General features: G+C 68.8%; 50 protein-coding genes (1 of these 50 cut by a window edge). 17 read left to right on the top strand and 33 right to left on the bottom strand.

Annotation, left to right across the window (positions count from 1 at the left end):
- Nucleotides 1-601, bottom strand: the 5' portion of a protein-coding gene (locus QHF85_RS06455; protein WP_281326181.1) for a DNA-directed RNA polymerase. It extends 116 nt beyond the left edge of the window; only the first 601 of its 717 coding nucleotides appear in the window; it begins with the start codon at nucleotides 599-601; its stop codon lies beyond the left edge, outside the window.
- 94 nt (nucleotides 602-695) lie between these two features.
- On the opposite strand from QHF85_RS06455, the gene QHF85_RS06450 reads away from it, so the two are divergent.
- Nucleotides 696-1,247, top strand: coding sequence for a hypothetical protein (locus tag QHF85_RS06450; RefSeq protein WP_281326180.1), 552 nt, complete (start codon nucleotides 696-698; stop codon nucleotides 1,245-1,247).
- Here QHF85_RS06450 and QHF85_RS06445 read toward each other — a convergent pair.
- The 3 genes from QHF85_RS06445 to nadB are packed head-to-tail and all read right to left on the bottom strand — an operon-like array spanning nucleotide 1,244 to nucleotide 4,868.
- Nucleotides 1,244-2,356 (bottom strand): patatin-like phospholipase family protein, encoded by a 1,113-nt coding sequence (locus QHF85_RS06445; protein ID WP_281326179.1) that lies wholly within the window; start codon nucleotides 2,354-2,356, stop codon nucleotides 1,244-1,246. The two genes, QHF85_RS06450 and QHF85_RS06445, sit on opposite strands and share 4 nt — an antisense overlap.
- Nucleotides 2,353-3,231: a CPBP family intramembrane glutamic endopeptidase gene (locus QHF85_RS06440; RefSeq protein ID WP_281326178.1), complete on the bottom strand. Its 879-nt coding sequence runs from the start codon at nucleotides 3,229-3,231 to the stop codon at nucleotides 2,353-2,355. Before QHF85_RS06440 ends, QHF85_RS06445 begins: the two co-directional genes overlap by 4 nt.
- Nucleotides 3,231-4,868, bottom strand: a complete 1,638-nt coding sequence (nadB, locus tag QHF85_RS06435; protein WP_281326177.1) for an L-aspartate oxidase — start codon at nucleotides 4,866-4,868, stop codon at nucleotides 3,231-3,233. Before nadB ends, QHF85_RS06440 begins: the two co-directional genes overlap by 1 nt.
- 121 nt (nucleotides 4,869-4,989) lie before the next feature.
- Between nadB and QHF85_RS06430 the strand changes: the two genes are divergently transcribed.
- The 7 genes from QHF85_RS06430 (at nucleotide 4,990) to QHF85_RS06400 (ending at nucleotide 14,819) form a co-directional block, all read left to right on the top strand.
- On the top strand, nucleotides 4,990-5,817 hold the full coding sequence (locus QHF85_RS06430; RefSeq protein WP_281326176.1) for an electron transfer flavoprotein subunit beta/FixA family protein: 828 nt from the start codon (nucleotides 4,990-4,992) through the stop codon (nucleotides 5,815-5,817).
- 48 nt (nucleotides 5,818-5,865) lie between these two features.
- Nucleotides 5,866-6,837 (top strand): electron transfer flavoprotein subunit alpha/FixB family protein, encoded by a 972-nt coding sequence (locus QHF85_RS06425; RefSeq protein ID WP_281326175.1) that lies wholly within the window; start codon nucleotides 5,866-5,868, stop codon nucleotides 6,835-6,837.
- A gap of 179 nt (nucleotides 6,838-7,016) precedes the next feature.
- On the top strand, nucleotides 7,017-7,553 hold the full coding sequence (locus tag QHF85_RS06420; protein ID WP_281326174.1) for a nuclear transport factor 2 family protein: 537 nt from the start codon (nucleotides 7,017-7,019) through the stop codon (nucleotides 7,551-7,553).
- Between the two features lie 393 nt (nucleotides 7,554-7,946).
- Nucleotides 7,947-10,127, top strand: a complete 2,181-nt coding sequence (locus tag QHF85_RS06415) for an AAA family ATPase (protein ID WP_281326173.1) — start codon at nucleotides 7,947-7,949, stop codon at nucleotides 10,125-10,127.
- 154 nt (nucleotides 10,128-10,281) lie between these two features.
- Nucleotides 10,282-11,343 (top strand): hypothetical protein, encoded by a 1,062-nt coding sequence (locus tag QHF85_RS06410; protein ID WP_281326172.1) that lies wholly within the window; start codon nucleotides 10,282-10,284, stop codon nucleotides 11,341-11,343.
- A gap of 36 nt (nucleotides 11,344-11,379) precedes the next feature.
- Nucleotides 11,380-13,830, top strand: a complete 2,451-nt coding sequence (locus QHF85_RS06405; protein ID WP_281326171.1) for a hypothetical protein — start codon at nucleotides 11,380-11,382, stop codon at nucleotides 13,828-13,830.
- A 101-nt stretch (nucleotides 13,831-13,931) separates the two neighbouring features.
- Nucleotides 13,932-14,819, top strand: a complete 888-nt coding sequence (locus QHF85_RS06400; RefSeq protein ID WP_281326170.1) for a DUF4351 domain-containing protein — start codon at nucleotides 13,932-13,934, stop codon at nucleotides 14,817-14,819.
- 15 nt (nucleotides 14,820-14,834) lie between these two features.
- Here the strand turns inward: QHF85_RS06400 and QHF85_RS06395 are convergent, their stop codons facing one another.
- On the bottom strand, nucleotides 14,835-15,860 hold the full coding sequence (locus QHF85_RS06395; protein ID WP_281326169.1) for a ferredoxin--NADP reductase: 1,026 nt from the start codon (nucleotides 15,858-15,860) through the stop codon (nucleotides 14,835-14,837).
- A gap of 5 nt (nucleotides 15,861-15,865) precedes the next feature.
- On the bottom strand, nucleotides 15,866-17,017 hold the full coding sequence (locus tag QHF85_RS06390; RefSeq protein ID WP_281326168.1) for a cytochrome P450: 1,152 nt from the start codon (nucleotides 17,015-17,017) through the stop codon (nucleotides 15,866-15,868).
- 106 nt (nucleotides 17,018-17,123) lie between these two features.
- Between QHF85_RS06390 and QHF85_RS06385 the strand changes: the two genes are divergently transcribed.
- Nucleotides 17,124-18,017 (top strand): LysR family transcriptional regulator, encoded by an 894-nt coding sequence (locus QHF85_RS06385; RefSeq protein ID WP_281326167.1) that lies wholly within the window; start codon nucleotides 17,124-17,126, stop codon nucleotides 18,015-18,017.
- 12 nt (nucleotides 18,018-18,029) lie between these two features.
- Here the strand turns inward: QHF85_RS06385 and QHF85_RS06380 are convergent, their stop codons facing one another.
- The 5 genes from QHF85_RS06380 to QHF85_RS06360 are packed head-to-tail and all read right to left on the bottom strand — an operon-like array spanning nucleotide 18,030 to nucleotide 22,065.
- Nucleotides 18,030-19,298 carry a hypothetical protein gene (locus QHF85_RS06380; protein WP_281326166.1) on the bottom strand — a complete coding sequence of 423 codons (1,269 nt, stop codon included), beginning with the start codon at nucleotides 19,296-19,298 and terminating at the stop codon, nucleotides 18,030-18,032.
- The gene (locus QHF85_RS06375; RefSeq protein ID WP_281326165.1) at nucleotides 19,295-20,125 is read right to left on the bottom strand and encodes a hypothetical protein; all 831 of its coding nucleotides are present in this window, start codon (nucleotides 20,123-20,125) and stop codon (nucleotides 19,295-19,297) included. The genes QHF85_RS06380 and QHF85_RS06375 overlap by 4 nt, the downstream gene beginning before the upstream one ends.
- Nucleotides 20,122-20,787: a hypothetical protein gene (locus tag QHF85_RS06370; RefSeq protein WP_281326164.1), complete on the bottom strand. Its 666-nt coding sequence runs from the start codon at nucleotides 20,785-20,787 to the stop codon at nucleotides 20,122-20,124. The genes QHF85_RS06375 and QHF85_RS06370 overlap by 4 nt, the downstream gene beginning before the upstream one ends.
- Entirely contained in the window at nucleotides 20,762-21,607 is an 846-nt protein-coding gene (locus QHF85_RS06365; protein ID WP_281326163.1) for a ParA family protein, read from the bottom strand. Before QHF85_RS06365 ends, QHF85_RS06370 begins: the two co-directional genes overlap by 26 nt.
- Nucleotides 21,608-21,639: 32 nt before the next feature.
- A complete protein-coding gene (locus tag QHF85_RS06360) occupies nucleotides 21,640-22,065 on the bottom strand; it encodes a hypothetical protein (protein ID WP_281326162.1) in 426 nt (141 codons plus the stop codon).
- 116 nt (nucleotides 22,066-22,181) lie between these two features.
- On the opposite strand from QHF85_RS06360, the gene QHF85_RS06355 reads away from it, so the two are divergent.
- Nucleotides 22,182-23,360, top strand: coding sequence for a VWA domain-containing protein (locus tag QHF85_RS06355; protein ID WP_281326161.1), 1,179 nt, complete (start codon nucleotides 22,182-22,184; stop codon nucleotides 23,358-23,360).
- Here QHF85_RS06355 and QHF85_RS06350 read toward each other — a convergent pair.
- The 3 genes from QHF85_RS06350 to QHF85_RS06340 all read right to left on the bottom strand — a co-directional run bounded on the left by QHF85_RS06350 (nucleotide 23,357) and on the right by QHF85_RS06340 (nucleotide 28,106).
- Nucleotides 23,357-24,061: a HAMP domain-containing sensor histidine kinase gene (locus tag QHF85_RS06350; protein ID WP_281326160.1), complete on the bottom strand. Its 705-nt coding sequence runs from the start codon at nucleotides 24,059-24,061 to the stop codon at nucleotides 23,357-23,359. The genes QHF85_RS06355 and QHF85_RS06350 overlap by 4 nt on opposite strands.
- Nucleotides 24,062-24,359: 298 nt before the next feature.
- Entirely contained in the window at nucleotides 24,360-25,154 is a 795-nt protein-coding gene (locus QHF85_RS06345) for a TSUP family transporter (RefSeq protein ID WP_281326159.1), read from the bottom strand.
- Between the two features lie 39 nt (nucleotides 25,155-25,193).
- Complete coding sequence (locus QHF85_RS06340) at nucleotides 25,194-28,106, bottom strand: TIGR03960 family B12-binding radical SAM protein (protein ID WP_281326158.1); 2,913 nt, start codon at nucleotides 28,104-28,106, stop codon at nucleotides 25,194-25,196.
- Nucleotides 28,107-28,238: 132 nt separating this feature from the next.
- Between QHF85_RS06340 and uvrB the strand changes: the two genes are divergently transcribed.
- Nucleotides 28,239-30,395: an excinuclease ABC subunit UvrB gene (uvrB, locus tag QHF85_RS06335; protein ID WP_281326157.1), complete on the top strand. Its 2,157-nt coding sequence runs from the start codon at nucleotides 28,239-28,241 to the stop codon at nucleotides 30,393-30,395.
- Nucleotides 30,396-30,425: 30 nt separating this feature from the next.
- Here uvrB and QHF85_RS06330 read toward each other — a convergent pair whose 3' ends face one another.
- Nucleotides 30,426-31,235 (bottom strand): DUF309 domain-containing protein, encoded by an 810-nt coding sequence (locus tag QHF85_RS06330; RefSeq protein WP_281326156.1) that lies wholly within the window; start codon nucleotides 31,233-31,235, stop codon nucleotides 30,426-30,428.
- 331 nt (nucleotides 31,236-31,566) lie between these two features.
- On the opposite strand from QHF85_RS06330, the gene QHF85_RS06325 reads away from it, so the two are divergent.
- Complete coding sequence (locus QHF85_RS06325) at nucleotides 31,567-33,792, top strand: DUF4215 domain-containing protein (protein ID WP_281326155.1); 2,226 nt, start codon at nucleotides 31,567-31,569, stop codon at nucleotides 33,790-33,792.
- Nucleotides 33,793-33,871: 79 nt separating this feature from the next.
- Complete coding sequence (locus QHF85_RS06320; RefSeq protein WP_281326154.1) at nucleotides 33,872-34,576, top strand: thioredoxin family protein; 705 nt, start codon at nucleotides 33,872-33,874, stop codon at nucleotides 34,574-34,576.
- Between the two features lie 7 nt (nucleotides 34,577-34,583).
- On the opposite strand, the gene QHF85_RS06315 is transcribed toward QHF85_RS06320, so the two are convergent.
- From QHF85_RS06315 to QHF85_RS06285, 7 genes are read right to left on the bottom strand one after another with little or no spacing between them, the layout of a single operon-like run.
- Nucleotides 34,584-35,480, bottom strand: coding sequence for a hypothetical protein (locus QHF85_RS06315; RefSeq protein ID WP_281326153.1), 897 nt, complete (start codon nucleotides 35,478-35,480; stop codon nucleotides 34,584-34,586).
- Nucleotides 35,453-36,268: a DUF455 family protein gene (locus QHF85_RS06310; RefSeq protein WP_281326152.1), complete on the bottom strand. Its 816-nt coding sequence runs from the start codon at nucleotides 36,266-36,268 to the stop codon at nucleotides 35,453-35,455. Before QHF85_RS06310 ends, QHF85_RS06315 begins: the two co-directional genes overlap by 28 nt.
- A gap of 11 nt (nucleotides 36,269-36,279) precedes the next feature.
- On the bottom strand, nucleotides 36,280-37,617 hold the full coding sequence (locus tag QHF85_RS06305; RefSeq protein ID WP_281326151.1) for a tolB protein: 1,338 nt from the start codon (nucleotides 37,615-37,617) through the stop codon (nucleotides 36,280-36,282).
- Nucleotides 37,608-38,441 (bottom strand): TonB C-terminal domain-containing protein, encoded by an 834-nt coding sequence (locus QHF85_RS06300; protein ID WP_281326150.1) that lies wholly within the window; start codon nucleotides 38,439-38,441, stop codon nucleotides 37,608-37,610. Before QHF85_RS06300 ends, QHF85_RS06305 begins: the two co-directional genes overlap by 10 nt.
- The gene (locus tag QHF85_RS06295; protein ID WP_271928148.1) at nucleotides 38,438-38,878 is read right to left on the bottom strand and encodes a biopolymer transporter ExbD; all 441 of its coding nucleotides are present in this window, start codon (nucleotides 38,876-38,878) and stop codon (nucleotides 38,438-38,440) included. Before QHF85_RS06295 ends, QHF85_RS06300 begins: the two co-directional genes overlap by 4 nt.
- Nucleotide 38,879: 1 nt before the next feature.
- Nucleotides 38,880-39,560 carry a MotA/TolQ/ExbB proton channel family protein gene (locus QHF85_RS06290; RefSeq protein ID WP_281326149.1) on the bottom strand — a complete coding sequence of 227 codons (681 nt, stop codon included), beginning with the start codon at nucleotides 39,558-39,560 and terminating at the stop codon, nucleotides 38,880-38,882.
- A 9-nt stretch (nucleotides 39,561-39,569) separates the two neighbouring features.
- Nucleotides 39,570-40,136: an OmpA family protein gene (locus QHF85_RS06285; protein ID WP_281326148.1), complete on the bottom strand. Its 567-nt coding sequence runs from the start codon at nucleotides 40,134-40,136 to the stop codon at nucleotides 39,570-39,572.
- Nucleotides 40,137-40,313: 177 nt separating this feature from the next.
- Here QHF85_RS06285 and QHF85_RS06280 point away from each other — a divergent pair, with 177 nt between their 5' ends.
- On the top strand, nucleotides 40,314-41,297 hold the full coding sequence (locus tag QHF85_RS06280) for a nitronate monooxygenase family protein (RefSeq protein ID WP_281326147.1): 984 nt from the start codon (nucleotides 40,314-40,316) through the stop codon (nucleotides 41,295-41,297).
- Nucleotides 41,298-41,315: 18 nt separating this feature from the next.
- On the opposite strand, the gene QHF85_RS06275 is transcribed toward QHF85_RS06280, so the two are convergent.
- Entirely contained in the window at nucleotides 41,316-41,876 is a 561-nt protein-coding gene (locus QHF85_RS06275) for a hypothetical protein (RefSeq protein ID WP_281326146.1), read from the bottom strand.
- A 72-nt stretch (nucleotides 41,877-41,948) separates the two neighbouring features.
- Complete coding sequence (locus QHF85_RS06270; protein WP_281326145.1) at nucleotides 41,949-42,791, bottom strand: nuclear transport factor 2 family protein; 843 nt, start codon at nucleotides 42,789-42,791, stop codon at nucleotides 41,949-41,951.
- Nucleotides 42,792-42,933: 142 nt separating this feature from the next.
- Here QHF85_RS06270 and QHF85_RS06265 point away from each other — a divergent pair, with 142 nt between their 5' ends.
- The gene (locus QHF85_RS06265; protein ID WP_281326144.1) at nucleotides 42,934-43,470 is read left to right on the top strand and encodes a pyridoxamine 5'-phosphate oxidase family protein; all 537 of its coding nucleotides are present in this window, start codon (nucleotides 42,934-42,936) and stop codon (nucleotides 43,468-43,470) included.
- Between the two features lie 22 nt (nucleotides 43,471-43,492).
- Here QHF85_RS06265 and QHF85_RS06260 read toward each other — a convergent pair whose 3' ends face one another.
- Nucleotides 43,493-45,487, bottom strand: a complete 1,995-nt coding sequence (locus QHF85_RS06260; protein WP_281326143.1) for a hypothetical protein — start codon at nucleotides 45,485-45,487, stop codon at nucleotides 43,493-43,495.
- A 189-nt stretch (nucleotides 45,488-45,676) separates the two neighbouring features.
- Between QHF85_RS06260 and QHF85_RS06255 the strand changes: the two genes are divergently transcribed.
- Entirely contained in the window at nucleotides 45,677-46,675 is a 999-nt protein-coding gene (locus QHF85_RS06255) for an RNA ligase (ATP) (RefSeq protein ID WP_281326142.1), read from the top strand.
- Between the two features lie 3 nt (nucleotides 46,676-46,678).
- Here the strand turns inward: QHF85_RS06255 and QHF85_RS06250 are convergent, their stop codons facing one another.
- The 8 genes from QHF85_RS06250 to QHF85_RS06215 form a co-directional block, all read right to left on the bottom strand.
- Nucleotides 46,679-49,438 (bottom strand): hsp70 family protein, encoded by a 2,760-nt coding sequence (locus QHF85_RS06250; protein WP_281326141.1) that lies wholly within the window; start codon nucleotides 49,436-49,438, stop codon nucleotides 46,679-46,681.
- Nucleotides 49,439-49,448: 10 nt separating this feature from the next.
- Nucleotides 49,449-51,296 carry an Hsp70 family protein gene (locus QHF85_RS06245; protein WP_281326140.1) on the bottom strand — a complete coding sequence of 616 codons (1,848 nt, stop codon included), beginning with the start codon at nucleotides 51,294-51,296 and terminating at the stop codon, nucleotides 49,449-49,451.
- Nucleotides 51,293-51,868, bottom strand: coding sequence for a DUF2760 domain-containing protein (locus tag QHF85_RS06240; RefSeq protein WP_281326139.1), 576 nt, complete (start codon nucleotides 51,866-51,868; stop codon nucleotides 51,293-51,295). Before QHF85_RS06240 ends, QHF85_RS06245 begins: the two co-directional genes overlap by 4 nt.
- A 241-nt stretch (nucleotides 51,869-52,109) precedes the next feature.
- Entirely contained in the window at nucleotides 52,110-52,610 is a 501-nt protein-coding gene (locus tag QHF85_RS06235; protein ID WP_281326138.1) for a hypothetical protein, read from the bottom strand.
- Entirely contained in the window at nucleotides 52,607-53,770 is a 1,164-nt protein-coding gene (locus QHF85_RS06230; protein WP_281326137.1) for an AAA family ATPase, read from the bottom strand. The genes QHF85_RS06235 and QHF85_RS06230 overlap by 4 nt, the downstream gene beginning before the upstream one ends.
- Before the next feature lie 105 nt (nucleotides 53,771-53,875).
- Nucleotides 53,876-54,511: a hypothetical protein gene (locus tag QHF85_RS06225; protein ID WP_281326136.1), complete on the bottom strand. Its 636-nt coding sequence runs from the start codon at nucleotides 54,509-54,511 to the stop codon at nucleotides 53,876-53,878.
- Nucleotides 54,512-54,972: 461 nt separating this feature from the next.
- Nucleotides 54,973-55,278 (bottom strand): hypothetical protein, encoded by a 306-nt coding sequence (locus tag QHF85_RS06220; RefSeq protein ID WP_281326135.1) that lies wholly within the window; start codon nucleotides 55,276-55,278, stop codon nucleotides 54,973-54,975.
- A gap of 158 nt (nucleotides 55,279-55,436) precedes the next feature.
- Nucleotides 55,437-55,883 (bottom strand): Fur family transcriptional regulator, encoded by a 447-nt coding sequence (locus tag QHF85_RS06215; protein WP_281326134.1) that lies wholly within the window; start codon nucleotides 55,881-55,883, stop codon nucleotides 55,437-55,439.
- A gap of 233 nt (nucleotides 55,884-56,116) precedes the next feature.
- Between QHF85_RS06215 and QHF85_RS06210 the strand changes: the two genes are divergently transcribed.
- Nucleotides 56,117-57,001 (top strand): DUF4139 domain-containing protein (locus QHF85_RS06210; protein WP_281326133.1); only part of this gene is annotated, 885 nt, incomplete at its 3' end.

The raw sequence follows: 57,001 nt of genomic DNA, 5'->3' as shown, positions 1-57,001 counted from the left end.
GCTTGCCCGCGAAGGAGATGCGGCCCGCGCTGTCCGTGTCGAGCCAGTAATTGCCGCTCGCGTCGTCGCCGGCCACGGTGGAGGAGCCCGCGAGCGGCTCGCTCCCGTCGTTGCCCGGGAACGGGTTCGGCGGCTGCGCGAACTCCTGGCCGAGCAGGTTCGTCACGCGCCGTTCGAGCGGCGACGCGGGGGAAGGATCGAGCGCGAGGGGACGCAAGAAGCCGCGATCGTCCATGGCGAGGCGCGAGCCCTTCACCGTGAACACGAGCGACGTGCCCGGCTCGAAGCTCACGGCGAGCGCGCGCGGGCCGACCTTCACGGCGACGCCCGGGGTCTTCGCCGGGATCACGACCTCCTCGATCTGCTTGCCCGAGATGAGGAGCAACTTGTGGCCCGGGGTGATCTTGCGGCCGCCCGACTCGATCTCGCGGCGGAGCGTGATGCCGTGCGAGGAGTAGAACTGGAGGTTCTTGACCTCGTCGTCGGTGAGCCCGTGCTCGGTGCGGATCTCGTGGGTGAAAGGCACGAGGCTCGTGCAGCCCGTGAGGCCCGAGAGGGCGACGGCAGCGAGGGAGGCGAGGAGGAGAGGACGGGCGAGCATCGGGATCCCCCGAGGAGAGCGCAGCGAGGGGCGGCTTTCAAGGGCCGGCGTGGAGGCGTGGGCCGAGGCAGGGCTGGATCGAGGCGCGGGCGACATGTCCCAAGAACGTCCCGAGGTCGGCAGGTCTTACAGGCGCGCCCCGGTGGTGTGCGTTGACGGGGTCGTGACCCGGGGATATCCGTGGGCGCTCTCGCTCACGAAATCCGGGGTGGACGGCAGAGGAGCCTTGCAACACGACGCGCCCCGCATCTTCCGCATCGGCTCGGCCCATCGCCTGACCTTCGAGCCGCCCGACCTCGTGATGCTGTCGCTGAACGGTCCGCTCGAGGCGGACGACGTGATGGCCTGCTTCGATGCGTTCGAAGAGGTCTCGGGGGGACGGCAAGTCCTGCTCTTGAGCGACGTGTCGCGCACGTCCGGCCCGACCATGCGGGCGCGGAAGGTCGCGACGAAAGACCCGCGCATCAAGCTGATGGGGCCGCAGGCGATGATCGGCGCGAGCTACCACGTCCGCATCGTCATGACGATGCTGGAGACGGCCGCGCGGCTCGTCCAGGGCAAGAGCTCGCCGACGGCGTTCTTCGACGACGAGGCGAGCGCCCGCGCCTGGCTCCTCACGCAGCGCGCGCTCCTGCGCTCGGTCTAGGCAGCTTCCCAGCCGAGGCGCGCGACGACGCCGCGGCGCTTCTCCATCCACTCGGCGATGCGCTCGCGCGTCGTGCGGTAGGCGTATTCGAGGATGGCGCGGCGCGCGGCGAGGTTCGAGGGGTTGTGCAGGAAGAGCAGGACGTCGGTCGGCTCGGGTTCGAGCACGAGGACGTGCATGCCGGTCTTCTGCTGGATCTGCTCGACGTTCTGTGCGAGCCGCGCGTGCGTGCCGATGCGCATCGCCTGGTTCATCACCCAGAACAGGCCCTTGTCGCGCACGCTCTGCCGCACGCCATGCCCCGTGGGGACGGCGCGGTGCGCGACGGAGACGGGGACCATGGGGTTCACGACGACCGCGAACTCGACGCCCGCCTCGGCCGCGACGTCGAGGTGCGCGACGTCGCCGAGGCCGCCGTCGATGTAGTGCCGATCCCCGATGCGGATCGGCGAAAAGAAGGGCGGGAGCGCGAGCGTCGCGGCGCACGCGAGCGAGACCGGGATGTCCTCGTGCCCCTCGGCGCCGAAGAGGATGCGGTCACCGCAGTCGACGTCGTACGTGGGGATGCGCAAGGGGCGCGGCATCGCGCGGAAGGCGTTGGGGACGCCGCGGCGGAGGAAAAACTCGGCGAGGAAACGCTCGTACCGATCGAGCGTGAAGAAGCCCGCGGGCAGGGAGTCGGCGAGGCGATCGATCTGCTCCCACAGGTAGAGGTGGCCCGGCGTGTTCGGCGAGACGGCGTCGCGGTTCGACGAGAGGCGCGCGATGGCGTGGCGGATCGCGACCCACGAGGTCGAGAGCGCGTGGCGCCACTCGTCGATGTCCATGCGGAAGACGTGGCCGCGTTCGAGCGGGAAGAAGTTGTCGACCGGATCGAGCAACGCGCGGTAGAGGCGATCGACGGGGATGCCGCCGGCGAGCGCGGCAGCGACGCTCGCGCCGCTCGATTGTCCGAGGTACAGGGAAAAACTCTGTCCGTCGACGCCTCGCACGCCGTCGGCGAGCGCGGCGAGCGCGCCGATCTGGTAGAGCGCGCCGGTCAGGCCTCCGCCGGGCAAGCAGAGGGCGGTCTTCGGAGGATCGTGGGAAGAACTCGACGCGTCGCTCACGCTTCGTCCTTTTCTCGGGCTTCGCGCGCCTCCTCGGACTTCTTCCCGAGGAGGTAGACGAGGCCCAGCAAGACGATGGTGACGGCGGATCCGCCGATCGTCACGGGGAGCGGGATCGGCGCGGAGTCCGCGATTTCCGTGGGGGATCGAGAGTAGACGGACCCGAGCGTGATGCCGTTGAAGAGCCCGTGCATGATGCAACTCGGCAGGAGCGAGCCGCTCGCGCTGCGGAGCAAACCGAGCGAGAAGCCGACGATGAAGATGGGCAGGACGAGCTGCCACTCGAGGTGCGCGAACGCGAAGAAGGTGCTCGTCGCGAGGATCGTGCCGAGGGCGTCGTAGCGTCGGCGGAGCGGCCGGAAGAGCGCGCCGCGGAAGAAGATCTCTTCGATCAGCGGGCCGGCGACCACGAGGATCGCGAAGAAAAGGATGCGCTTCGGCACGCCGCCCGCGAGCTCTTCCTGGAGCATCTCCTCGCGCGGCTGCCCCGTGGGCCAGCGCTTCACGATGAGGTCGTAGAGCGCGTTCGCCGGGATCTGCACGGCCATGCCGAGCATCGCCGCGAGCGGGTAGAAGCCGCGATGCGTCGTGCGCACGCCGAGGAAGTCGCGGATCGACTTGGACGGCGCGTGGAGCTGCAAGATCAAGAAGAGCGCAATCAGCGTGGAGACGAGCTGGCAGCCGAAGCTCGTGACGAGGTCGACGCGATGGTCCTCGCCGCCGCGGATCGAGCCGATGAACGAGAGAAAGAAGATGTAAACGAACGTCGTGCCGACCGCGAATCCCGCGGCCGCGAGGTAGCTCATCGGGCGCTCGCCGCCCTCGGGGGGCGGGACGAGCGGGCTGCTCGGGCGTTCGTCGTCGTCCGGATCCATCAGCGACCTCGGAGATGGGGCACGACGCCCCGCTTGACCACGGTGTCCGCGGCGAAACGATCGTTCGTCTGCGGATAATCGATCGTCGCGTGCAGGCCGCGGCTCTCGTGGCGCGCCGCCGCGCAGCCCACGATGAGCTCGGCGACGGTAGCGATGTTGCGAAGCTCGAGGAGGTCGCGCGTCACGAGGTGGCGCCAGTAATACTCCCGGATCTCGTCCTGCAAGAGGGCGATGCGGCGGGCGGCGCGGCGCAGGCGCGCGTTCGAGCGGACGATGCCGACGTAGTTCCACATCGTGCGGCGCAGCTCGTCCCAGTTGTGCGTGACCACGACCTCTTCGTCGCTCGGGACCGCGTCGCCGATCTGCCACTCGGGGACCTCGGGGAACGGGCTCTTGCCGTCCTCGCCGATCGTGCTCGCGAGGCGCACGGCGGCGCGGTGGCCGAAGACGAGGCCTTCGAGCAGCGAGTTCGAGGCGAGTCGGTTGGCGCCGTGCAGGCCCGTGCACGCGCACTCGCCGACGGCCCAGAGGCCGGGGATCGTGGTGCGGCCGTGCAGGTCCGTCGTGATGCCGCCGCAGAGGTAGTGCGCCGCGGGGACGACGGGGATCGGCTGCGAGGTGATGTCGATCCCGAAGCGCAGGCACTCGGCGTAGATCGTGGGGAAGTGATCGCAGACGAAGCTCGCGGGCCTGTGCGTGATGTCGAGCAGGACGAACTCGCTGCCCGTGCGCTTCATCTCGAAGTCGATGGCGCGGGCGACGATGTCGCGCGGCGCGAGCTCCTTGCGCGGATCGTGGTTCGCCATGAACGGCGTGCCGTCGGGCAAGCGCAGGATCGCGCCCTCGCCGCGCAGCGCCTCCGTGATGAGGAAGCTCTTCGCCTGCGGGTGATAGAGGCAGGTCGGGTGGAACTGGTAAAACTCCATGTTCGCGATCTCGGCACCTGCCCGGTACGCCATCGCGATGCCGTCGCCCGTCGCGACGTCGGGGTTCGACGTGTAGAGGTAGACCTTCCCTGCGCCGCCCGAGGCGAGGATCGTGGCGCGCGCGAGGTACGTCTCTACGAGGTGGCTCTTCGCGTCGTCCTCGCCGTCCGAGCGCGTGGCCATGTTGAGCACGTACGCGCCGACGCAGACGTCGGGGCCGCCGAAGCGCGACATGACGATGAGATCGATCGCCATGTGGTGCTCGAGGATGCGGATGTTCGGGTGCGCGCGGCAGCGCTCGAGCAAGGCGCGCTCGACCTCGAGGCCGGTCGCGTCGGCGACGTGCAGCACGCGGCGCGCGCTGTGCCCGCCCTCGCGGGCGAGGGCGATCGTGCCGTCTTTTTCGCGGTCGAAGCGCGCGCCGCGGTCCATCAGCTCGCGGATCCGATCGGGCCCCTCGCGCACGCAGATGTCGACGACGACGTCGTGGCAAAGGCCAGCGCCGGCGACGAGCGTGTCCTTGATGTGCGCGTCGAAGGTGTCCTCGGGCGAGATGACGGCGGCGATGCCGCCCTGCGCCCAGCGGGTGTTCGACTCCTCGCTGCTGCGTTTGGTGACGACCACGACCTCGCCGTGTTCGGCGATGTCGAGGGCGAAGGTCAGGCCAGCGATCCCGCTGCCGATGACGAGAAAATCGGTCGTGACGGCCACGGGCGGCAGGGTAGCAGGCTCCTTGACGCACAACGACAACGCTGTCATGAGCCAGCCGCCCGACGGGCGCGCGCGTCGTGTTGGGCCCGACCCTTGGCCGTCGAAAGGAGCCTCCCGCACCGTGAAGATCCTCGTCCCCCTCAAGCGCGTCGCCGACCCGGACAACGCCAACAAGGTGAAGATCCCCGCATCGGGAGAGAAGATCGACACCGCCGGGCTCGAGTGGAAGCCGAACCCGTTCGACGAGTACGCCCTCGAGGCCGCCCTGCGGCTCACGGAGAACGGTACGCAGCCGAAGGTCCGTGCCGGCGAGGTCGTGGTGGTGACGTTCGGCCCGAAGGAGACGGAGACGACGCTGCGCGCCGCGCTCGCGACGGGCGCCGATCGCGCGATCCGCGTGGACGCGACCGACGACAAACTCGACGGTGATCTCGTCGCGCGGGCGCTCCGGGCGCTCGTCGAGAAGGAGAAGCCGGACGTCGTGCTGATGGGCAAGCAGGCGGTCGACGGCGATTCGAACCAGGTGGGGCAGATCCTCGCGGAGCTGCTCGACTGGCCGATGGCGACGTTCGCCGCGACGATCCGCGAGGAGGCGGGCGCGCTGCTCGTCGGTCGCGAGGTCGACGGCGGCGTGTCGACGCTGCGCGTGAAGCTGCCGGCCGTGGTGACGGTCGACCTGCGCATCGTGGCGCCGACGAGCGTGTACTCGCTGAAGACGCCGCAGACCCACAAGTACAACGACGGCGTGCGCTTCGCGGCGCTGCCGGCGATCATGGCGGCGAAGAAGAAGCCGCTCGCCGAGGTGAAGCTCGCGGACCTCGCGTCGGATCAGGCGACGAAGGTTTCGTACCACGGCTTCGCGGCGCCCCCGGCGCGCAAGGCCGGCATCAAGGTGAAGGACGTGGGCGAGCTCGTCTCGAAGCTCAAGAACGAAGCGAAGGTCCTCTGAGGACCCCTGGGCACAAGACAAACCCCAACGGAGAGATGAGGAATCAGAATGGCTGACGTTCTCGTTGTGGCGGAGGTTGCCGAGGGCAAACTCAAGAAGACCACGCACTCGGCGGTCACGTTCGCGCAGAAGGCGGCGGCGACGATCGGCGGGTCGTTCTCGATCCTGGTGATCGGCGACGGCGCCGGGAAGGCGGCGGCCGAGGCGCAGGGCTTGGGCGCGGCGAAGCTCCTCGTGGTCGAGGACGCGTCGCTGAAGAACTACCTCGCCGAGCGCTACGCGCCGACGGTGGCGGCGGTCGCGAAGGGCTACGCGGTCGTCGTGGGCACGGCGAGCGCCTACGGCAAGGACCTGCTCCCGCGCGTCGCGGCGCGCCTCGGCGCGGGCTACGCGAGCGACATCACGGAGGTCCTCGCGGACGGCGGCACGCTCAAGTACAAGCGGCCGATGTTCGCGGGCAACGCGTTCGGGATCTGCTCGATCTCGACGCCGATCCAGGTGGTGAGCGTGCGTCAGAGCGCGTTCGCCGCGGCCGAGCCCACGGGCGGCCAGTCGGCGGTCGAGACGGTCGCGTACGCGGGCCCGAGCAAGGCGGCCGAGCGCGTCGAGTTCGTCTCGTTCGACCAGGTGAAGAGCGCGCGTCCGGAGCTGACGGAGGCGCGTGTCGTCGTGTCGGGCGGCCGCGCGCTGAAGGAGAAGTTCAACCAGGTGCTCGACCCGCTCGCGGACGTGCTCGGCGCGGCCGTGGGCGCGAGCCGCGCGGCTTGCGACGCGGGCTACGCGCCGAGCGATCTGCAGGTCGGCCAGACCGGCAAGATCGTGGCGCCGCAGCTCTACTTCGCGATCGGCATCTCGGGCGCGATCCAGCACCTCGCGGGCATGAAGGGCTCGAAGGTGATCGTGGCGATCAACAAGGACGCCGACGCGCCGATCTTCCAGGTCGCGGATTACGGCCTCGTCGCGGACCTGTTCGCGACGGTGCCGGAGCTCGTGAAGGGCATCCAGGCGGCCAAGGGCTGATCGACAGAGCGCGCTTTCGAGCGTGACAACGGGGGCCCTCTCTCGCTGCGGCGGGAGGGGGCCTTCGTGTTTTTACAGGCAATGCAGCACCATGTATCCGGGCACGCTCATTTGCCGGATCGTTTGTCGGGTAAATGCATCCCCGCGTCTCCGGACCCAGACCGAAGGACACGACATCGATGACGACGAATATCAATCCGAACGTCCTCACGGAAGTATGGGATGCACACCTCCGGAGCGAGTTCGCGGAGAAGGACACGGAGGCGACGCTGCGGACCATGACGGCGACGCCGCGCGTGAACGTGGTGCCGCTCATGGTGGGCGCCTCGAACCTGGACGAGATGAGGGAATTCTACTCGCGCCATTTTCTCAATCAGCTCCCCCCGGACATCGAGACGGTGCCGATCTCTCGCACCGTGGGGCAGAATCGGGTGGTCGACGAGATGGTCCTCCGCTTCACCCACTCGGTCCAGATGGACTGGATCCTGCCCGGCGTGCCGCCGACGAATCGACGCATCGAGGTGCCGATGGTGGCCATCATTCAGTTCGAAGACGGAAAGGTCGCGCAGGAGAATCTTTACTGGGACATGGGGACGGTGATGCTCCAGGCGGGGCTCATCGACGGCTCTCTGCCCGTGCGCGGCGCCGATTGCGCTCGCCAGATGCTCGACCCGGTCCTGCCGATGAACGAGCTCATCCAGCGCGCGCAGCGCTAGACGCATCGCTTGTTGTACTCCCACAGGACGCGCCATTTGGCAGTTGCCTTCGACGCTCCGTCAATATCAAGATAAAACGGCCCGCGACCGCGCGCAGCGGCCGCGTCCGAGACGCCTGCGCCCAAGATCATCCCCTGAAGCGCAAGCGCCCGTGCGGGTGAGAACTCGGGCGCCGAAAAACGCACCCGCGATGGCGCAGGACACTTCGCAAGCGCCAGCCAAACCCTCCTCCTTCGCTGCGGGAGCCGCCACGATCGCCTGAGTACCACGCCCGCGCCGACGCCAGGCTCATCGCAGCCGGCTTGCCGGGCTCGACGCGACGTCGCGGGACCACGCATCCGCCTGCGTTCGACCGCGCATCGGGAAGGGGCTTCGTGTATCATCTGCCGAGACATGTCGACGGAACGAAGCGCCTCCGATATCGCGCGTGACGCGTTGATGCAGCTCTTGCAGGCGGAGACGCCGTCTCAGGTATTCATCGACGGACGCAAGGTAACAGTTTCAAGCGAAAAGGCCGTCGGCCACCAGCGCATGGTCCAGTGCGACTGGGGCACGGGGCGCACGACATTGCAGATCTCGTTGAGGGTTGGCTCGCAAGTCGCGCTGAACGTCAACGCGGGCCGCGGGCAAGCCATCTACTCCAACTTCAATGCCTTCGTCGAAGGCGCTATCGCGAACGAGCAACCTGCGCGATTGATCGCCTACAACACGATCCGATCGAAGGGGGGCGACGACGGCAAGGCGCGGGAATACAGCAAGCGCTCGATCTGGTTCGCAGCCCGAAGCGGCCTGCCGAATACGTCGTCCGTGGACCTCGGGACGTTCGACATCCGCAAGCAAACGTGGACGCCTGAGCCCAAAGAGACGCTGAAGCGGATCGTCTGCCTCGCGGTCATCAAGGCGCACTTCCTCGATCGTGGAAGCGGTGAGCGGATCCACGATGCCCCCCTCTTCGCCATCGACGGCGACAATTCACCTATATCGGACGATGAATATCCCGAGGCCACACCGCGCCCCGAAGGAAAGCTATCCGGTTTGAACAACGTGCCCGGCGGACCTACCAAGCTCCTCGACACCCTCCGCGAATGGACGGAGACCGTGGTCGACGCGCAGCCCTCCGAGAACCAGTTCGTTGCGTTCGTCTCGAAAATGTATGGCGTGGGCGTCACACGCGCCGGTCAGATGCTGCGGCATTGCAAGAACCTGGACCTCTTCGACGTCCGCGATGGAGTGCTCGTGGCGACGGACTTCGGGACGCAGTTCATCGCGGGACCCGACCCGCTGCGCATCTACCGGCAGCTCGCCGCCCGATATACGGGCTTCGAGGAGACGCTCGCGTTTTTCGCGCAGAACCCCGGCGCGCGGGTCGGAGCCCTGCGCAAACACCTGAATCAGGCGCTCGGGACGAAGTGGGACACGGATGCGCAGCCGCAAACTCGCGCGTACTGGCTCACGGGCCTCGGGTTCCTCCACAACGACAACGGTCATTACATGGTCACGGACGTCGCCCGCGCGCACCTGCCCGAGGCAAGCTCTTCGAAGGATGCGCCGTCCGTCGATACCGATGTAGATGGGGGTGACGACGCGATCGAGACCGCGTCCTTCCGCGACATCACCCACATCAGGCTCGACCCCGCCGCCGTGAAGCTCGGCGACCTCGTCCTCCCGGACGGCCTCGTCGAGCGCTGCTGCGCGGCGCTGAACGCGGGCAAGCACCTCCTCCTCGTCGGCCCACCCGGCACCGCGAAGAGCACGCTCGCCGAGCGCATCGCTATGCACGCGAGCGAGGTCCATTCGCTCTACGAGCCGCTGACAGCCACGGCCTCCGCCGACTGGACGACCTACGACACGATCGGCGGCTGGGCCCAGCGACGCGAAGGCGGGCTCCGCTTTCGCGAAGGCGTCGTCACGCGCGCCCTGCACGAGGGCCGCTGGCTCGTCCTCGACGAGCTCAATCGCGCGGACGTGGACAAATGCTTCGGCGAGCTGTTCACCGTCCTCGCGGGCGGAACCGTGACCACGGCCTATACGCGCGAGGTGGATGGCCGCGACGAGCCAATCGAGATCGGCTTTGACGCCACCCATTACCATTTCGGCCCCTGGTTCCGCCTCATCGCCACGATGAACGTGCGCGACAAGGCGAGCCTCTTTCGCCTGTCGTATGCGTTCCTGCGGCGCTTCGCCGTCATCACCGTCCCCGCCCTCGAAGACGACTTCCTCCAGAAATTGTGCGAAACAGAGGGCGCCAAGCGTTGCGCCGACGCCGAGAAGCGCGCGCTCGCGCTGCGCGTGTTTTCCAAGAAAAACGGCCTCGGCCGGTTCGTGGATCTTGGCCCATCGATGCTGCTAGATGTGCTCTCTTATGCGCACGCACGGATCGCGAGCGCACCACGCGCCGTCGGCGAAGGCCTGGAGATGTTGGTGTTCCCGCAGTTCGAGGGCCTCGGTGACGCGGACGCGCGCGACGCGGACAGGCTGATCGGCTCTCTCTTCTCCGAAGAGCCGACGTTCGCCCGCTCGCTCCAGCGTAGCTTCCGCTCGAACTTCTCCCACGTGCGCTGGCCCGATGACTGAGCCCGCATGGGAGAGCTTCCTGCGGGATCGATTTCCGCGCTATCTCCTCCGTGATGCGCGCGGAGAACCTCGCCCCCTGCCCGCCGTCGAGACGGCGCTCGCGCGCCTCACGGAGAGCGCAGGCGCGCTCACGCGCCTCGCGGAGCTCGGCTTCTTGCTGGATCCGACCATCGGGACCGCCACGTTCATCGTGGAGACCTTGCCTGCATTCCTGCGCAGCGTATTGCCGACGACGCAACGAGACATCACGGAACGCCACGGCGGCGCACGCGGGCGTGTCGACTGGGCGCGTACATTCGCAGCGCAAAGTCGAACACAGGACACGACGACGTTCGTCTGTACGGCGCCGCGGCGTACGTTCGAGCGGGCCGAGCTCATCCTCATGCGGTGGCTCGTGGCGCGCGTGCTCGGCGCCATTGACGATCTCCATCCTGCCAGCCTGCCTGCGGGCAAGGGTTGGACGAGCCTTCTCCCGGAGATGCACCGCGTAGCGTCGAGCGCGGCATCCCATGCGGCCTTGCGGGACCTGCCGGTCCGCGCGCCTGCGCCCCAAGAGCGTGCGTCCGCAGTGGCGAACCCTCTCGATGCAGTGAAACAGGCCGTCCGGGTGCTCGCTGGGCATGACGAACTTCTGCCGCAACCGTCGCTTCGAGCGCTGGCGGCATCGATGCACGAGTTTGCACTCGTACCGGTGTCGGACGATCGGCGGTTCGAGATCTTCGTCCTGCTGGCGCTCGCCGAACGGATCGATGCACTCTTCCCCGGGGCGACACGCAAGGATGCATTGATCGAGGCCGACCGCGAGCACGTCTTCGAGTGGTCCCGCGGAGACGAAGTCCTACACCTTTACTTCGATCAGAGCGCGGGGTCCGGCCATCACGATGATGTGATGGCTCACTACTTCGGGCAGCGCACCGCCATTCGCCCCGACATTCGTCTCTCCCACCGGAGACACACGACACACCGGACCCTCTACCTGGACGCCAAGAACAGCGAGGAGTTCAGCTACCTCGCTGCCTCGCATCTCAAGATGCATGGCTATATCGCCCACAAGCCACACGTCTTCGCCGACCGCGGCGCGCGTGTGGTCATCGTTTGTCCCGGCCGTGTCATGGGCCACGTCCGGGATATCGATCCCGTCGTCTTCGTCGGTGCGAAGGGGTGCATGGAGGAGGCAGGGGGGCTCGAGCAGGTCCTCCGTACCTTCCTTTCCTGATTGCTCGTTCGCCCCCTGGCCGACTAGGATTCAGCCATGCGCGGCGCACTTCTAGGCGTATTGGGTATCCTGCTCGTCGGCTGCGGCGCGTCGCCGCTGCCGGGCGGCCGCGACGACGCTTGTCCCACGGCCGAGCTCGGCGAGACGGGGGCGCGGGTCTTCGTCGTGCAGCCGCGGGTCGATCCGGCGCATTTCGAGAGCTACGAGGGCTACCGCGCGCACCTCGTCGGCCTCGTCCAGGCGCGCGTCTCGCCGTGCCTCGCGGCGGATCGGCCGAACGTCATCGTGTTCCCGGAAAACACAGGCCTCTCGGCTGGCTTCGTGGGCAGCCGCGGGCAGACGGCGCGGGCGTCGAGCGACGAATTCCCGGCGGCGCTCCTCACGCTCGGCGGGCAATACACGAAGCCGATCGATTTCTACAAATCGAAATGGCCTGAGACGCCGCTGCCCACGCAGATCCTGCTCGGGCTCACGGACACGACCTGGCGGGCGTTTGACGAGACGAACCAGGCGATCGTGAAGGAGACGGGGGCGTGGCTGGTCTCGTCGACGACCGTGAGCGGGCTCGTCGAGCGGAGCGAGGATCCGGCGGAGATCGAGGCGCTCGCGGATCCGGATCTGCAAGACGGCTCGTACGTGTACGTGGCGCGCGACCCGGCCGTGTACAATGCGGCATTCGTGTACGGGCCCGACGGGGCCATCGTCGCGACCCGGAAAAAGCCTTATCCGATCCTCATGGAGGAGGTCGATCTCGCGCTCACGCCGGGGCCGCTCCGCGAGGCGGCTCCGGTGGAGGTGGGTCCGCTCGGGGTCGGCATCGTGACGGGCAAGGACGCGTGGATGCCGGACATGGTGGATCGGCTCGCGGCGCTCGGGGCCGATGTTTTCTTTCAGCCCGAGGCGTTCGCCGGATGGACGATTCCCGAGAGCGCGGACGAGCCGGACGCGTGGGGGCCCGATATTCTCGGCCAGAGCGCGATGGCCGCGGTGCAGAAGCACGGCGCGCTTCGATATGGCGTCGTCCCGCACCTCACGGGCAATCTGTTCGATTTGCCGTTCGACGGGCAATCAATCGTCGTGGGCGACGCCGTGCCCGGCGAGGCGCGGCGCGCGTATGTCGGGCAAAACGAGGCGAGCGGGGTGATCGAGGTCGCGCCGTGGGTGGCGCCGGATCCCGCGGAGAACGATCCAGCGGCGACGCTCGAATCACGCCGGGCCGCGCTCCGCGCCGTGGGGGAGGCGCTCCTTCCGGGCGGCGCCCAGACAAACCAATACGTGGAGACCGTGATCGCCGCGGACCTCGATCCGGCGCTCCCCTTCCCCGCGGAGGCCGCAGGCGCTCCGGGCGCGCTCGGCGCGAGCCAGGCGTTGCCAGGCGGGGAGGCGGAGCAAAGCCATCCGGCGCTCGCGTGGAGCGGCGGCGGGCCGGTCGTGCTCGCGTTTCAGGAGGGATCCCGCGGGGCGACGCGCGTGCTCGTGGCGACGTCGGAGGACGAGGGAAAAACGTTTGGCACGCCGCACCCGGCGGCGTCGGGGGGCGAGGCGCAGATCACGCCGGCCGTGCTCGCGACGGGGGATCACGTGTACGTGGCGTACCAGGAGCGCGGCGCGGCTGGGGCGCGCGTGGCTTGCGTGCTCTCGACCGACCGCGGAAAAACCTTCGGCGCGCCGGTCTTCCTGCCGTCGGAGGGCATGACGCCGGATGCCTGGCTCCCGGCGCTCGCGATCACGAAGGGCCGGGTGCTCCTGGCCTACGTCGACGGTTCGTCGGGGAACGAGCGCGTGATCCTGGCGCGCGCGCCGGAAGGGACGCTCGATTTCGAGGCCCAGCCGATCGAGGGCACGAACATGCATCCCGGCACGAACATCCGGAACAACCAGTGGGCGCCAGCGGTCGCGGCCCTCGGCGACGAGGTGGCGGTCGCCTGGGTCGATTTCCGCAACCATGGCTGGGACGTCTTCCTCGCGCGTTCGGCCGACGGAGGCTTGAGCTTCGGGGCGCCGGTGCGTGTCGACGACGGCACGGACGCACCCGAACGCCTGCACGACGATCCCTCGCTGATCTTCGTGCCCGGCGGAGGCGCGGTGACGGTCGCGCTCGGCTGGAGCGACGTGCGGAGACGGGAACGAAATGCGACGGCGCGTCTGTCGCTGGTCTCTGGCAATGTGCTCGGTCAAAGCCGAAAGCTCGGCGAGGGTCCCGCCGAAGCGAGCGCGTTTCGGCCGAGAGTCGTGGCGCTCGGCGCGGGGAGCTTCGGCGCGGTTTGGCAGGACGATCGGACGGGCGGGAAAGACATCTACCTGGCGACGAGCGTCGGCGGTGGCGCGAGCTTCGGGGCGGAGAGGCGCCTCGACGACGGCGGGGACGGGCCGAGTTATCAGACAGGGCCTGCGGCCGCAGGGAATGGGCTCGGGGGGATGGTGGTGGCGTGGGAGGATACGCGGTCGGGGCGGAGGAGGATCCGGTGGGTGGCGGGGAAGCCGTAGCGGGATAGGATGGTCCGGCCAAACGCGGGGAGCGTGGCGCGGGTTCGTCCGGGAACGCGCGATTCTTGACGTGGGTGGTTCGTCCTGGCACGGTGGGGCGCGTGCACAACCGGTACGATCAGGCCTGCAAGCAGATCCTCTGCGCAGCGCTCGAGCCTTCGGGCGTGTTCGGGCCCGAGATCGAGGTCAGCCCTGATCCACAACGCGTCGATGGGTTTTACGTGCCGGACCCCGCGCGCCCCTCGCCGATCGCGTCGACGTTGCTCGGCCGGATGGGTCGATCGGCCTGCACGTTCGAGGTCTTCTCGGAGACGCCGGACGACGGCGAGCTCATCGCGTGCGTGCGCAAGCACCTCAACCTGAGGCACATCCTGGCGGGGAAAGATCCGCCCGTCCCGCTGCCGCGGCAATGGATCCTCTCGTCGGGTCGGCCGCAGAAGGGGCTCCGAGCGCTGGGCGCGCGGCGCGAGCGAGCGTGGCCGAGCGGCGTCTACGCCATCCCGTCCGGCTTCGCCACCTCGGTCGTGGCGGCAAACGAGCTGCCCGAGGAGCGGTCGACCTTGCTCCTGCGGCTCATGGGTCGTGGACGAACCCTGCGGCGGGCCATCGCGGAGCTCCGGACCCTCGGCGACGACGACTTCGAGCGATGCACGGCCCTGCCGATCCTGGTACGCTTCCGGATCGAGGCGGAGTCCGGTCCTGTCACACCTTCGGATGAGGAATTTCTGATGAGTACGCAGGATGTCCTGGAGATGTGGGAACGACGAGCCGAGGAGCGCGGCGCCCTGCGGGGACGGAAGGAGGGGCTCAAGGAGGGGCTCAAGGAGGGCCAGCGTTCGCTCCTTCTCCAGCTCCTCCGCAGCCGCTTCGGCGAGCTGCCGGCCGCCGTCGTCGACCGTGTCGAAGCAGCCGATACGCAGGCGCTCGAGTCCTTCGCCACGCGCCTGCTCGTCGCGAAAAGCGCGGACGAGGTCATCGCGGACGAGTAAACGGTCTCGTCGAGGTCAAGGCCCCACGAGCCGCACGCCCGACGTGCGCGGGCGGGCCACGCAGGCCAGCACGTACCCCGATTGCTCCTCGTCGGGGCTCAACCCCTCCACGCACGACTGCTCGACCTCTCCTGACAGGCATCGAAGCTTGCAGGTGCCGCAATCTCCCACGCGGCACGAGGTCTCGATGGATAGGCCCGCCGCGGTCGCGGCTTCGAGGATCGTCGCGCCCGCCGGGACGGGCACCGAATGCTCCTTGCCGTCGAGCCGCAAGGTGATGAGCTGCGCCTGCGTGTCGCCCGCCGCGTCGGGACGGACGAAAAACTCCTGGAAGATGCGCTCGGGGGGTACGGAGAGCGCTCGCAGCGCCTCGCCCACGACCGCCATCAGGCCCTCGGGGCCGCATATGTAGAATTCGGCAGCTTTTCCCTGAGCGAGCTCGCCGAGCAACTGGGTCGCTCGCGCGGCGTCGAGGCGCCCCGGGAGCCCGCCCGTGTCCGCGGCGCCTCGCTCCAGAACGTGTACGACGTCCAATCGCCCCCCGCTCTGCTCGATGAGGCGATCGAGCTCGGCGCGCAAGATAATCTCCTCCGGCGCGACGTTGCAATACAAGAGCGACACCGTGGTGTCCGGCTCGCCATGCAAGAGCTCGCGCGTCATGGCGTGGATCGGCGTGATTCCGCTGCCCCCGGCGACCAGGGCCGCGTGTCGCCCCCCGGCGCGCGGCTCGACACAAAAACGTCCCTGCGGCCCGGAGACGGCCAATGTCGAGCCTGGTGCCGCGTGCGCGTACAGGTGATTGGACACGACGCCGCCGGGGACCCGCTTGACGATGATGGAGAGCGGGTCCGCGCGGCCTGGGCTCCCCACGAGCGAATAAGCGCGCGGATGAACGCGCCCGTCGACGGGGACGTGGAACGTCAGGTATTGGCCGGCGCGATGCGGGACCGGCGCGGGCGGCGGGGCGAAGACGAGCTCGACCGACGAGGGCGTCGGCCTTCGCACGGATTCGACCGTCAGGTGGAATCGTTCGAGGTTCATGGCCTTCAGACCCGAACGGGGAGCTCGAGGCAGCCATGAATGAGGGGCGACGGGGTCGGCACCGCCGCGCGCTCCGGATCGGCGCGGAGCTCGGGGAAACGACGATAAAGCGCGGGGACTGCGATCTTCGCTTCGAGGCGCGCCAGGGGCTCGCCGAGGCATTTGTGAATGCCACGGCCGAAGGAGAGGATGTTTTTGGGGTTGCGATCGGGGAGGAAGCGCTCCGGATCGTCGAAGACGCGCGGGTCGCGGTTCCCGGCGAGGCTGAGAGGCCAGACGCGGCTGCCGGCGGGAAGGGTCACGCCGTGGAGCTCGATGTCGCGGCGCGCGATGCGCGGGGCGCCGGTGGCGGGGCCACGGCACCGCAGGACTTCCTCGAGGATCATCGGCGCGCGGCCGAGATCGGCGAGGAGGAACGCCTTGGCCTCCGGGTTCTCGCTGAGGCAGCGCACCGTATTGTTGAGCAGGTTCGTCGTGGTCTCGTGCCCGGCGAACAGGAACAGGGGGCCCATGGCGACGAGCTCGCGATCGGAGAAATTCGCGCCGGCGCCCTGGCTGCGAAGGAAGTCGCTGGTCAGGTCATTGCCGAGGGCGCCCGTGCGCCGCTTTTCGGCCACGAGGGCGGCATAATACTCGGCGAGCTCCCGGCCGGCCCGCTGCGCCTGCTCTTGCTTTCCCTTGGTGCCGATGTGGACGACATCGTCCGCGATGCGCTGGAACGTCCTGAAATCGGAGCGCGGGACGCCGAGGAGTTCGGCGATGACCATGGCCGGCAAGGGGCCGGTGAACGCGCGAACGAGATCGAAGGCCCCGCCCTTGTCCGCCATTTCGGTGAGCAGCTCGTCGCAGAGCTCCTGGATCCGCTGCTCGAGCATGGCCACACGACGGGGCGTGAAGGCGGGCTGCGCGAATGCGCGGAGGCGGGCGTGGTTCGGGTCGTCCTGGAAGACCATGGACGCCGTCGAAAATGCATCGGGCTGCATCTTCAGCGGGTTTTCCGATGAGAATGCGTCGGCGTCCTCCATCGCGCGCTTGACGTCCTCGTATCGGAACAAGAGCCACGAATCCATGACCTCCGCCCAGAGGACGGGGGCCTTTTCCCGGAATTCTCGGTACATCGGGAAGGGGTCGAGCAAGATCTGGGTGTCGAGGAGCATGCGCACATGAATGAATCGGCCGTCGGCATGCAGCAATGACGGGATCCGGGCAAGAGATGACCGATCCCGGTCACGCGCCCCCATCACTCGTGTATGTTCGCGGGCGATGCTCGATCTCGACGCCGTCGTCATCATCATGGCCATTGCGCGGGACGGCTCCCTCGCGCACGCGAGCCGGACGCTCGGGCTTCCGCGCACGACGCTCACCCGTCGCGTGGCCCTGCTGGAGGAGGCGCTCGGCGTGCGGCTCGTCGAGCGAAGCCAGCGGCATCTTCGTCTCACCGAGGCGGGAAGGCTCCTCATCGAGCAAGGTGCGCCGCTCGTGGACGCCGCGCGGCAAGTCGAAGCCACGCTCCAGGCGAGCACGCACTTCCGCCTGCGCACCGCCGTGCCGCCCGGCGTGGGCATGGATCTGCTCGAGCCCCTTCTGAAGCCCGACGACGAGGCGCTCGCCGGTCTCGGGCTGGAAATCGTCTACACGGACCGGGACATGCACCCCATTCGAGACGATTTCGATCTGGTGGTCGGCCTGGTGCCGCCCACCGACGGCACCCTCTACTGTCGCTCCTTCCTGCAATTTTCGTGGCGATGCTTCGCGGCGCCGGCCTATCTCGCCGCGCGAGGCACGCCCACGCGCGCCGCGGACCTCGCCGCGCATTCCTGCATCGCGCTACGCATTCCCGGCGGCGTCTCTCCCTTTTTTTGGCCGTCGCGGGCCGGCAGGGGCTCGCGGGTGAGTCCGTGGTTCGTGTCCAACAGTATGCACGCCGCGCTCGAGATGGTGGTCGCGGGCAGGGGCATCGGGCTCTTGCCGGACATCCCTTTCGCGGCCACGAGCGAGCTCGTCCCGGTGCTGCAAGACGAGATCGGCGCCGAAGGGGAGCTCTTCTTGTCGATGGGACAACGCCTCAACGATTCGAAGCGCGGACGTCGAATCCGGGTCCTCATCGAAAAAGCGCTGCGCCACCTGCGCCAGGCCGGCGGCGCGCGAACCAGGTGATCGCAGGGCCGCTCAGCGCTCGGAGAGCACCTCGACCACGATCTCGCACATATCGTCGCCGCGCAGGGGCGAGCGCGTCTCCTCCACATGGAACCGCACGCCGCCGCCGCCGAAGAGCGCCGCGTACGACGCCGCGCTGATCGGGTTTGGCCCCGCGAAATCCACCCGGTGGAGGAGCTGCATCACGGCGAGGACCGCGCCTTGCTGAAAGAAAAGGCGGTTTCGCACGGACGCACCATAACGCGTGCCGTAATAGATGCTCTCCTGCGTGGTCGGACTCCGCACGACAAGCGATTGGCCCGGGAAAAACTCGACCGAATACCAGCGGCCCCAGCCGAGCACGCGGGCGATCGACAGAAGCTTCTCCAGCCGATGCTCGACCGGCCCCGTCGCCTTCGAGGAAATCGCCCACTCCGGCGAGGAGAGCACCCCGCCAAGCAAATGAAACGACCCCGCCTGCGCAGCCTCACGCACGAGCGCCGCGTACACCGGCACGAGCTCCGGCGTGCGGCTCTCCAAAAGGTGCATCGTGTCGAACGTGATCTGATTGACGTACCCGACCGGCACGAGCGCGAGGCGCACGCCGAACGCCCGCAAAGCGCCCTCCTCGGTCGCCGCGAGGTTCCGGATGACCCGCATCGCCGTGGGAATCGCGTGCGGATACTGCGAGGCCGGCGCGTCGAGCGGCGGCGCCTTGAGCGGGAGCCCCGCGACGACCTGGCGCGTGACCGCCGTCCCGAGCCGCGGCCTCTCCGGGCGGCGCGCGAGCGTGAAGGCGCAGCCGCCGTCGCCCCGCCCCACGCAGTTGACCTCCTCGGCCTCGAAATGGCCCCAGTCCGAGGGGAACGCGAGGCTCGCCGCCGCCGCCGAGAAGCCCGCCGCGAACGAGTCGACCGGCTGCTTGTGGCGGACGATCTTGCCGTACTTCTCGGCGAAGCTCGATCCGTAGAAGAGCGCTTCGCCGCGCACCATGCCGCCCTCGGCCGTCACGTCGAACACGAGCCTCCCGTGGCCCATCGCCGAGAAGAGCGCGGACGCGGCTTCGAGCCGGTCCTTCGCGCCCTCGACGCTCTGGGCCTTGAAGACCGCTTCGAGCAGCGCATGCGAGCTCTCGAAGGCCGATTGCTTGCGCACGGCCCAGCCCTCGCCTCCGAGCGCGTCGGAGATCGTTTGGTCGAGGAAGATCGCGTGGTGGTGGCTCTGGACGTAGACGAGCTGGTCGCTCAGCGTGAGGAGCGAGTGCGGCTGCAAGTCGCGGACGAGCTCGCCGAGCGACTTCATAACTTGCTCCGGAGCTCGGCGCGGTCGATGCCGAGGATGTCCTCCGCCGCGGTCTCGAGCAGGACCATCGCGTCGGCGCCGAGCGACTCGGGGTGGTCGAGCGCGATCGGCTTGATGCCCGCGCGCAGCGACACGCGGAGCCGCACGACGTGCGGATCGGGCGCGTGGGCGTCGAGGTACGCGAGCAGCTTCGTCGCGCGATCGATCTCCGCCTTCGTGCCGCGCGGCGGCGGACGCGACGAACGCACGACGACCGAGCCGCTCGCCGGAAACGCGAGCGTGCGCGCCGGCTCTTCGTGCTCGGGTTCGTCCGGCGCGGGCTTCGAGACGACGTTCACCGTCGGCGGCGGCGTCGAGACCGCAGGCACGCCCGAGGGCGGCGTGATCGACTCCGGCGGCAGCTCGGGCCGGAGCGTCATGGAGATCCGCGACGCGTGGTAGCGGACGAAGCCGAGCGGCACCGTGCCGTCGAAGGAGACCGCCACCACGTGGCTGTGCACGCGCCGGAGCACGATCACGCGACCGGGCATCTCCAGCGTGATCAGCGGATCGGAGAGGTCGGCCGAGCCCGGATCGAGCATGGGCGAGGGCGAGAGGAAATCGAGCCGGCGCGCGTGGACCTGGCTCGTCTTGTAGACCTCGCGCAGGCTCTGCGTGACGGCGCCCGCGGTGTAGCCGGATCCCGGGCGGATCCAGGCCGCGTGAATCTTCCCATCGGCGATGTGGAACACGACGATCGCCTCGACGCCGTCGGCGCTCGCGGCGAGCTGCTCGACGAGGGACGCGCCGGCGGGAGCTCCTTTCGGCCGAGCAGGCCTCGCCGTCATGGTCCTCCGGTGCGCAGCGCGTCGCCGAGCGCGTGCCGGCAAGCGTGGCGAATCCCCAGGGACTGGTTGGGCGTGAGCGGGCGCGTGCGGTTCAGGCCGACGAAGAAGAGCGTCGCGCCGACCTGGAAGCCGATGAGCTGGAAGCACGGCCCCTCGCCGATGTGCATCTCGAAGGTCGCGCCGAGGTTTCCGGGCACCGCCGACGCGAGCGAGGCGATCGACGAGGCGACGAGGCCCGAGCCCGCGAGCTTCGCCTCGGTGTCGCTCACGGCGCCCGCGAGCGGCAGGCCCGCGGCGTCGGCGAGGAAGACGTCGGTCGCGCCCGTGGCTTCGCCGATCCACTGCACGATCTTCTCGCAGCGCTTCACGGGGCTCGTGATGCCCGACAGATCCGGCAGCTTCGGCAGGTTCCGCGGCGAATCGCCCGCGTGTGCGTCCGGGTCGGCGGCGGCGGCGACCTGCCCGCCGCGCGGCAGCGCCTCCGGGAGCGGCGCCGGCGAGGCCTCGGTCGCCGGCGCGGCCGCTCCGGGATCGAAGGAGACGAGATCGGGCGGCAGCGGCTCGACGGCGGGCGCCTTCTTCTTGCCCTTCTCTTCCCCCGAGAGCGAGGTCGCGGCCGCGATCGCGTTCGTGAGGTCAAACGAGGAGCGGGATCGGGCCATCGTCCTCCTCCGTGGCGGCGCCGCCCTGACTGTCGAGGCGATCGAGCACGTCGTTCGCGAGCTGATCGAAGACACGCGCGAGCGGCGGCGGTCGCTTCTGCATGAGCAGGAGCGGCGAGCCGCGCAGCGACGCTTCGAGGAACACCTCGTCACGCGGGATCACGCTGTCGAGGATGATGCCGCCCGGGAAACGCGTCCACAGCGTCTCGGCGACCTCGAGCGAGGCCGGCGTCTGACGATCGAACATCGAGAGCACGATGCCGATCAACGTGAGGCGCGGGTTCTTCTCGGCGCGGACGCGGTCGATGAGCGCGAGGAGCTGGCCGACGGAGCGCAGCGCGAGCGGCTCGGCCTGGAGCGGCGAGAGCACGTGCGACGCGGCCTCGAGCGCGCGTGACGTGACCTTGCCGAGGCCCGCGGGGCAGTCGAGGAGCACGATGTCGAACTCGCTCTCGAGCTTGCTCAGCATGCCGGTGAGCATGCCGGTGCGCGTGAGCGCTTCTTCGAAACCTGCGACGGTCGTGGGATCGACGCGCCCGACGCTGAGCACGTGGAGCTGCGGATCACGGGTGCGGAGCAGGACGTTGCCGATGTGCTCGGCGCCCGTGAGCACCTCTGCGATGCCGGGCCGCGCGCGGTCGGGGAGCCCGAGCGAGAGGCAGAGGCTGCCTTGCGCGTCGAGCTCCATGAGCAGCGTGCGGTGACCGGCCCGGGCGAGGGCGAGACCCAGATTGAGCGAGATCGTGGTCTTACCGACGCCTCCCTTTTGGCTGGCCACGCAGATGACGTGCATGCTCTTCGCGCCATCGTAGCAGGACACCACGCGAAAAGGTGGTGTCGCGCGGCGACGAACTAGATCAGGCTGATCCGCTTCATGAGCGAGCCGCAGAGATCCGACTGCGGATTTCTTTGACGCTCGATCGCGAGCCCAGCCCGGAAGATCGCGCTCGCGCTCTCGATGTTGCCGAGCACGACGTGACACATGCCGAGCATCTCGTGATCGGCCGGATCGCCGTGGGCCGACACGAGGTCCGTGAGGGGTGACACAGCGGCAAGATGCGCATCGCGCATCGCGTCCGTGGGCCGCTCGGGGTTCGGCGCGCCCTTCGCCATGATCATGAGCTTGAACGCGCTTCTCTGGTCCTCCGGCCGATGCTCCGCGAAATCCGGCCTCGCGAAGAGGTCGCGGTATCCCGCGTACGCCTCGTCGAGCTGGCCATCGCGCCAGTGCTTGACGATGACCTTGACCGTCTGGACCAGTTCCTCCTTGTTCGCCATTCTGGGAACCATACACAAGAGCTCGCGCGGAGGGGAGCCGCGAGCGCATTCCGGACACGCGTGGGACGTCCGGAACGGGGAGCGGAGGAGCCGGAAGAGGCTAAGCTCAGCCCAGGATGTTCCTCGATTTCCTGTACGAGCTGCGCGGGAGGCAGGTGCCGGTCGGGACGCAGGAGGCGGTCGCGCTCGGCCGTGCCCTCGCCGCGGGGCTGCACGACGCGTCGCTCGAAGGTTTTTACCACGTGGCGCGCGCCCTCTGCGTGCACTCCGAGGCCCACCTCGACGACTTCGACCTCGCCTTCGCCAAACATTTCCGCGGCGTGCACGTGGAGGCGAAGAAGATCGCGGAGGAGCTGCAGGCGTGGCTCCAGGATCCGAAGCAGCTCCGGCAGCTCAGCGAGGAAGAGAAGGCGATGATCGAGGCGCTCGACCTCGAAGAGGTGCTGCGCCAGTTCGAGGAGCGGCTGCGCGAGCAGAAGGAGCGTCACGACGGGGGCAACCGGTGGATCGGCACGGGCGGGACGTCGCCGTTCGGCCGCGCGGGCTTCCATCCGTCGGGGATGAGCGTCGGCGGCGGCTCGGGCGGCAAGAGCGCGATCCACACGGCGGACGCGCGCAAGTACCGCTCGTACCGCAGCGACATCACGCTCGACGTGCGGACGATCGAGGTGGCGCTGCGCAAGCTCCGCGGCTTCGAACGCGAAGGCGCCCACGAGGAGCTCGACGTCGAGGGGACGATCGACGCGACGGCGCGGAACGCGGGCGAGCTCGAGGTCGTGACGAGGCCGCCGCGACGGCCGAACACGCGCGTCCTCCTGATGATGGACGTCGGCGGCTCGATGGATCCGTACGCGCACGCCGTCTCGCAGCTCTTCAGCGCGGCCAAGCGCGCGACGCACTGGAAGGAGCTACGCACGTACTACTTCCACAACTGCGTCTACGGGAAGGTCTACAAGACCGAGGGTTTTCAGGACCCGGTGAACGTGCGGGACCTCATCCACGAGTGCGGCAAGCACTACAAGCTCGTGATGGTCGGCGACGCGTCGATGGCACCCTACGAGCTGCTCGGCGCGGCGGGCTGGGGCGACGACGCGGGGACGCCGGGCGTCGCGTGGCTCGCGATGCTGCGCGAGCACTTCGAACGGTCCATCTGGCTGAACCCGGATCCGCCGAGCGGCTGGTCGCACGGCACGGTGCAGATCGTGAAGGACGTGTTCCCGATGTACCAGCTCACGCTCGAAGGGCTCGGCGAAGCCGTGGCGCAGCTCGTCCGGGGCGGGCGCACGCGGCGCTAGGACGCGTCGTCCTTCACGGGCAACGTGAGCCGGAAGAGCGCGCCTCCCGAGGGCGCGGAGAGCGCCTCGATCGTGCCGCCGTGCGCTTGCGCGATGACGCGGCACAAGGCGAGGCCGAGCCCCGTGCCCGTCGGCTTGCTGGTCACGCACGGCTCGAAGATGCGCGGCGCAAGCGCCGGATCGATCCCCGGCCCGTCGTCCTCGACCTCCACCACGACGGCCTCGCCGGATGCGTACGCCCGCACGACGATCCGTCCCCTCGCGCGGCCTTCGAGTGCGTCACGCGCGTTCAGGAGCAGGTTCGCGATCACCCGCTCGATCAGGATCCGATCGCAGGCGGCCTCCAGATCCGGCGGCGTCACGCGCACCTCGATCGTCGCGTTCACGTCGAAGAGCTCTCGCTCCGCGGAGGCCACGATCTCAGCGAGGGACGCGGGCTCCACGTCGAGCGGCTCGCCGCGCGCGATGCCGAGCACGCGGTCGATCACCGCTTGCCCCTTGCGCACCTCGTTCTCCGCGCGAGCGAGGTGCTCGCCGAGACGCGCTCGATCCTCCGCGTGGCGCCGCGCGAGGTACAGCGCCGACTCGATCGCGGCGAGCGTGTTCCTGAGCTCGTGCGCCACCCCTGCCCCGAGGGCGCCTGCGATCGCGAGGGCCGCCGCGCGCGCGTCTCGATCGTTCGGATCGGGTGCGGTCGTCACGGCGCGCGAGTCTAGCGCGAAGCGGCGAGAAGCAAGGTCCCCCGGCGACGGCGTGGTCCTCGTCGACTCGCTGCCATTGCACGCCGACGCCGGGGGAACCGATCCAAGCGAAGCAAAGAAAGGAGCGCTCGCGCGCTGCGACGAGGACATCGAGCAAGAGCCGGGCCGCGCGCGCTCGCCCGCATTTCCAGCGTCCTGCCCGGGGGTGCGAAGGCGCCTCCTCTGACAACGCTGTCGCATCGGTGGGTCGTCTTCTGCGCACAGCACTTCGGCACGCGGACGCTCGGGGCGGAGAAAATCAGCCGCCCGCGACGAGCTGGTAGGCGAGACGCGCCGCGAGCGCGAGCGAGACGAGCAGGACGACCGAGCGAATGAGCTGCTCGCCGCCCTTCACGGCCGCGCGTGCGCCGAGGACGCCGCCCACGGCTTGCGCCACCGCCATCGGCAACGCGAGCTGGAAGTCGATCCGTCCGGCGAGCGCGAAGCTCACCATCGCGGCCAGGTTCGAGGCGAAGTTCGCGACCTTCGCGTTGGCCGTCGCGCGCGTGAGGTCGTCACCGAACGCCGTGGTGTAGAGCAGGATCAGGAACGTCCCCGTGCCCGGCCCGAAGAAGCCGTCGTACGCGCCGATCACGAGCGCGATGACCACGGCCGTCGTGAGCGGACGACGCTCCGCGACCGCCCACGGCTTCGGCGCGGGAGGCGGCGCGTCGGGCAACGCTAGCGCCTTCGGCCGTCGCCTCCCGCGTGACGCGAAGAAGACGGCGACGCCGAGGAGGAGCACGAGCACGATCGGGCGCAGCACCTCGGGGCGCGCCGCGAGCAAGGCGCGCGCGCCCGCCGCGGAGCCGAGGGCTGCGGCGAGGAACGTCGGCCAGAAGCGCTTCTTGTCGACGCGGCCCGCGCGCACGAACGAGAGGAGCGACGCGGCCGAGCCGAAGACGGCCTGCCCCTTGTTCGTGCCGAGCGCGAGGCGCGGATCGGCGAGCGCCACGAGCAGCGCGGGCACCGTGAGCAGACCACCGCCGCCGGCGATCGCGTCGATCAGACCGGCGGCGAGGGCGACCGCGCAGAGGAGCGGGAGGACGAGCACGAACGCGAGGGCGTTCCTACTCCAAAAGCGAACCCGCTGTCACTCGGCGTCGGCCGACGCGAGCACGGGTGCAGGGGCGGCGGACGCGGCTGCACGTTCCCGCGCGAACGAGCTCTTCACCGCGGCGAGATCGAGCGGCGAGAAGCGCGCGTCCGGGGCGCCGCCGAAGAGCTCCAGGCGGATGGCGCGGTGCGCTGGTGCGACGCCGCCTTCCCCGCAGATCACGGCCGCGATCTCGGACGACTTCGCCGCGCCCGAGCCCGTGATCTCCACGAAGACGTCGAGCGTGACGAGGTCTCCGAAGAGCCCCGCGCGCTCGAGCGCCGCGCGCGCGTCCGCGCCGCCGACCTCGGCTGAGAGCAGATACTTGCGCACGTCGACGACCTTGCCGATCCCCTCGATCTCGCGACGGATCGGCAGCGTCGACGCGGCCATCGCCGCGCGGCACGCGGCCGAAAGCGTCTCCTCGGCCGTTTGTCCCGGCGGCACCACGAGCGCCGAACGCGCGAGCGCGAGCACGTACCTTGCGCCCCGAATCACGCGCGAGATCGCTGCGTCTTCAGACCCGAGCAGCGCGGCGCCGCGGAACCGGAGGCCCGAGGGGCTCGCCGCGTTCATCCGCTCGACGAGCGACGCGACCTCGGCAGGCTCCAGCGCGCGTTCGAGCCGCACGTCCGCGTACTCGTCGAGGCTCGCCACGCCGAGCGAGAGCGCCGGCGAGAAGATCATGTCGGGCTTCGGGTGGAAGCCTTTCGTGTAGACCATCCGCTCGCCGACGCGCCGGAACACCCGCGGCAGCTCCCGCACCACGTCGAGGTGCCCGAGCAGCGCCATCGCGCCCGTCTTCTCGAACCGGATCCGATACAAGAACCCACCGCGCCCCTTCATCGGCGGGGCCTTCTTCACCGGCGCGGGCGCCTGCTCGATCGCCTCGTCCTCGCCGTCCTCCGCGCGCACCTCGACCACCGGCGGCGCCACCGGCGGGTCCGTGACCAGCGGCAGCCGCTTGTTCGCGCCGAGCCTGCGGAGGAAGTCGACCCGCTCGTTTCGCATCTGCGTCATGTCGCAGGCCACGCCGCAGTCGTAACAGACGAGCCTGCGTTGATCGGCGACCGCGTCGTCCACGTTCGTGTGGTGCACGAACGTCCCCGCGACCTTCCCGCACGGCGGGCTCAACCGACTCTGCAGCGCCTTCCGGTACTCGCGCGCCAAAAACCCTTCTTCGAGGCCGACGTCGATGTGGTCCCAGGGCAGCCGCGCAGTCACGGGGATCGTGCCGAGGAACCGCGACCGATCCGTCCCGAAGTGCGTGAAGGCCTCCTCCCACACGTCGAGCCGCAGCCGATCGTCCCACGAGTCGAAGCGCGCTCCGTTCCGATACGCGCGCTCCAGCACGTCGCACAGGCTCCGATCACCTCGCGCAAAGATCCCTTCGAGCACGCTCGCCTCGGCGCCGTGCGTCTTGAGCTTCACGTTGCGGTGGGGCCTCACCGTCTGGCGCAGCAGGTCCTGCTTGCGTGAGACCTCGCCGAGCGTGTCCATCGCGGCCCACTGGAACGGCGTGTGGGGCTTCGGGACGTGCGTCGACACGCTCACCGTCACCTCCACGTTCTTCTTGCCGATCTTGCGCCCCACGCCGGCCGTGCGTGCGCCCATCTCCACGATCCCGGTGACGTCCGCGTCCTCCTCGGTCGGCAGGCCGATCATCGAGTAGAGCTTCATCCGGTCCCAGCCGCGCGAGAAGATGCGCTCGGCCGTCTCGAGGAGCTGCTCCTCCGTGACGTTCTTGTTCACCACGTCGCGCATCCGCTGCGTGCCTGCCTCCGGCGCGAACGTCAGGCCCGTCGCGCGCACGCGCTTCAGCTCGTCGAGCAGATCGGGCTCGAGGCCGTAGGCGCGCAGCGACGACACGCTCATGCTCACGCGCTCCTTCGCGAGTTTGTCCGCGACCTTCTTGATGAGCGGCGAGATGCACGACACGTCCGCCGTGCTCAGCGCCGTCAGCGACACCTCGTCGTTGCCCGACGCGCGCACCGCTTCGAGCACCGTGTTCACCACCTGCTCGGGGTCGCGCTCGCGCACGGGCCGGTAGATCATGCCTGCCTGGCAGAAGCGGCATCCTTCCGTGCAACCACGCGCGATCTCGATCGACACGCGGTCGAAGATCGCCTCCGGCCCGCCCGTCGGGCTCACGGCGGGGAACGGGTACTTGTCGAGATCGACGAGCGCGCGGTTGACCGGCAAAGGCAGACCCTTCTCGCTCGGCGCGACCACCACCTGAAACCCCGTCTCCGGATCTTCCTCCGTCCGGTAGAGCGAGGGCACGTAGACCGCGCCGAGCTTCCCGAGGGCCACGAGCCGCTCGCGCCGCGGCACGCCGGCCTTCTTCAGCCGCGTCCACGTCAGCGCCACCTGGGTCGCCTTCTCCTCGCCGTCGCCGATCACCACCGCGTCGATGAACGCGCTCAGCCCCTCGGGGTGCGTCGCCACCGGCCCGCCCGCGATGACAAGCGGATCGTCCTCGCCGCGCTCGGACGAACGCAGCGGCACGCCGCCGAGGTCCAGCATGAGCAGGACGTTCGTGTACGTCAGCTCGAACTGAAGCGAGAAACCGACCACGTCGAAGTCCCGCAGCTTTCGTTTGCTTTCCAACGAAACGAGCGGAATGTTCCGGGCTCGTAGCTCTGCCTCGACGTCCTTCCACGGCGCGTAGCAGCGCTCGGCCAGCGTGCGCGGATCGTCGTTCAGGAGCTTGTAGAGAATCTTGAACCCGAGGTGGCTCATCCCGATGTCGTAGACGTCGGGGAACGCGAGGCAGACCGTCGCCTCCACACTGGACCAGTCCTTGACGACCGAGCCGACCTCGCCGCCCGTGTAACGCGCGGGCTTCTCCACCCGATCGAGGAAAGCGGCGTACGGGTGGCCATCGAGAACTGCGGGAGCGTCTGCCATGGGAAAACCTCGGGCGAAGGTTCATTCGGGTAGCACGCGAAAACCGCAGCGAGAAGGATCGCGTGCGCCGAAGCTGCGCATGGGGGCGCCGGGTTGCGCAGGCTCCACTTGGCGACTAGGTTGCCCGCCCTCGTGTCAAGGCGTTTCGAGCTCGTCTCAGGCTTCACCCCGTGTGGCGACCAACCTCGCGCGATCGAGGAAATCTGCGGGGCGTTCGGCCGAGCCGAGACGTTCCAGTGCCTGCTCGGCGTCACGGGCAGCGGCAAGACGTTCACGGCGGCCAAGGTCATCGAGCGCCTCCAGCGCCCGACGCTCGTCCTCGCGCCGAACAAGACGCTGGCGGCCCAGCTCTACGGCGAGATGCGCGAGCTCTTCCCGAACAACGCCGTCCACTACTTCGTCAGCTACTACGACTACTACCAGCCCGAGGCGTACGTCCCGTCGAGCGACACCTTCATCGAGAAGGACGCGATCATCAACGACGCCATCGACCGGATGCGCCACGCGGCCACGCACGCGCTCCTGTCCCGGCCGGACGTTCTCATCGTCGCCTCCGTGAGCTGCATCTACGGCATCGGCTCGGCCGAGAGCTACCACGGCCTGCTCATCAAGATGGAGCGCGGCCAGGAGTTTCGTCGCGACGAGCTCCTCCGGCGCCTCGTCGACATCCAGTACGATCGCAACGACATCGACTTCCACCGCGGCACCTTCCGCGTGCGCGGCGACGTCGTGGAGATCTTCCCCGCGTACGAGGAGAACATCGCGATCCGCGTCGAGTTCTTCGGCGACGAGATCGAGGCCATCAAGGAGGTCGATCCCGTCCGCGGCAAGGTGCTCGGCACGCTCGACCGCATCGCGATCTACCCCGGCTCGCACTACGTCACCGAGCAGCAGCAGCTCCGCATCGCCATCGCCTCGATCCGCGAGGAACTGCGCGACCGGCTCGACTTCTACGACAAGGCCGGCCGCTTCCTGGAGAAGCAGCGCATCGAGCAGCGCACGATGTACGACCTCGAAATGCTCGAGCAGATGGGCTTCTGCAACGGCATCGAGAACTACTCGCGCCACCTCTCGGGCCGCAAGCCGGGCGAGCCGCCGCCCACGCTGATCGACTACTTCCCCAAGGACTTCCTGCTCATCATCGACGAGTCGCACCAGACGATCCCGCAGGTCGCGGCGATGTACCGCGGCGACCGCGCGCGCAAGGAGACGCTCGTCGAGTACGGCTTCCGCTTGCCGAGCGCGCTCGACAACCGTCCCCTCAAGTTCGAGGAGTTCGAGTCGCACTACGACCGCGTCCTGCTCGTCAGCGCCACGCCCGGCGACTACGAGCTCCAGAAGACCGGCGGCGTCGTCGTCGAGCAGATCATCCGCCCGACGGGCCTCACGGATCCGCAGATCGTCGTCCGCCCCGTCTCCGGCCAGGTCGACGACCTGCTCGAGCGCATCCGCGAGCGCGTCTCCGTGAACGAGCGCATCCTCGTCACCACGCTGACGAAGCGCATGGCCGAGGATCTGACCGAGTACTACACGGAGCTCGGCGTGCGGGTCCGCTACCTGCACTCCGACATCGACACGCTCGAACGCGTGGAGATCCTCCGTGACCTCCGGCGCGGCGAGTTCGACGTCCTCGTCGGCATCAACCTGCTGCGCGAGGGCCTCGATCTGCCCGAGGTCTCGCTCGTGGCGATCCTCGACGCCGACAAGGAAGGCTTCCTCCGCAGCCCGCGCTCGCTCATCCAGACGATCGGCCGCGCCGCGCGTAACGTCCGGGGCGAGGTCATCATGTACGGCGATCGCGAGACGGACGCGATGCGTTACGCCATCCAGGAGACGAACCGCCGCCGCGAGCTGCAGAGCGCGTACAACGTCGCGCACAACATCACGCCTGCGACGGTCACGAAGGCGATCCTCGATCTCTCGCCGACCTCCGGCGCGCGCGACTACTACGCCGTCCCCAAGGGCGGCGCGCGCGGCGCTGGGCCTTCGGGCAAGGACACAGCGCCTACGGCCGCCGATCTGGCCGAGCGCATCGAAGCGCTGCGCCTCGAAATGTTTGCCGCCGCCGAGAACCTCGAGTTCGAGAAGGCCGCGCGCCTGCGTGATCAGCTCCGGACGCTCAAGGGAGAGCTCGCGGATTCGGGCGAGGAGGCCGCGCCCCCGGTGACCAAGGCCAAGCCTCGGGCGAAGGCCAAGTCGGGCGCGGCGCCGGCGGCGCGCGGCGGCGCGAAGAAGTCGAGCGCGCGTGGCAACGGCAGCACGGGCACGGGCCGAGGCCGCTACCGCTGAGCGGCGGCGGCCTTCGGGCCCGGCGCGATCTCACTCGCTGCGGCGGATCGCGGGGATGTAGCGGGCCTCGATCGGCCCCTCGGCGCACGCCGCTTCGAGCGATTCGATGTCGGCGTGCACGCGCGACACGTCCTCGACGAGGGCCTTCGTGTCGAAGCCTGCCGTGCCCTCGGGCGTCTCGCGCAGCTGGTCGAGGGCGAGCTCGAGCAGCTGGGCTGCGCCGCTCGGGCTCTTGGCGCGATACAGCTTGTGCATCGCCGTGGCCACGAGGATCAGCCCCTTGACGAGCTCGCGCGATGGATCGGTATCCGGCTGCGCGCGCCGGTACTCCTCCCAGATCTCTTGCGCGTCGTAAAACCGCTCGGCGGCGTACGCGTCGAGCCCGCTCTGGAACAGCGTCTCCGGGTCGTTCGACGGCAGCGATGCCCGCGGCACGAGCACGGGCCCTGCGCCCACGGTCTTCAGCGGCGGAATGAACGCGTCTTCCAGGTTCTTCTGCGCGACCGACAGGAGGCGCTTGAGCTCCGCGAGGGAGGTGCGCGTCGCATCGCGGAACGTGGCGAGATCGAGCCCGCCGTAGACATCGGGCAGCGCGTCGAGCTTGACGAGTGCGCGTTCGAGCAGGTGCACCGATCCGCGGAGCTCCGCGTTGTGACGAACCTTGTGCATCGCGTTCGTCACATGAATGATCGCCTGCAAAAAGCGGCGGTTTGTCTCGTTTGGCTCGTCCTGGGAGACCTGCGTCCAGATGTCGTAGGCGTCGAAATGGCAACCCGCGCGGTACGCCTCGAGACCCCGATTGAAAGCAGCTTCACGATCTTCGTTCGCGTCGTCGGCCATGGCGGCGTGGGAGACGATACACGACCCGTTAGGGGTTTGAAAGGGCGGGTGCGTGCTCCTCCGCCGATCTCTCGTCGACCGAGCGGGCTCGTGACCACGCGCATGCGCCAACCGATCGACACTTCGGGTCTGTCCGGGGACATGTGCAGCGCCTACCCGATCCACCTCACACTCCGTGGATCACGGGGCCGAAGCTCGGACGCGTCGATCGACGCCGTCGCTCTTTTACCGCTCGCCTTTCGTCGGTGTCCCGCATCGTGGATGCATCCGCTGCGAGACGCTCTCTTGGGCGTCTCTGGATCGGACGACAACATTCTTCGGAGAGAACTTCATGATCGGAACGACACGAACGAGCCTGGTCCTCCTCCTTTCGGCTGTCGCGCTCGCCGGCGCCGCCGGTTGCGGCGACGATGGCCCTCTCCCGCTCGGCAACTCGAGCTCGAGCGGCAGCGGTGGAATGGGCGGGGCCGGCGGGATGGGCGGGATGGGCGGTACGGGCGGAATGGCCGGCATGGGTGGCTCCGGCGGCGCGGGGGGCACGGCCGACGTCTGCGGCGACGGCGTGGTCCAGGGGGAGGCCTGTGACGATGGCAATACGGCGGCGGGCGACGGCTGTGACGCCGCGTGCGCCATCGAGGCTGGGTTCGACTGCACCGGCGCGCCCTCCGTGTGCACGCCGATCTGCGGCGACGGCCTCGTGAAAGGCGCCGAAGCCTGCGACGACGGCAATACGATGCCCGGCGACGGCTGCGACGCCGCGTGCGCCATCGAAACAGGGTATCAGTGCACCGGCGAGCCGAGCGCCTGCTGTGCTCCGCAGCCCGAGATTTGCGACGGAATGGACAACGATTGCAATGGCACCCCGGACGAGGGCTGTGATTGCATCGACGGCACCACGCAGCCTTGTTACATGGGCCCGCCGGGCACCGAGAACGTCGGCATCTGCGTCGGCGGCACCCAGACGTGCGCGAGCGGCGCCTGGGGCGCCTGCGTCGGTGAGGTCGTCCCCGCGATGGAGACCTGCGACGGCGTCGACCAGGATTGCGACGGCACGCCCGACGACAGCATTGGCTGCGTCTGCATGCCCGGCACCACGACGAATTGCTACACGGGCCCGATGAACACCGAGAACGTCGGCCAATGCAAGGGCGGCACCAAGACCTGCGCGGCGGACGGCAAATCGTACGGCCCCTGCCTCGGCGAGATCCTCCCCTCGCTGGAGAACTGCGCCACCGCCGTCGACGACGATTGCAATGGCGTGGCGCCCGCGTGCACCGGCGCGCACGTGGCCAGCAAATCCTTCGGCGACGCCAGTGCCCAGCAGGGGCTCGCGATCGCCGTCGACGCCATGGGCAACGTCCTCGTCGCGGGCAATTTCACCGGCACGATCGATTTCGGCGGCGGCACGCTCACGAGCGCGGGCGGCATCGACGTGTTCGTCGCGAAATTCACCCCGCAGGGCAACCACGTCTGGTCGAAGGCGTACGGCGGCGCCGGGGATCAGAGCGCCACGGGCATCGCCGTCGACGCGCAGGGCAATGCGTTCGTCACGGGCAACTTCGCCACGGCGATCACCATCGGCGCCACGACCCTCACGAGCGCGGGCGTCGACGATTTCTTCGTGGCGAAGCTCGACCCCGCCGGGGCCGAGCTCTTCGCCAAGGGATTCGGCGCGACGTTCACGCAGACCTCCTCGGGCATCGCCGTCGACAACGCGGGCAACGTCGCCGTCACCGGCGCGTTCTCCGGCACGTTCCCCTGGGGCGCGACGATGCTCACGGGCGGCGGCAACCTCGACGCATTCGTGGCGAAGATGGACAACGCGGGCAACCCGCTCTGGGCCAAGGGATTCGGCACCGCCCAGAACCAGCAAGGCCTCGACGTCGCCACCGACGCCGCCGGCAACGTCGTCATCGTCGGCGCCATGGAAAACACGACCGATTTCGGCGGCGGGCAGCTCGTGAGCGCCGGCGGCGAGGACATCTTCCTCGCGAAATTCGGCCCCACGGGCAATCACCTCTTCAGCCAGCGCTATGGCGACGCCTCGGATCAGCGCGCCCTCGCGGTGGCCACGGATCCGAGCGGCAACCTCCTCGTCACGGGCCAGTATGCGGGCACGGTCGACCTCGGCGGCGGCACCTACACGAGCGTCGCCGCCGACGACGGGTTCGTCGTGAAGTTCGATCCGAACGGCAATCACGCCTGGAGCAAGAGCTTCGGCGCCGTGAGCGCGCAGCGCGGCAAGGACATCACGGCCGACGCCTTCGGCAACGTCGTTCTCACGGGCGAATTCTTCAGCGCCGTCGGGTTCGGCGCCAATACGATCGCCACCGCGGGCATGTCCGACATCTTCGTCGTCAAGCTGAGCCCCACGGGCACGCAGGTCTGGCTCCGCGGCTATGGCAGCACGAACAACGACCGCGGCGAGGCCGTCGCCGTCGACGCCTCCGGCGCCCCCTGGGTCACTGGCTCGTTCGTCGGAACCGTCAATTTCGGCGGCGGCGCCCTCGCGGGCGGCGCGGCCGACAACGTCTTCCTCCTCGGCCTCGCGCAGTGAACCACGCCCACCTTCCCCGCGCGTGATCTGGCCGCGGGGGCGAGCGAAATGACGCGCTCGCCCTCGCGGCGCCTTCGCGATGTGTGTGGACCTCCGCGCCTTTCGGGGCTACACCTTCCAGGTGACGAAGGATCAAGGGAAACGCGGGGGCCGGGGTCGTAAAAAGGGCAAGGAGGCACCCGCGAAGGGCTCGTGGGGCAGCCTCGCCGCGGCGATCGGCGCCGTCGCGATGCTCGGCGTCCTGCTCTACGGCTCCTTCAAGGCGGAAGATCCGACGGCCGCCGTGAGCCCCGAGCCCGCCCCCGCCGCCACGACCACGCCTCCCGCCGTCACGACCGCGCCTGCCCCCACCCCGCCGCCCGCGCCCGGAAAATCGGCGAATGGCGAGAACTGGAACGACGCGCAGATCGCGTGGCAGGGCTACGAGGCCGGCATGGCGAAGGCCAAGACCGAGAACAAGCCGGTTTGTCTCGTCTTCTACACGTCCTGGTGCCCGCATTGCCGCAATTACGCGAACGTCTTCCAGGATCCGCGCATCGTGGCGCGCGCCAAGGATTTCGTGATGATTCGCGTGAACCCCGACGACGAGTCCGCGATTGGCGACCGGTACGCCCCTGACGGCTCCTACGTCCCGCGCACGTTCTTCCTCGCCCCGGACGGCGCGCACATGGCCGACGTCCACGCGCCGCGCCCCAAGTTCCAGCATTTCTACGACGAGAGCGACCCGGCGTCGCTGCTCGGCGGCATGGATGCCGCTCTGCGCAAGCTCGCGCGGCCGATGTAAATGGCGCCTACTCCTCCGGCTCCAGATCCGGACGGCGCTCCCCCATTCCGATCCCCCACCCCATCGAATACCGCGCGTTGATCTCGCAGCGCGGATTGAACCCGAGGCTCCCCTTCCCGTCCCGAAAGCGGAACGCGTCGAGCCCAAACGGCCCGAAATAACCCGCCGCCGCGAGCGCCGCGCCAGCTTGCTCCACCGCCTGCGCGAACAGCTCCGTCTCCTCCCGGCCGATGTCCCCGGGCTTCGCGGGCCGCGTCGACAGCCACGTCCCGTCCGGCGCCGTCTCCTGCCACGTCGGCTCGCCGCGCGTGAGACGCCCCTCGCGCGACACGAACCCGTGCCACCCGAAATCGGCCACGCGATCGACCCACGGCTCCACCACGAGCGCGCCGAACGAGCGGAGCGACGCTTCAATCCAGGCCCGCGCCGCGCCGAGCACCTCGTCCTCCCGCGCCCGCCGCCGCCCACGCCCCGCGAATCCGTGCGGCCTGCGCAAAAGCCAGTTTCCCCCCGGCGACGGCGCCGCGAGCGCCTCGCGCACCTCCTCGAGCGTCGTCACGATGCGTTGCCCGGCCAGCGTCGCCCCGAGCCCGAGCGAGAATCGCCGATCGTTCACCTGACGCAGCACCTCGTACGAAGGCGCCGCGGGCACGCGCGCCCCTGCCTGCGCGAGCGCCACGAGCGCCCGCGGCGTCGGGAGCCACGCCCTTCCCACGGCCCCTTCCGCGCGCCGCGCCTCGTCTGGCGCGCCAAACAGCACGAGATCGTCCGGACGCACCAATGCCCCGAGCCGCCCCGCGAGCTCCGGCAGCCGCGCCCGTGCTTCAGCCCCGAGCGTCCTTCGCGCGTCTTCGAGCTCGACCTCCGCGCCGAGGTTCAGGAGCCACGCGGTTCGGGGGCCCATTTGTCGAGTTCCTGCAAAAATTGCTCCGGGAAACCCGCCCGGATCCGATCCTCTCGATTCAATGGCGTCCCTCGCATCACCATCGGCGAAAGCGGCTCCGGCAAATGCGCACGCCATGCCTCGAAATCGAGCCCTTCGGTAAACCGCCGGAACCACCGCACGCCGAACCGCACATGCGGCACCTCCTCGGCGCAGACGATCTCCTGAATGCGCGCCCCCTCCTCGTCCCCGATCGCGCGAAATCGCCCTGCGAACCGCGCCGTGTGGTCGAGGTTGCCCCCTTCGAGCCCCATCCCCATCACGGCCGCGAAATGCGCCGGCGACTTCGACCGTGGCACCCGCTCCCAGAACCAATCCCGCACCGGAAACGCCCCGAATGCGTGACCGAGCCCCTCCATGTACTGCGCGTACATCGCCATGTGCCGGATCTCGTCCCCGGCAATACGGAGAAGCCCCTTCTTGAACGCCCTTGGCGCCTCGGGAAACGCGAGCAGCGCCCAGGCCATCAGCTCGGCGGCCTGCAATTCGTGATGCAGGAACGTGTGCACGAGCTGCGCCCGTCGCGCCGGATCCCGGATCGCGTCCGGCCCCGGCGACTTGTGCGCCCGTTTCGCAATCTCGAGCGAGCTCGGCCTCCCCGGCCGCTCGATCCGCCGCGCGGGCGCGTCTTCTTCCCATCCCGCGGGCACGGGCGGCGGGGCGAGCTTGTGCGCGAGCTCCTCGCTCGTCACGTAATCGTACGCCCAGCGCTCCGCCGTCCCTTCCGGCGGTATCGGGATGGTGATCACGACCGTGCTCGTCAGTTGGAAAGCTCCACCCCGCGCCCGGGCGGCAGCGGATCCCATCGTAACGAATCTCCGACGAGTGTCGAGATCCGCTTGGGCCGACCGCCGTCGAGCCGCATCACGTAAAGCCCCGGCCCTTCGCCCGACGTCCGCGTCGAGAAAAAGGCCACGAGCCTCCCGTCGGGGCTGCACGCCGGATATCCATTGCGCCCTTGCCCCTGCGTCAGCCGCACCATTCCTCGCCCGCGCTCGTCCGTCGACACGAGGTCCGTGTCTTTGCCGACCCCCACCGCGAAGACCGCCCGCACCCCGTCCGGGTGATTGCAGAACGTCGGCGCCGACGCGAACAGCCCATCCGGCGAGATGGGTTTGTCTTCCACGTAGATTCGTTGCCCGAACCGCCCCTCGCCGGAATAGGCGAGCTTGCCGCTCGGGGTGAACGTCGGCCGGAGGGCCATGCCCACCTCGCTCGCGGGCGAGAGGCTCGCGAAATCCGGGCCCACGAACATCTTGATCGTGCCCCCGTCCGCGATCGACACGGCAACGCGCGACCTGTCGCGCGAGAACGCGAGCCCGTACACCGAGCCCTTGACGGGCAGCTCCACCGCCCGCCCGCTCGCCGTCCGGATCCTGTATTCTCCATTCTGCGCGCTCGACGCCCAGAAAAGCTCGTCGCCTTTGCCGAACGCCGGCGCCATCGCGATCTCCTCCGTCGGCGAGACCGGCTTCGGATCGTGCCCATCTGCGTCGACCGTGAACACGCGCCTGAGCTTGCCCACCCCCGCGACGAACGTCATCCGGCTGGCGAACCCGCCATTTTGCCCCGTCAACGCCCCGATCACGAGATCCGAGATCCGGTGCGCCTCTTCGCGCAGATCCGACGCCGGAATCAAAAACCGTTTGTCGAAGACGGCCGCCGCCCCGTGACGCACGAAATACACCCGGGCCCTGAGCTCCACCTTGCCCTGCCCCGGCACGGGCCGCGCGCGCGCCTCCACGAGCGCCTCGACCTTCTTTTTCGCCCAGATCGAGACATCGAGCGACTCCGCGCCCCACGCCTCCTCCGGCGCGTCGTCGTCCGTGAGCACCTCGAATTCGCCCGAAAGCTCGAGATCACGCCGCGCCACGCTCCGCATGATCACGTCCTCCTCGTCCCAGCTCGACGAGGGCAGGACCGCGATCCGCGGCAAGGGCCGCGTCGCCCCCGCGACCACCACGATATTGCCGAGCAGATCCTCCGGCGACGGCGGCACATCCGCGGGCGCGGGCTCCTCCGCGCGCGTGCCCTGGGACGCGACGACCGAGAGGGACGAGAGGGCGGCGAAGGCCAAAAGGAACTTCTTCAATCGCATCGCTCCGGCGTGCAGGTGAAGGTGAGCGAAATCTGGCTCTGGACGATGTCCGGGTAATTCTCGGGCGGCGGCGGCAATTCCTCGCCCTTGGCGCCCTCCAGCGCGGCGCGCGCCGCGGCGTCGAACGCGGCCTGACCGCTCGAAACGATCGAAAAGCTCGCGACGGATCGACCACCCGACAGCGTCACCGTCGCGGCGACACGAAACTTCGTGATGTCGTCGGGCGACAAACCCGACCCCGAGACGCGGAACCTGCGGCTGAACCAGCCCCGGATCTTCTCCCGGTAGATGTCCACGGCCCGCGCCTTCAGCGGATCCATCTCCGTCCCGCCCTTCACGCCGTCCTCGTGGCCTTTTTCGTCCACGTTCGGCGGGGGCTCGACCTTCGCGGGCTCCTCGATCGGCGTCTCGACCGACTTCGCGACTTCGGCCTCGGGCGGCGGCACCGGCGTCTTCGCCTCGGCCACCTCGATTTCCTTCGGCGGAATGGCCTCCTCGGTCTTCTCCGCCTTCGTCGAGACAAACGCTTTTTCCTCGACGCGGCGCTTCGCGCGAGGCTTCAGCCACCGATCCGGCAGCTTCGCCGGATCTCGTTTGCCGCCGAGCTTCAAGGCCGGCGCCGCGTCGAGATCGAGCACGGGCACCACCTTCACGGGCACGCTCGGCCCCTTGTCGATCTCCGGCGCCTGCGCCGGCCTCTCGAGGTCCGCCGCGCGCAGCAGCAAAAGCGCCCCGCCCTGCAACCCCACGGCGCAGATCACGGCGAGCACGATTTCGTGCACCCGAAAATCGCTCTTCGTGGACGACGCCGCGTCCGTGCTCACCGGACCGCCTCCCGCGCCTCGTCCGGCTCCGGCTCGACCAGCAAATTCAGCCCCAGAACGCCCGCCGAGCGCGCCGCCGCGACCACGCGCGCCACCGCGGCATACCGCGCGTCCTTGTCCGCGCGGATGTAGAGCTCTTTTTCTTTTTGCACCCGCGGGTTCGTCGCGAGCACGTCTTCCACGCTCGTCGTCACGTCGTCCTCACCAAAGAGGATTTTTTCCTCCTTGGTCACCGTCACGACGAGCTTCGTGTCCTTGACGGGCGCCTCCGTCGCCTCGACCTGCGGCAATTCGACCCGCAGGCCCGACGCGAGCAGCGGCGCCGTCACCATGAACACCACGAGCAGGACCAGCATCACGTCGACGAGCGGCGTGACGTTGATATCGCCGAACCCTTTTCCCCTGCCCCGCCTCGATCCGCCGGTCGACATGCCCATTTCAGGAGCCCTGCTTCGGCAGCGTCGCCGGCACCTCGGAGACGAGCGCCACCCAGCCATCGCTCGCCGCCTCGATCGCCGACAAAAGCGCGTCGATCCGCTTGTTCAGCGCGTTGTACGCCACGACCGCCGGAATGGCCGCCGCGAGCCCGATCGCCGTCGCGATCAGCGCCTCGCCGATCGCCGGCGCCACGACGGGCAAGCTCGCGCTCTTCGCCTGCCCGATCCGCAAGAACGCATCCATGATCCCGTACACCGTGCCAAACAGCCCGACGAACGGCGCGGCGGCGGCGATCGTGGAGAGCGACGACATCAGCGACCCGGCCCGCTGCTCCTGATCGACGAGCGCGCGCTTCGCCACGGAATCGAGCAATTTCGGGCTCCCCGCGCGTTTCCCGAGCTCGAGCACGACCACGGCGCCCGGCGCGTCTGCATACCGGCTCGCGGCGGCGAACAGCGCGTCGGCCGACAATGCGTGCTTCGCCTCCTGCTCGAAGCGCCGCTCCGCCCGGCTCAGCCGGCCGAGCTGCAGCGCCTTCAGGAGCGCGATGATCCAGACCATGACCGCCGCGGCCACGAGCAGCCAGACCACGACGAACACGGGCCCGGACGAATGCAGGATGAGCGAGACCGGATCCAGACGGATCGGCGCCGCGGCAGATTCGATCGGCGTATCGATCATGGTATTTCCTCAGTCGGCGAGATACACGTCGACCTTGCGATCCTGGGCCCAGCCTTCCTCGTCGACCCCGATCGCCTCGATTTCCCCGCGCGACGACGTCTCCACGCGCGACTTTTCGAGCCCCTTCTTGCCCAGGAAGTCCGCCACGGTCCCGGCGCGCTTCTGGCCGAGGCCGAAGTTGTATTCGGTCTCGCCGCGCGGATCGGCGTGGCCCACGAGCTTCATTCCCTTGCCGGCGAGCGGGCCCGTCGTGAAGCAACGAGCGAGCGCATCGAGCGCCTTCGTCGCCTCCGGCTCGATCTCGGTCGAGTCGAACGCGAAGCGCGCGCGCGGGATGTCGCCGCACGCCTTCACGATGCGATCCTCGATGTGCACCGAACCGGCGGTGGGCGTGGCCCTGTCCTTCTTCACGGACGCGGCTTGCGTGCTCGCGACCTGCGGCGCCGCCGCGGCCGCGGGGTTCGGCGTGGCGACCGCGGCGGCCGTGCTCGGCGCGGCGACGGGATCCGAACCACAACCGATCGAGAGCGCAGCGAGCGTGGTGCTGAGGAGGGTGATGACCGTGAGACGCGACATGATTCCTCCGGCGGGACGCCCCCGGCGTCCATCGAGTCGCGCTTACCACGTCGCCCGTGTTCGGGCACAAATTTGGCGAAACCCGAGCACTTGGTATACAGGCCATGATCGCAGCCCTCTTGACGTGAGGCGCGCAAAGGGCCTACGACTTCGGGGCTCCCCCGGAGGACCCCGACCATGCCGATTCCCAAGAGCCTCGAAGGCCGCCTCACGCTCCCCGTGATCGGCGCGCCCATGTTCATCGTCTCGGGCCCCGAGCTCGTCATTGCCCAGTGCAAGGCAGGCGTGGTCGGGTCCTTCCCGGCGCTCAACGCGCGCCCGAAGGAACAGCTCGACGTCTGGATCACGCGAATCAAGACCGAGCTCGAAGAATACCGCGCGCAAAACCCCGGCGCGCGCGTGGCGCCGTTCGCCGTCAATCAGATCGCGCATCGGTCGAATGACCGGCTCGAACACGACATGGAGGTCTGCGTCCGGCACGAGGTGCCCATCATCATCACGAGCCTGCGCCCGCCGGCCGAGGTGGTGAAGGCCGTGCATTCGTACGGCGGCATCGTGCTCCACGACGTCATCAACGTCCGGCACGCCGAAAAGGCGCTGGAGGAGGGCGTCGACGGCCTCATCCTCGTCTGCGCCGGCGCGGGCGGCCACGCCGGCATGCTCTCGCCCTTCGCGCTCGTCGCCGAGGTCCGCAAGTTCTATCAGGGCACGGTTTGCCTCGCCGGCGCGATCTCCACGGGCCGCGACGTCCTCACCGCGCAATCGATCGGCGCCGACCTCGCGTACGTCGGCACGCGCTTCATCGCCACCGAAGAAGCGAACGCGATGCCCGACTACAAGCAAATGCTCATCGACACCACGGCGAAGGACATCGTGTATTCGTCCCTCTTCACGGGCGTCCACGGCAATTACCTGAAGCCCTCCGTCGCGGCGGCCGGGTTCGACGCGGACAACCTCCCCTCGGCGGACAAATCCACGATGAACTTCAACTCCGGCGGCAACATGGCCGCGAAGGCGTGGCGCGACATCTGGAGCGCGGGCCAGGGCGTCGGCAGCATCACGGACGCCCCGCGCGTGGAGACGCTCATCCGCCGCATGCGCGCCGAGTACGACGCCGCGTACGACGACATCACCTCCCGAACGAGCGCCTTCCGCGGATAGGTCTGTCCTGCCAATCGTTCAGGCGCGCGGCTTCGCGCAGGCCGCGCGCTCGCCCTTCGCGAGGCCCTCGCGCGGGATCCCGAGCCGCTCGCGCAGATCGCCGAGCGGCATGTCGAGCAGATCGTCGAGCTTCACGCCCTGCCGGTAGAGCGCCCTCGCCGGTTTGGCGCCCTCGTACGCTTGGAGCATGCGGCTCGGCGAGAGCACGAATCCCAGCATCGCGGCCGACGCGTTCAAGAGATACACGATCCACGTCTCGCAGCCGCCCATGAGCTCCCAGAGCCCGATCTCGCCCTCGCCGATGAAATCGGCGCCGTACCCCGTCGCCACGTGATGCAGATCGTGCAGCGCGACCGCCCAGCGCCGCGGCGGCGGGTTCGGGAGCGACACCTTGAACCGCCCGCCGAAGAACATCAGCGAGAACGTCTCGGCCGTATATTCGGCCGTCGTGAACCCGTTCTCCGCGAGGTACGCGTCGCGCGCCGCGCGCACGGTCAGCGTGGGCGGGAGCGGGCGGTCACGCGGGAACAGCGGGGTTTCAGCGACGTCGTGCAGCGACTCGAACGTGGTCGTGGTCATCGTGCTCTCCCGGCCAGCGAGCGCCGGCCGAGAAGACGATAGGGGCGGCGGCCCGCGGTTTCCACTCCTCGCTCATCCGAGATAAAGCCGCGCCGAGGTGCAGAACCTCGTGCGCGGATCGAATTCGAGCAGCCCGACGCCGCTCCGGGGCGCGCCGTGGGCCGTGACCGTGCAGCGGAACGCCGTGAAGAACCCCGCGGAGATCGGCGCCTCGACCTCGAGCGAGGCGCCCGGGCCGAGCGCGTCGAGCAGGCCCCGCGGCGAATGGCGCTCGCCCGGATCGAGCTCGATTCGCGGCGCGTCGTCCGGAAAGAGCCCCCGCATCGCTGCGAGATCCCGCTCCCCGATCGCGCGGGCGAGCTCCTCCGCCGCCGCATGGCCGCGCTCGAACATGCCCCGCCAGAGGCCTTCGAGGTACGTCGACACATTGGAAAAACCCTGGATGCGCAGCATGCGCGCGGTGAGCCCCGTCATCGCGATCAGGCTCTTCGGCCCGCCCTTCAGCGCGTCCGCGGTGACGCGGCGCAGCTCCCAGAATGCCCGCATGCGCTTCACGCGCAGCGCGCCGTCGAGCTCGACGAGCTCGTAAATCAGATACGCGGGCAGCTCGACGCGCGCGTCGTTCGGCGTGCGCGTCGCGATGTTCACGTCGCGCACCACCGTCAGCCCTTGCACCACGTCCGCGAGCACCTCGAAACGCACGTCGTTCGGGCCGATGTAGACGTCGTAAAAGCGCCCGAGCTCGTCGTCACCGTCGAGCGGATCGGCGCCCTTGCGCGCGGGCGGGCCGCCCACCGGGTCCTCGACGACCGCGCCGTGCGCGAAGAGCCCGACCCAGCCTTCCTTGTCGTGCGCGGCGACGCGGTCGGGTGAGCGCTTCACGACCGCGAGCACATCGTCTCGGCTCCATTCCATGCGCCGCGTATAACACGAAACCGGCCGGACAGGGGCAGCGAGAAAACGCGCAGTCCGCACACGGCCGGGCTCCTCGGCTGCGCAGGGGGCTCGCGCGGCGCCCGTCCTGGCCTTATGCGTCTCGCTGGAGGGGAGGACGCGCATGGCGAAAGACGGCAATGGTCACGCGGCGGCGATGCGAAAGCTGAGGCGGCTCGTGAAGGGCATCCGCGTGGCGATGATGACCACGACCACGCATGACGGCACCTTGCACAGCCGCCCGATGGCCACCTGCGAGGCGCTCGACGAGGACGGCGCGCTCTGGTTCTTCACGTCCTGCGAGACCGAGAAGGTGCGCGAGATCAACGCCGACCACCACGTGAACATCGCATACTCCGATCCGGATGACGATCGATACGTCTCCCTCACGGGCATGGCGCGGGTCGTCCGCGACCGGGAGAAGATGCAAAAGCTCTGGAGCCCGATGCTGCGCCTCTGGTTCCCGCGTGGGCTCGACGAGCCGGACATCGCCCTTTTGCGGGTCGAGGTCGATCGGGCGGAATACTGGGATCCCTCCGCGGGCCTGTTTTCCGCGATCGTGAGCCGCGTGCGCTCGGCCGTGACGGGCGCCCCGGGATTCCCTGCCAGGCACGGCCGGATCGAGCTCCGGCACGCGGAGGAGCAGCCGCGCGCGGCTTGATTCGCCCGGTTGCCAGCTTTCCTCAAAGGACCGGGGTGAGGAGCTCGCCGAGCTCCTCCGAGGCCTTGCGAAGGAGGGTCGGATACACGTCCCCAAGCTGCTTGTCCGGAATGCCGAGGGCGAAGTGCATCCTCTTCGTCGACGCATCGTAATCATCGGCAAGGAAATCCGTGGAACGCCGGGTCGTCGTGACGAACGAGGGCGTCGTGCCCGCCCCTGGGATCGCCGCGTGCATCTCCAGCCGGATCCGGACATCGTTGAAGACGAGTTTGTCTTCCTTGGATACGAACGGATCTTCGCCCGAAACGAGCGTCATCGAGACCACGAGCCGAGGCGTCTCCGGTGCCGCCTTCTCCGTCGGGTTGTGGAACTGAATGGCCCCACCGAACGTGTCCCTCGCGCGCGTGACGATCGAATTGGAGACCCGCTCTTCGACGTCCTTCTCGAACTTCCAGAAGGACGAGTTCACGGGGTGGTAGAGGTCGCCGTGCTTGTGCGCCAAGCCCATTTCCGCTTCCAGGAACGCGTTCGGCAGGACGAAATCGACGTCGAGGACCACCTGGGGATTTTCCGTCGTATCCAGCCTGGTGAGCAAGGGATTGAAGATGGCACGAGCGTCCTTGCCACTCTGCCCGCTTCGCAGAAGGAGCTGACCGAGCCGACCGGCATAGACGCGGTGAATCGCCTCGCGCACCGCCTCGGCCCACTTGTCGCCATAACGACGCCCGATCGCTTGGAGCTCCGGCACGTCCTGCCTCTGGGTGGCCTCCGCGAGCTCGGCCTCGGGCAAGAGCTTCGAGCGCACCTCCTGCTCGTGTTTCTTCCCGTGGTTCTCGAGGTATTGCCGATACGCGAACAGGGTCCGTTGCCGCTTCGCCGCCGCGAACATCGCGTCGTCGACCTCGTCCACGTGCCTCCTGCCCCGCGTGTCGGCGAGGTACATGCCGTAGCTCGGGACGTAATTCCGCGTCTGCACCATGTCGAAGAGCAGATCGTCCGCCTCGGCCGCGTGTTTGCCCTCGGGGAACGTCGACAGATACTCCGCGAGCGACTCCACGCGCTTCTTCGCCCGCTCGAACGCGACGTCGTCGAGCGCATCCCGCGGGCGCATGCCGACGTCGTCGTACAGCATTCTCTTCTTGGCAAACGTGTCGTCCGAGCCGTTCTCGGCTGCGTCGAGGACCTGCTCGAACAGGGCCGCGTCGCTCATGCGATTGCGCACAGACCACAAGGCGGAGCCGAAAAGGGCGCCCACGGCGGCAGACGCGAGGACGAGCCATCGAAATGCGGGGACCCGGCGGCCCGATTCCTTCGCGGCCGGCTCTGCGCTCGACCAGTCGTCGGCGATGCGCAATTCGAAAAAGGGATCGATTCGTTCGATCGCGGGCTGGTCGTCCGGTAAAACCAGACGCGTGGCCTCGTCGATCGCCGCCTGGGCCTCGCGCGCGAGCTCCGTCGCGTCCTCGGTGACGCCGAGCGGCGCCGCTTCGCCGTCGCCGAAGACGAGGATCACCTCGCCGCGTTTTCCGCCCGCGCGCCCCTCGACGCGTCGCAGCGTCGCGAGCGACGTGACCGTGAGAATTCGCCCGCGGACCTCGACGAGATCGAGCGGGAAGAGATAGCGGCCCGGCGGGAACGGCGCGCCCTCGTCCTTCGATCGCCGGAAGGAGACGTGCACGATCACGGCGAGCGCGAGCAGCGATGCCGCGAGGACGTGGCCGAGCACGAACGCGCGCGGCTGCACGGCGAAGCGGCCGTCGAGGTCACCAAAGTGCATGAACCAGAGCACGAGCCAAACGAACGCAGCGGAGATCCCCACACCGAGCCAGAAGCGCCGCGAGCCCGGGATCGCGCCTGCCACGTCCTCCTCGGCGCACAAGAGCGGCGCGGGCAAGCCACCATCTGCGAGCGCACGGACGAGCCGTTCCCGCACGACATCCGGGAGCCGGTCGAAATCGAGGACGCGGACGAAACGCGGCTCGGCACCGGAGGAGCGGTAGTGATTGGGCGCGCCCATGGATCCGAAGCGGAATGCAATCACGTTCTCGCTTGACGCGCCATGGTGAATCCGCTAGTCGTGGACCCTGGCGGGCCGTACGGGCTCCTTCGGCCTCCTTTTCGTCCGCCACATCGCGCCGCTCGCGGCGGTCCACAGGCTCGGATTCGAGCTTGGGCGGACACCTGCGCGCGGCGCCCGGAGGACGTCGTGGAACGCAAGCTCGTATCGATTCAGGTGGTGGAGAGCCTCGCGCCCATCGAAGGCGCGGATCAAATCGAACAGGCCCGGGTGATGGGCTGGACCGTGGTCGTCAAGAAAGGGGAGTTTCGCCCCGGCGACCGCTGCGTGTTCTTCGAAATCGACAGCGTGCTCCCTTCGAGCGCGCCGTGGGCGGAGTTCATGCGGTCACGCGGCTTTCGCGTGCGGACCGTCAAGCTTCGCGGCGTGCTCTCGCAGGGCCTCGCTTTGCCGACCACCATCCTCGACGGCGACATCCCCGAGGTCGGGACGGACGTGCGCGATCGGCTCGGCGTCACCAAATACGAGGCCATCCTGCCGGACGCGCGCGAGGTCTCCGGCGCCTTTCCGGCGCTCGTGCCGAAGACGGACGAGATCCGCCTGCAATCGGCGCTCGCGGTGCTCGACGAGATCCGGGGCCAGGAGTTTTACGTCTCGACGAAGCTCGACGGCTCGTCGGGCACGTTCTTCCGCGCGCCCGACGGCGAGTTTTTCGCGTGCTCGCGCAACTGGGCCCTCGCGCCCGGCCCGAATGCGATCTGGCGGGTGGCCGAGCGGTACGATCTCGCGCGACGTTTGCCCCCGGGCATCGCGGTGCAGGGCGAGCTCTGCGGCCCCGGCATTCAAAAAAACCGGCTCGGGCTCTCCGAGGTCGACGTCTTCATGTTCGGCGTGTACGACGCGCGCGCGGGCCGTCACCTCGATTTCGCGGAGTTCCTCGCGTTCTGCAAGGAGTACGGCCTGCGCACGGTGCCGATCGAGCGCGAGATCCGGGGCGACGAGGCTACACATTTCGAGCACACGCTCGATCGGTGGCTCGAGGCGGCGCGGGGCCTTTATGCGGGGACGAAAAACCGCAAGGAGGGCATCGTGGTGCGCCCCCTCGTCGAGTCGCGCTCCGCGACGCTCGGCGGCCGGCTCTCGTTCAAGGTCATCAACAATGATTTCTTGCTGAAGGACGAGGATTGAGCGTCAAGAGACGAGGCGGATCCCCACGGGCAACCCCTCGCCATAAAACGCCGCTCGGTCCGCCTCTTCCACCGCGACGACCTCGCGCACGGCCCGCACCCATTCTTCGCGCGCGCCCGAGGCGACGAGCCTCCGCTCGACGTCGCGCCGCACGCGCTCCGACACGTCACGCGCGCGGTCGCCCGTGAGCCGCGCCATGTCCATCGCCGCCCGTGGCGCCGTGGGCATCTCGGCCCATTTCTCGCGCAAGAGGTGATCGAGCCAGCGCTCGGCGACATTCGGCGCGATCACGTGGTGCGCGCTCGCATACGCGGGCACGCGCGCGCCGATGCGCCCAATGGCCGCCCAGATCCGCGGGTCACGATCGGTCCAGGTCCGTTCGAGCAAAAACCCGCCGAGCTCGGTCCGCCGCGGCGGCGGCACGCGCTCCAGGGACGAGGCGAGGTCCACGACGTCCGCGTCGGGCTCGGCGCGAATGCCTTTGGGCTTCTTCAATCGTTTTTCCGACGGCGCGAGGAACGGATCGACGAGGTCGCGGATCGCCACCTGCGCCACCTCTTCGAGCCCGCCCGCGATGCGCCGCCAGGCGATCCAGAAATGCTGCCACGTGCGCGCCTCCTGCGCGAACACCACGCGCTCGTGGAACAACGAAAAGAGGTTCGCCGCGCGCTCCTCGTCGAGCGCGTGGCCAAACCCCGGTCGGAGCGTGTACCCCGCGAGTTGCCAGAACACCCGCTCGTGATCGGCCGAGCGCCGCCGGCCCTTGTGCCCCGGCCAGAGCGCATCGAAGAGCGCGCGGTTCGTCTCCGCCGTCCACGTGGGCCGCTCGCCGAGGATCCTTTCGAGCTCTCGCACGAGGTCCTTCACCTCGCGCGGCGTGACGTCCGCGCGCCCTTTGCCATACACACGGAAAATCGCCTCGCGTGCGTCCTCCAGCCGCTTGCCCCCGGCCACCACGCCCGGCCGCACCGATTTCCCCGAGGAAACACCGCCCTCGGTCTCGACCGCGGTGTCGGGGCTCGTCTCGCGTAGATCCCAGGTCAAACGAAAGCGACGACCGGCCTCGGCGCCCACTTCGAGACACGCGAGCTCCAGCGTGCCGATCGCGCTGAGCTCGCCCGCGACCGAGACGGTCACCTCGCCGGGACGCGCGCCCGGCTCGAAGGCCGAGGAAACAGGCGGCAATGCGGAGAACCGCTCGACGTCCGGCGTGACGACGGACCCGGGCAGGTCGAGCGCCTCGTCCGAGGCATAAAGCGGAAATCGCACCGGGCGGCCCACCGTGAGCGAAAACGTTCGTCCGGGCACGTCGTAGCGGATGCCCTCGTGCGCGCCGCGCGGCACCACGCAGACGGCCTGCCGCTGCCCGGAGGGCCCCGCCGACAGACCGAGGTAATACCCGCGCGCGGAGCCGCCCCCGATCCGCACGCCCCGGCCGAGGAGGGACAAGCCATACACGACAGCGCCACGCGCCACGGCGAGATCGGGATCCGGGTGCGGCAGGATCTCCGGGCGAACCGCGCCCCACGCCCCGATCGCGTCGGCGAGCCGCTCCACGATACGTTTGGCGCGAAAGACCCCGCCGTTCAGGAGCAAGGCATGAGGCGCGGGCGCGCCGGGCGCGTGGCGGGCGAAGAAATGGGCGACGTGGCGCGTGATGGCGACGTCGCGCTCGTAAGGGAGGCCGAACGCGACGAGCGCGCTGCCGCCGCGGCGCGGGCGATCGGCGAGGGAGGCGGGCGGCAAGAAGCCGTCGAGCACGACGCGCTCGGCCTCCTCGCGGGAAAGGCGCGTGGAGAGCGCAGAGCCAATGAGGCGCGCGCCCTTTCCAAGCACGGTGACCGCGACGTCGCTCGGCGGATCCTCGCCGAGGAGCCGCTCTTTCGCAGCACGGCAAGCGAGCACGAGCTGGCCGAAGCGCGCGGGCGGCAATCGGTCGGGGGCCTCGACAAGACGGCTTTCGCAGAGATGCGCGAGCGCGAGATCCATGTTGTCGCCGCCGAGCAGAAGGTGTTTTCCCACGGCGACGCGCTCGACCTCGGTGGATCCGCGTTGTTCCCCCGGACGAACCCTGATCAAGGAGAGATCAGTGGTCCCGCCGCCGACATCGCAGACGAGGACGAGCGCCTCGCCGCCGCTCCGCTTGCAAAGCGCCGCGAGCTCGCCCTCTCCCGCGCGGGCCATGTAATCGTAAAAGGCCGCCTGCGGCTCCTCGAGCAGGCGCACCTCGAACCCGGCGCGCCGCGCGGCCTCGACCGTGAGCTCGCGCGCGTCCTCGTCGAACGAGGCCGGCACGGTCAAAACGACGTCCTGCTCTTCGAGCGGATACGCGAGGAACGCCTCGTTCCACGCGCGCTTGATGTGCAAAAGCAATCGCGCAGCCGCGTCGACGGGCGAGATACGCGGCAGGTCGCCTTCGTCCTCGCCCGCGCCCCAGGGCAAAATGGGCGCGGTGCGATCGACGCCCGCGTGCGCGAGCCAGCTCTTCGAGGAGGCGACGAGCCTGCCCGCGACCTCGCCCCCGCGGCGCCGCGCGTGCACGCCGAGCACCCACGGCGCTTCGCCGAACGGATCGGGCAATGCCTCGCCCGCAATCGGCGCGTAAAGAAACGACGGAAAGAGCGGCTGGGGCTCGATCTCACCGGCGCTCACGAGCTGGGGGATCGGAAAGACCTCGGGCGGCCGATGGCTCGCCGGATCGGCCCACGCGACCACGGTATGCGTCGTGCCGAGATCGATCCCGACGATGCGCCGCGCGCTCATGCAAAAACCTCTAGCCTTCCACGGCGACCTCGCCGCCGTGCGCGCGTACGCCAAGCTCGACCTTCCACTTTTCGCCCGGCTTTTGCGGCTCGATTGGCACGGCCTCGACGAGCAAGGTCCCGACCTCGGTGATGCTCGACCGCAGCCGCACGGGCACGACGTCGCCCTCGCGGCGCCCGTCCGCCGGCAAGGTCACTTCCATGGGCGCGAGCTCGTCGAGCTCGCCTTCGCCCCACGATTCGAGCTCGACGCCGGCCGGGTCGTCCCGACGAACCGACGAGCCGAAGAACCGGAATCGCACGGGCTCGCCGACCACGACGCCGAGCTCCTGCGGCGGCAAGGCCGCCTCCGTGCCCTCCTCCATGCCGAACGGAGCGACGCATAACGCGGTGATCGGCGGTTCGAGGCCGGGCACGGCCGGCACCGCGCTCTCGATGCCCACGTAATACGCTCGCGCCGTGCCGCCGCGAATGCGCAGGCCACGGCCCTTGCGCACGAGCCCGTACGTGGCCGCGCCGCGCGCGACGGCGAGGTCGAGGTCGGCCGAGGGCAAGACGCGCACCGGCGCGCCGCCGTCCGCTTCGAGCCAAGCATTGAGCGTCGAGACGATCCGATCGGCGAGGACCTTGCCTTTCATGACGCCGCCATTGAAGAGCAGCACCGTGGGGTGCAGGAGCGCGCGGCCCTCGCGCCGCGGAAACCCTTCGATCCGATCGAGCGCGCGCGCGTGGCGGCCCAGGAACGCCGCGAGGTGGCGCGTGACGCCCGCGTCCTGCGCATAAGGCAAGCCGAGCTGCGTGAGGCCGCCGCGGGCGCGTTGCGCGGGGCGGGCGCTCGCTGTGACGACCGGGAAAAACCCGTCGACGAGGATCTTCGCGACCTCGGATTGCAAGAGGTCGGTGCGCAAGGACGCGCCGAGCAGCTTCGCGCCGCGGCTCGGGACGACGACGGGCAAGCTCTCGATCGAGGCGTCCGACAGGAGCCGCTCCTTGGCCACGCGCGCCGCGTGCGTGAGCGCGATCATTTGCCATCGATCGAGCTCCTTGCCCTCGGCGACGAACTTCTGCCGCGCCACGTGCGCGAGCGCGAGGTCCATGTTGTCGCCGCCGAGCAAAATGTGATCGCCCACGGCCACGCGCTCGAGCGAGAGCGAGCCATTCACCTCGGTCGCGGCGATGGCCGAAAAGTCGGTCGTGCCGCCGCCGACGTCGACGACGAGGATCACGTCGCCCGGGTGGATGTATTTGCGCCAATCCTCGCCCGCGGCGTCGATCCAGGCATACAGCGCGGCCTGCGGCTCTTCGAGGAGCGTGAGGTCCTCGAACCCGGCGAGCCCCGCGGCCTCGACCGTGAGATCCCGCGCCGACGCGTCGAACGAGGCCGGCACCGTGAGCACGATCTCCTGCGCCGAGAGCGATTGCTCCTTTCCTTGCCGATGCTGCCACGCCTCGGCGAGGTGCTCCAGGTATCGCCACGAGGCCTCGACGGGCGAGATCTTCTCGACGTCCTCGGGCGCGCCGAGCGGCAGGAGCGCCGAGCGCCGGTCCACGCCCGCATGCGAGAGCCAGCTCTTCGCGCTCGACACGAGCCGGATCGGCGCGTCGATGCCGCGCGTGCGGGCATATTCACCCACGACGAACGAGCGATCGGCGTCCCAGGGCAAACCCTGCGCGCCCTCGCTCTCGTGCGCGGCGTAATAAAACGAAGGCAAGAGCGTGCGCTCTTCCAGCGTGCCGCGGGCGACGAGCTGAAGAATGGGCAGGACCTCGGCGCGCGGCTTTTCTTCGGCGCTCTCGGCGTATGCGAGGGCGGAATGGGTGGTGCCGAGATCGATACCAACGACGAAACGAGCGGTCACAGCTCCACCTCCGCGGGCGCGAGGATCTTCGGGTCGTGGCCCTCTGTGGGCGTGGGCAGGTGAATCTTCGCGACCCTCCAGCCCCGATGCTGCATCGTCCCTCGATAAGGAGGTTTGCCCTGCACGTTGCCCGTGAGCTTCACCTCGGCCGGAGAGAAGCCCGCCTCCAGCGTCACCTTTTGCCCCTCGTCCTCGCTCCTCACAGGGACGATCGTGAGGTGGTCGTGGAGCGCCTTGCGGCATCCCTCGTGAACGACGCGGACGGCGGCGCCAATCTCGGCGTCGGGGAAGGTGGCGATGTCCTGCTCCAGGAAGTCGACGAGCCTGCCCTCCCGCTGGAGGAGCGCGAGGAGCGACAGGGCCGGCGAGAGGTCGGGCTCCGCGGGCTTTTCAGGCGCAGGTTTCTTGGCCTTTTCGGGCAGCTTGGCCGGCTCGGGCGCGGGCGCTGGGAGGGCCGGCGCGGCGGCCTTGAACACGCGAGCCGCGAATTGGCCGTCGAACAGGATCCGAACCAGGCAGGCCCAGGCAAACCAGAGCCGCGTGGCGAGAGGGAGCGGGACTTCTTCGGACACGTTGGAAGGGTAACGCGTGCCGCGCGAAGGTGGGAGTTTCCGGCGAGCGGGTTTTTGCCGGGGCTGGGGGAGCCGGGGGAGGTGAGCTTCGGACGGGACGACCGGCGCGCGGGAGGCGTGTCACGCGCGGGGGTGGTCCCCCCGAACTCGGGGTCGCAGAGCGACCCCTCAAACAACAGGACCCCCCACCCCCACGCGTGACACGCCTCCCGCGCGCCTCGATGCAGGGTGGGGGACGGGCTCAGGTGAGGAGGAGGGTCTTGCCTGCGAAGGAGAGCCCGCGCTTGCGCAGGGTGGTCTGGAGCTTTTTGTACTGGGGGGTGTGCTGGGGGATGTTGATGCGGCCGGAGGCGACCCAGTGGAGCTCGCGCGGGAGTGCTGCGAGTTTTCGCGCCGCGTCGTGCTGGAGGAAGGTTTCGAGCCAATCGAGCTTCTTCTCGACGACCGAGACCTCGCTCGTCTCGGCGGAGTGAACCTCGATGAAGTGGGCGATGGCTTGGCCCGAGCGCTCGTACCCGACGACGTAGTCCCAGCGGTTCGACTCCGGATGCGTCGCCCGGCAGTCGCCGTCGATGTCCACGCTGCCGAGGATCTTGCTGGCGTGCTCTCCGGAGATCTGCCCCTTGCCTTCGCCTCTCTTGATGGCCTGGAGCCCCTCGCGGTGCAGCAGGGGCTTGCACGGGTTCACGGCGTCGCGGAATGTCTCTTTTGGCGGCCGGGGTTTCGTCTTGCCCGCCGTCATCGCGACACGGCCTCGCCGACGATCTGCGCGATGCGTCCCGAGAAGCCGCTGAGCCCGCCCCAACCGGCGACGGCCGGGTCGTCGGAGCCAGGGTCCAAGGTGGAGATGTCTTCCGTGATCACGCCGGTGTCGGTGCGGTGGAAATAGTAGGTGCGATAATCCTTTTGCAGGGCGGAGGTCAGGACGGCCTTCAGGGGCTTCGTCGGGCTAGCAATGCTGAATACGCGGCAAAGCGCCTCGACGCCGACCTTGGATTTCACGCTGGAGAGCTCGCGCAGGGCCCACACGAGATCCAGGATGACGGGAGAGTGCGTCGAGAGGATGACTCGATAACCGCGTGCCAAGAGGTCGAGCACGAGCAGGCCGAAGCTGATGATGGCCTGCGGATGAAGACCCATTTCGGGCTCTTCGATGATGACGGTATGGACAAAGGTCCTGCGTGCGTTTGACGACGGCATGAGTCTATAGAGCCCGAGTAGGAGTGGCGTAAATTCTCGCTGTCCCGCGGACCATGCGCTGTAGGGCAACGCGGCTCCGCTTCCAGGAGGCTTCAACATGACGCGCTTGCGCATTCCCTCCCTTTCCAACTCGAGCGTCGATCCGACATATATGGACGCGTCCACCACGGAATGGAGCCCGGCTTCCAGCCTCGTCGGATGAGGGAAGAGAGCACCTTGGTGGCCTAGGACCTGTTCCATGAACCGCCTGAGCGTTTCACTAAAGTTCCTGATTGCATACGGATCGCCGCTGGCATAAGCCATGAACGGCTTGGGCCACCCATCCTGGAGCACGAGGACGCGTTGCGCCGGAATCAACGACACCGTCTCGTCGTCATCGTCGATTGAATCCGGGGCGGCGACCTTGTTGAAGTCGACACGTCGACGGTCGCGAATGACGGCAGTGTCCTTCTGAATCACGTCCTCCAGGCCGCCACCGAAGTAGAGGGAGCAATAGTCACGGGCTGGATCGTGCCCGGTGAACCACTCAAATCCGTATTTGAGTAGTTCGTTGGTAATCGCCGCTGCATCCTCGACGGCCTTGTAGAGCTGCACGAACAGGCTCTTGCCGGTGGCCTGCGGCCCGACGAGGACCGTGAGATCCCCGAACTCGACATCACCTTCCTTGATCGGGCCGAAGCCCCGGACTTGCAGCCGCTTCATGGTCGCCTGTGCGCAGGCAACCACATGTCCGCGGATCGGTCAACGATCCCACGGGACGCGGGGCGGGCGCCGTTCCGCTTGGAAGGCCCCACCCCGCCCGTCCCCTCACCCCTCCGTGCCCTCGTCTCCGCCCTCCTCCACCCCGCTCGCCGCGCGCAGGTGGATTCGCTTGTATTCCTTCGACGATGGCCCGTGCACCTCGCGCACGACACGCTTGAACGAGATGTACTTCTCGTAGGCGGGCCCGTACGCCGTCGCGCGCGCGTGTTTTGCATTGGCGAGCGCCGTGTTGGCCTCGACCGATTCGCGAATTTCTTTGATCACCTGGGGTGCGCGCTGGCCGAAATCGCCGTTCACGATCTCGTCGGCCCACGGGGATCCCAGGTGATCGTCGACCGCGTCGAGCAGATCCTCGAGCGCAGTTACCTTGTCGGTGTCGGTCGGCTGCCGCTTGAGGGTATCGGGCACCGTCAACGTGGGCACGTAGGCCAATGCGACGGCGCGCGCCTCGCGATAAGGTTGGTCGATCGACACGAGCGCGGCATTCGCCTCCGCCCCCTCCTTGCCCGCCGCGCTCTCCCCGGTGACGACGGACTTGTGCGCGGTGAGAAACGCCTCCACCGACCCCTTCAACACGTCCGCATACACCCGCGCCACCACCGGTCGCGCACCCGTGTCCGTGCCGAGCTCCTGGCATCGCGTGAGAATCCGGTAGAAACGCTTGTAGTCGATCGCACCCATCAACACATCCTCCCGACCGAGCGGCGTACGCTGGTTCGGTGTGGACGGTATCAGAAGAGGCGTAAGCCGTGGCGTAGAACCGTACGGCTGTACACGATGGGCGCGGAGACGCCCCCGAGGCCGGGGCGGACGTGCAGGGAGCGCGGCGGGGCGCGTACGAGCGAAACGCGGCGGCGCGGGAGCGAAACGCTCGTCCGCGGGAGAAAACCGCTGACGCGCGAGGAGCAAAACGCAAACCCGCAGGAGCGAAACGCAAACCTGTAGGAGCGAAACGCAAACCCGTAGGAGGGTCGGCGTGTGATGTAGCTGTCTTTCCTCGACGCGTGGGAAGAGAACGCGCGGAGGCGGTGAGCGGACGGCACGGGCGTCCGAAGCGCGGGCGCGTCGGTTTCACGCGGTCGGCTTCGTGAGGGGCGTGGGGGATGGCGTGCAGCTGTGGGCGCTTCTGGAGGGGGCCGCGTTCACTTCTTGGACGGGGGTCGTGTCGGCGTCGGGTTCGACTCGGCGGTCTTGCACCGCTCGAAGTCGTACGGGTTGCCCTCGTTGCAGAAGATCAAATTGTCGAAGCAGCAGGCAGGGCAATAAAGCTCCTCGCCTCGTTCGAAGCAGCCCTGGTAGCAACTGTTGGTCGGGGCGTGGCACTCCTCGCGCACGACGACACGCCCCGCGTCGTTCCTGTTCACCGCCGGCTTGTCCGGTCGCTCCTCGCAGCCGGCGAGCAGCGCGAGGAGCCATAGGATGAGGAGCGTGGCTCGATGTCCGTTCACGCTCCTCATCTCCCTTGTCCGGACAACTGTAGAAGCTGTACGAGCCGGAGTCCGCGCTGCAAGCAGTGGCGCTGTCGTTGCAGCAATCCCTGCACGCCCCTCACCGGCGCCAAATACGCGCCTGCTCCGCCCTCACCCCTTCCGCTTCCGACCGCCCCTCACGCGCACCGATCACACGTCCCGCGGAACTGAATCTCCAGCCCCTTCTTGCGCAGGGCCCGCGGGATGCCACGCGCCGGCTTCACCTCGACGATCTCGTCGGGCAGGCACGCCACCTCGCCGCAGCTGTTGCAGACGAAGTGCGGGTGCGTCCCGCCGTCGTGCTCGCCCCCTTCCCGCAGCAGCTCGAAACGCCAGACGTGGTCGCCCACGTCGGTGCGTCGCACCAGACCCACCTCCGTCAGGTCGATCAGGTTTCGGTAGATCGTCGCGCGGTCCCAGCCCTCCGGCGCGAGCTCGGCGCACAGGTCGCCGTGGCTCACCGGCGTCTTCTGCGCGAGCAGCCGGCGGAGCACGGCCAGGCGGGGGGCCGTCGCGCGCAGGCCCTTGTTCCGGACGAGCGACCGTAGCTCGTCGATGCTGGGAGGGTCCGTCGAGCGCGCCATGCCTGTTCCCTACTCCGGCCACGGGCGGGTCGCAATGGGGACCGAGGAGAAGTCGCAACGGGGATGCTGTTGCAGATGTCCACCGTGTGTAAGGAGATGGCCCCGTCGTCGTTCTTTCTGTCTGGAAGCAAGAGGACTCGGTTTACCATCCTCAGATCGTTGGGGCGGGTCGTTCGTCGAAGGGCCTTCGGCGCGCCGCGCCTCCTGCTGGCTCGCACGTAGAGGTCTTCCCGATGAGAAAGATTCTGGCTCCGATCGCGCTGCTCTGGCTCGCTGGATGCGCCAAGACCACGAGCTTCGTCAAGAGCGACACCACGCTCGGCCGCGTCGTCGTCTACCGCAACGGCATCGCTTACTTCGAGCGCTACGCCGAGATCGACGGTGACTCGCTCCGGCTCAGCGTGCCGGGGGACAAGATCGACGATTTCTTGAAGTCACTCACGGTCATCGACGCGAAGACGGGCAAACCCGCGCCCGTCGCGTACCCGACCTCCGGCTCGGCGTTCGTCGGGCAAGAGAACAACCAGCAGAACATCCAGAACCAGCAGCAGTACGGCGGCGCGCCCCTCGTCAACATGGAGATCCAGCTCCAGGGGCCGAGGCCGCACAAGCTCCTCCTCTCGTACGTGACCGAGGCCCCGTCGTGGAAGCCGAGCTACCGCGTCTCCGTCGGCAAGGACGGCAAGATGAAGGTCGAGGCGTGGGCCATCGTGGACAACACCTCGGGCGAGGACTGGAACAAGGTGAAGCTCGGCGTCGGGTCGAGCTCGGCGCTCTCGTTCCGCTTCGATCTGCGCTCGGTCCGCATGGTCCAGCGAGAAACTTTGCAGACCAACGATCTCTTCGCGCAGGCGCCGCCCATGGGCGGATCGACGTACGAAGGGGTGCCGGCGCTGCCGGGAGGGAGGCCCGGCGGGGGCAAACGCGTGGTCGCGGAGCTCGACGACGCGCGGCTCGCGGACGCGACGACGACGCGTGACATGGCGGAGGAGCGCTCGGAAGTCGCCAGGACCCAATCGTTCGACAAGAAGGGCAACGGGGGCCCCACGAGCGGGCTCGGGGGCCTCGGCGGCGGCGGCGGCGGCCGCGGGCGCGCGGCGCCGACGGCCACGGCGCCG

Origin of the sequence: Polyangium sp. 6x1 (genome assembly GCF_029946515.1) — a bacterium.
Taxonomy (GTDB): Bacteria; Myxococcota_A; Polyangia; order Polyangiales; family Polyangiaceae; genus Polyangium.
This window is presented reverse-complemented; position numbering and strand designations above follow the sequence as displayed.

What these genes read in the sequence shown, in the direction of transcription:
- QHF85_RS06450 (WP_281326180.1), top strand. Translation starts at nt 696, where the DNA reads ATGTCCCAAGAACGTCCCGAGGTCGGCAGGTCTTACAGGCGCGCCCCG.
- QHF85_RS06440 (WP_281326178.1), bottom strand. Translation starts at nt 3,231, where the DNA reads ATGGATCCGGACGACGACGAACGCCCGAGCAGCCCGCTCGTCCCGCCC.
- QHF85_RS06425 (WP_281326175.1), top strand. Translation starts at nt 5,866, where the DNA reads ATGGCTGACGTTCTCGTTGTGGCGGAGGTTGCCGAGGGCAAACTCAAG.
- QHF85_RS06420 (WP_281326174.1), top strand. Translation starts at nt 7,017, where the DNA reads ATGACGACGAATATCAATCCGAACGTCCTCACGGAAGTATGGGATGCA.
- QHF85_RS06415 (WP_281326173.1), top strand. Translation starts at nt 7,947, where the DNA reads ATGTCGACGGAACGAAGCGCCTCCGATATCGCGCGTGACGCGTTGATG.
- QHF85_RS06405 (WP_281326171.1), top strand. Translation starts at nt 11,380, where the DNA reads ATGCGCGGCGCACTTCTAGGCGTATTGGGTATCCTGCTCGTCGGCTGC.
- QHF85_RS06395 (WP_281326169.1), bottom strand. Translation starts at nt 15,860, where the DNA reads ATGAACCTCGAACGATTCCACCTGACGGTCGAATCCGTGCGAAGGCCG.
- QHF85_RS06390 (WP_281326168.1), bottom strand. Translation starts at nt 17,017, where the DNA reads ATGCTCCTCGACACCCAGATCTTGCTCGACCCCTTCCCGATGTACCGA.
- QHF85_RS06385 (WP_281326167.1), top strand. Translation starts at nt 17,124, where the DNA reads ATGCTCGATCTCGACGCCGTCGTCATCATCATGGCCATTGCGCGGGAC.
- QHF85_RS06380 (WP_281326166.1), bottom strand. Translation starts at nt 19,298, where the DNA reads ATGAAGTCGCTCGGCGAGCTCGTCCGCGACTTGCAGCCGCACTCGCTC.
- QHF85_RS06375 (WP_281326165.1), bottom strand. Translation starts at nt 20,125, where the DNA reads ATGACGGCGAGGCCTGCTCGGCCGAAAGGAGCTCCCGCCGGCGCGTCC.
- QHF85_RS06370 (WP_281326164.1), bottom strand. Translation starts at nt 20,787, where the DNA reads ATGGCCCGATCCCGCTCCTCGTTTGACCTCACGAACGCGATCGCGGCC.
- QHF85_RS06360 (WP_281326162.1), bottom strand. Translation starts at nt 22,065, where the DNA reads ATGGCGAACAAGGAGGAACTGGTCCAGACGGTCAAGGTCATCGTCAAG.
- QHF85_RS06355 (WP_281326161.1), top strand. Translation starts at nt 22,182, where the DNA reads ATGTTCCTCGATTTCCTGTACGAGCTGCGCGGGAGGCAGGTGCCGGTC.
- QHF85_RS06340 (WP_281326158.1), bottom strand. Translation starts at nt 28,106, where the DNA reads ATGGCAGACGCTCCCGCAGTTCTCGATGGCCACCCGTACGCCGCTTTC.
- QHF85_RS06330 (WP_281326156.1), bottom strand. Translation starts at nt 31,235, where the DNA reads ATGGCCGACGACGCGAACGAAGATCGTGAAGCTGCTTTCAATCGGGGT.
- QHF85_RS06325 (WP_281326155.1), top strand. Translation starts at nt 31,567, where the DNA reads ATGATCGGAACGACACGAACGAGCCTGGTCCTCCTCCTTTCGGCTGTC.
- QHF85_RS06320 (WP_281326154.1), top strand. Translation starts at nt 33,872, where the DNA reads ATGTGTGTGGACCTCCGCGCCTTTCGGGGCTACACCTTCCAGGTGACG.
- QHF85_RS06315 (WP_281326153.1), bottom strand. Translation starts at nt 35,480, where the DNA reads ATGGGCCCCCGAACCGCGTGGCTCCTGAACCTCGGCGCGGAGGTCGAG.
- QHF85_RS06305 (WP_281326151.1), bottom strand. Translation starts at nt 37,617, where the DNA reads ATGCGATTGAAGAAGTTCCTTTTGGCCTTCGCCGCCCTCTCGTCCCTC.
- QHF85_RS06295 (WP_271928148.1), bottom strand. Translation starts at nt 38,878, where the DNA reads ATGGGCATGTCGACCGGCGGATCGAGGCGGGGCAGGGGAAAAGGGTTC.
- QHF85_RS06290 (WP_281326149.1), bottom strand. Translation starts at nt 39,560, where the DNA reads ATGATCGATACGCCGATCGAATCTGCCGCGGCGCCGATCCGTCTGGAT.
- QHF85_RS06285 (WP_281326148.1), bottom strand. Translation starts at nt 40,136, where the DNA reads ATGTCGCGTCTCACGGTCATCACCCTCCTCAGCACCACGCTCGCTGCG.
- QHF85_RS06280 (WP_281326147.1), top strand. Translation starts at nt 40,314, where the DNA reads ATGCCGATTCCCAAGAGCCTCGAAGGCCGCCTCACGCTCCCCGTGATC.
- QHF85_RS06275 (WP_281326146.1), bottom strand. Translation starts at nt 41,876, where the DNA reads ATGACCACGACCACGTTCGAGTCGCTGCACGACGTCGCTGAAACCCCG.
- QHF85_RS06270 (WP_281326145.1), bottom strand. Translation starts at nt 42,791, where the DNA reads ATGGAATGGAGCCGAGACGATGTGCTCGCGGTCGTGAAGCGCTCACCC.
- QHF85_RS06265 (WP_281326144.1), top strand. Translation starts at nt 42,934, where the DNA reads ATGGCGAAAGACGGCAATGGTCACGCGGCGGCGATGCGAAAGCTGAGG.
- QHF85_RS06260 (WP_281326143.1), bottom strand. Translation starts at nt 45,487, where the DNA reads ATGGGCGCGCCCAATCACTACCGCTCCTCCGGTGCCGAGCCGCGTTTC.
- QHF85_RS06250 (WP_281326141.1), bottom strand. Translation starts at nt 49,438, where the DNA reads ATGAGCGCGCGGCGCATCGTCGGGATCGATCTCGGCACGACGCATACC.
- QHF85_RS06235 (WP_281326138.1), bottom strand. Translation starts at nt 52,610, where the DNA reads ATGACGGCGGGCAAGACGAAACCCCGGCCGCCAAAAGAGACATTCCGC.
- QHF85_RS06230 (WP_281326137.1), bottom strand. Translation starts at nt 53,770, where the DNA reads ATGAAGCGGCTGCAAGTCCGGGGCTTCGGCCCGATCAAGGAAGGTGAT.
- QHF85_RS06225 (WP_281326136.1), bottom strand. Translation starts at nt 54,511, where the DNA reads ATGGGTGCGATCGACTACAAGCGTTTCTACCGGATTCTCACGCGATGC.
- QHF85_RS06215 (WP_281326134.1), bottom strand. Translation starts at nt 55,883, where the DNA reads ATGGCGCGCTCGACGGACCCTCCCAGCATCGACGAGCTACGGTCGCTC.